Annotated in this window: 53 protein-coding genes and 1 pseudogene (1 of these 54 only partly in view); 28 read left to right on the top strand and 26 right to left on the bottom strand. The window is 69.9% G+C overall.

Annotation, left to right across the window (positions count from 1 at the left end; translation table 11 throughout):
* Positions 1-244: the 5' portion of a nitroreductase gene (locus tag ASF57_RS21300; RefSeq protein ID WP_056185493.1), read on the bottom strand. It extends 320 nt beyond the left edge of the window; only the first 244 of its 564 coding nucleotides appear in the window; the start codon lies at positions 242-244; the stop codon falls past the left edge of the window.
* A gap of 226 nt (positions 245-470) precedes the next feature.
* On the opposite strand from ASF57_RS21300, the gene ASF57_RS21295 reads away from it, so the two are divergent.
* Both ASF57_RS21295 and ASF57_RS21290 read left to right on the top strand, forming a co-directional pair.
* The gene (locus ASF57_RS21295; RefSeq protein WP_056487113.1) at positions 471-1,394 is read left to right on the top strand and encodes a hypothetical protein; all 924 of its coding nucleotides are present in this window, start codon (positions 471-473) and stop codon (positions 1,392-1,394) included.
* Positions 1,395-1,423: 29 nt separating this feature from the next.
* The gene (locus ASF57_RS21290; RefSeq protein WP_056185487.1) at positions 1,424-1,807 is read left to right on the top strand and encodes a hypothetical protein; all 384 of its coding nucleotides are present in this window, start codon (positions 1,424-1,426) and stop codon (positions 1,805-1,807) included.
* A gap of 104 nt (positions 1,808-1,911) precedes the next feature.
* On the opposite strand, the gene thrS is transcribed toward ASF57_RS21290, so the two are convergent.
* Positions 1,912-3,939, bottom strand: a complete 2,028-nt coding sequence (gene thrS / locus ASF57_RS21285; RefSeq protein WP_056185484.1) for a threonine--tRNA ligase — start codon at positions 3,937-3,939, stop codon at positions 1,912-1,914.
* A 464-nt stretch (positions 3,940-4,403) separates the two neighbouring features.
* Here thrS and ASF57_RS21280 point away from each other — a divergent pair, with 464 nt between their 5' ends.
* Positions 4,404-5,792, top strand: a complete 1,389-nt coding sequence (locus ASF57_RS21280) for a 2-hydroxycarboxylate transporter family protein (RefSeq protein ID WP_082504258.1) — start codon at positions 4,404-4,406, stop codon at positions 5,790-5,792.
* On the opposite strand, the gene yidD is transcribed toward ASF57_RS21280, so the two are convergent.
* Complete coding sequence (yidD, locus tag ASF57_RS21275; RefSeq protein ID WP_056487110.1) at positions 5,776-6,120, bottom strand: membrane protein insertion efficiency factor YidD; 345 nt, start codon at positions 6,118-6,120, stop codon at positions 5,776-5,778. The genes ASF57_RS21280 and yidD overlap by 17 nt on opposite strands.
* 1 nt (position 6,121) lies before the next feature.
* On the bottom strand, positions 6,122-6,565 hold the full coding sequence (locus ASF57_RS21270) for an iron-sulfur cluster assembly scaffold protein (protein WP_056185479.1): 444 nt from the start codon (positions 6,563-6,565) through the stop codon (positions 6,122-6,124).
* A gap of 245 nt (positions 6,566-6,810) precedes the next feature.
* Between ASF57_RS21270 and folE the strand changes: the two genes are divergently transcribed.
* The 3 genes from folE (at position 6,811) to ASF57_RS21255 (ending at position 9,282) form a co-directional block, all read left to right on the top strand.
* On the top strand, positions 6,811-7,641 hold the full coding sequence (gene folE, locus ASF57_RS21265) for a GTP cyclohydrolase I FolE (RefSeq protein ID WP_056487107.1): 831 nt from the start codon (positions 6,811-6,813) through the stop codon (positions 7,639-7,641).
* A 10-nt stretch (positions 7,642-7,651) separates the two neighbouring features.
* Complete coding sequence (gene hisI, locus ASF57_RS21260) at positions 7,652-8,086, top strand: phosphoribosyl-AMP cyclohydrolase (protein ID WP_056487104.1); 435 nt, start codon at positions 7,652-7,654, stop codon at positions 8,084-8,086.
* A gap of 113 nt (positions 8,087-8,199) precedes the next feature.
* Entirely contained in the window at positions 8,200-9,282 is a 1,083-nt protein-coding gene (locus ASF57_RS21255) for a patatin-like phospholipase family protein (protein ID WP_056487495.1), read from the top strand.
* 115 nt (positions 9,283-9,397) lie between these two features.
* On the opposite strand, the gene ASF57_RS21250 is transcribed toward ASF57_RS21255, so the two are convergent.
* Positions 9,398-9,829, bottom strand: coding sequence for a CBS domain-containing protein (locus tag ASF57_RS21250; protein ID WP_056487101.1), 432 nt, complete (start codon positions 9,827-9,829; stop codon positions 9,398-9,400).
* A gap of 200 nt (positions 9,830-10,029) precedes the next feature.
* Entirely contained in the window at positions 10,030-10,845 is an 816-nt protein-coding gene (locus ASF57_RS21245; RefSeq protein WP_056185465.1) for a rhomboid family intramembrane serine protease, read from the bottom strand.
* 352 nt (positions 10,846-11,197) lie between these two features.
* Here ASF57_RS21245 and ASF57_RS21240 point away from each other — a divergent pair, with 352 nt between their 5' ends.
* Positions 11,198-11,806, top strand: coding sequence for a PAS domain-containing protein (locus ASF57_RS21240; RefSeq protein WP_056487098.1), 609 nt, complete (start codon positions 11,198-11,200; stop codon positions 11,804-11,806).
* A gap of 106 nt (positions 11,807-11,912) precedes the next feature.
* On the top strand, positions 11,913-12,539 hold the full coding sequence (locus ASF57_RS21235) for a PilZ domain-containing protein (protein ID WP_056487095.1): 627 nt from the start codon (positions 11,913-11,915) through the stop codon (positions 12,537-12,539).
* A 37-nt stretch (positions 12,540-12,576) separates the two neighbouring features.
* Here ASF57_RS21235 and ASF57_RS21230 read toward each other — a convergent pair whose 3' ends face one another.
* Positions 12,577-13,902 (bottom strand): deoxyguanosinetriphosphate triphosphohydrolase, encoded by a 1,326-nt coding sequence (locus tag ASF57_RS21230; RefSeq protein ID WP_244477053.1) that lies wholly within the window; start codon positions 13,900-13,902, stop codon positions 12,577-12,579.
* A 160-nt stretch (positions 13,903-14,062) separates the two neighbouring features.
* Between ASF57_RS21230 and erpA the strand changes: the two genes are divergently transcribed.
* Together erpA and ASF57_RS21220 are read left to right on the top strand one after the other, a co-directional pair.
* Positions 14,063-14,389 (top strand): iron-sulfur cluster insertion protein ErpA, encoded by a 327-nt coding sequence (erpA, locus tag ASF57_RS21225; RefSeq protein WP_056185457.1) that lies wholly within the window; start codon positions 14,063-14,065, stop codon positions 14,387-14,389.
* A 150-nt stretch (positions 14,390-14,539) separates the two neighbouring features.
* Positions 14,540-16,381, top strand: a complete 1,842-nt coding sequence (locus tag ASF57_RS21220) for a hypothetical protein (protein WP_056487092.1) — start codon at positions 14,540-14,542, stop codon at positions 16,379-16,381.
* Positions 16,382-16,430: 49 nt separating this feature from the next.
* On the opposite strand, the gene rnd is transcribed toward ASF57_RS21220, so the two are convergent.
* Positions 16,431-17,582, bottom strand: coding sequence for a ribonuclease D (rnd, locus tag ASF57_RS21215; protein ID WP_056185451.1), 1,152 nt, complete (start codon positions 17,580-17,582; stop codon positions 16,431-16,433).
* A 141-nt stretch (positions 17,583-17,723) separates the two neighbouring features.
* The gene (locus tag ASF57_RS21210) at positions 17,724-18,170 is read right to left on the bottom strand and encodes a hypothetical protein (RefSeq protein ID WP_200935908.1); all 447 of its coding nucleotides are present in this window, start codon (positions 18,168-18,170) and stop codon (positions 17,724-17,726) included.
* Positions 18,171-18,387: 217 nt separating this feature from the next.
* Here ASF57_RS21210 and aspS point away from each other — a divergent pair, with 217 nt between their 5' ends.
* The 4 genes from aspS to ASF57_RS21190 all read left to right on the top strand — a co-directional run bounded on the left by aspS (position 18,388) and on the right by ASF57_RS21190 (position 22,381).
* Complete coding sequence (gene aspS / locus ASF57_RS21205; protein WP_056487088.1) at positions 18,388-20,202, top strand: aspartate--tRNA ligase; 1,815 nt, start codon at positions 18,388-18,390, stop codon at positions 20,200-20,202.
* Between the two features lie 40 nt (positions 20,203-20,242).
* Positions 20,243-20,578 (top strand): hypothetical protein, encoded by a 336-nt coding sequence (locus ASF57_RS21200; RefSeq protein WP_056487085.1) that lies wholly within the window; start codon positions 20,243-20,245, stop codon positions 20,576-20,578.
* 88 nt (positions 20,579-20,666) lie between these two features.
* Positions 20,667-21,692, top strand: coding sequence for a hypothetical protein (locus ASF57_RS21195; RefSeq protein ID WP_156376260.1), 1,026 nt, complete (start codon positions 20,667-20,669; stop codon positions 21,690-21,692).
* Positions 21,689-22,381, top strand: coding sequence for a hypothetical protein (locus ASF57_RS21190; RefSeq protein ID WP_056487079.1), 693 nt, complete (start codon positions 21,689-21,691; stop codon positions 22,379-22,381). Before ASF57_RS21195 ends, ASF57_RS21190 begins: the two co-directional genes overlap by 4 nt.
* 3 nt (positions 22,382-22,384) lie before the next feature.
* Here ASF57_RS21190 and ASF57_RS21185 read toward each other — a convergent pair whose 3' ends face one another.
* On the bottom strand, positions 22,385-22,639 hold the full coding sequence (locus tag ASF57_RS21185; protein ID WP_056185435.1) for a DUF3297 family protein: 255 nt from the start codon (positions 22,637-22,639) through the stop codon (positions 22,385-22,387).
* Positions 22,640-23,018: 379 nt separating this feature from the next.
* Between ASF57_RS21185 and ASF57_RS21180 the strand changes: the two genes are divergently transcribed.
* The 4 genes from ASF57_RS21180 to ASF57_RS21165 all read left to right on the top strand — a co-directional run bounded on the left by ASF57_RS21180 (position 23,019) and on the right by ASF57_RS21165 (position 28,241).
* The gene (locus ASF57_RS21180; RefSeq protein WP_056185432.1) at positions 23,019-25,352 is read left to right on the top strand and encodes an NADP-dependent malic enzyme; all 2,334 of its coding nucleotides are present in this window, start codon (positions 23,019-23,021) and stop codon (positions 25,350-25,352) included.
* 146 nt (positions 25,353-25,498) lie between these two features.
* Positions 25,499-26,473, top strand: a complete 975-nt coding sequence (gene gnd / locus ASF57_RS21175; RefSeq protein ID WP_056487076.1) for a phosphogluconate dehydrogenase (NAD(+)-dependent, decarboxylating) — start codon at positions 25,499-25,501, stop codon at positions 26,471-26,473.
* Between the two features lie 91 nt (positions 26,474-26,564).
* Positions 26,565-27,293, top strand: a complete 729-nt coding sequence (gene pgl / locus ASF57_RS21170) for a 6-phosphogluconolactonase (RefSeq protein WP_056487073.1) — start codon at positions 26,565-26,567, stop codon at positions 27,291-27,293.
* Between the two features lie 420 nt (positions 27,294-27,713).
* Positions 27,714-28,241: a hypothetical protein gene (locus tag ASF57_RS21165; RefSeq protein ID WP_156376259.1), complete on the top strand. Its 528-nt coding sequence runs from the start codon at positions 27,714-27,716 to the stop codon at positions 28,239-28,241.
* An 8-nt stretch (positions 28,242-28,249) separates the two neighbouring features.
* Here the strand turns inward: ASF57_RS21165 and ASF57_RS25990 are convergent, their stop codons facing one another.
* The 6 genes from ASF57_RS25990 to ASF57_RS21140 all read right to left on the bottom strand — a co-directional run bounded on the left by ASF57_RS25990 (position 28,250) and on the right by ASF57_RS21140 (position 33,135).
* Positions 28,250-28,417, bottom strand: coding sequence for a hypothetical protein (locus tag ASF57_RS25990; RefSeq protein ID WP_156376258.1), 168 nt, complete (start codon positions 28,415-28,417; stop codon positions 28,250-28,252).
* Between the two features lie 157 nt (positions 28,418-28,574).
* Positions 28,575-28,772: a hypothetical protein gene (locus ASF57_RS21160; protein WP_056185421.1), complete on the bottom strand. Its 198-nt coding sequence runs from the start codon at positions 28,770-28,772 to the stop codon at positions 28,575-28,577.
* Between the two features lie 135 nt (positions 28,773-28,907).
* Positions 28,908-30,206 (bottom strand): oxalate/formate MFS antiporter, encoded by a 1,299-nt coding sequence (oxlT, locus tag ASF57_RS21155; RefSeq protein WP_056487067.1) that lies wholly within the window; start codon positions 30,204-30,206, stop codon positions 28,908-28,910.
* 504 nt (positions 30,207-30,710) lie between these two features.
* On the bottom strand, positions 30,711-31,463 hold the full coding sequence (gene map, locus ASF57_RS21150; protein WP_056487064.1) for a type I methionyl aminopeptidase: 753 nt from the start codon (positions 31,461-31,463) through the stop codon (positions 30,711-30,713).
* 45 nt (positions 31,464-31,508) lie between these two features.
* Positions 31,509-32,615, bottom strand: coding sequence for a 2'-deoxycytidine 5'-triphosphate deaminase (locus tag ASF57_RS21145; RefSeq protein ID WP_056487060.1), 1,107 nt, complete (start codon positions 32,613-32,615; stop codon positions 31,509-31,511).
* 97 nt (positions 32,616-32,712) lie between these two features.
* Positions 32,713-33,135: a hypothetical protein gene (locus ASF57_RS21140; protein ID WP_056487057.1), complete on the bottom strand. Its 423-nt coding sequence runs from the start codon at positions 33,133-33,135 to the stop codon at positions 32,713-32,715.
* A gap of 192 nt (positions 33,136-33,327) precedes the next feature.
* On the opposite strand from ASF57_RS21140, the gene apaG reads away from it, so the two are divergent.
* From apaG to speG, 3 genes are read left to right on the top strand one after another with little or no spacing between them, the layout of a single operon-like run.
* Positions 33,328-33,720 (top strand): Co2+/Mg2+ efflux protein ApaG, encoded by a 393-nt coding sequence (gene apaG, locus ASF57_RS21135; protein WP_056185404.1) that lies wholly within the window; start codon positions 33,328-33,330, stop codon positions 33,718-33,720.
* A gap of 4 nt (positions 33,721-33,724) precedes the next feature.
* The gene (gene argE / locus ASF57_RS21130; protein ID WP_056487054.1) at positions 33,725-34,897 is read left to right on the top strand and encodes an acetylornithine deacetylase; all 1,173 of its coding nucleotides are present in this window, start codon (positions 33,725-33,727) and stop codon (positions 34,895-34,897) included.
* Between the two features lie 13 nt (positions 34,898-34,910).
* Positions 34,911-35,495 (top strand): spermidine N1-acetyltransferase, encoded by a 585-nt coding sequence (gene speG / locus ASF57_RS21125; protein WP_056185397.1) that lies wholly within the window; start codon positions 34,911-34,913, stop codon positions 35,493-35,495.
* Positions 35,496-35,718: 223 nt separating this feature from the next.
* Here speG and ASF57_RS21120 read toward each other — a convergent pair whose 3' ends face one another.
* The 4 genes from ASF57_RS21120 to ASF57_RS21105 form a co-directional block, all read right to left on the bottom strand.
* The gene (locus ASF57_RS21120) at positions 35,719-36,891 is read right to left on the bottom strand and encodes a hypothetical protein (RefSeq protein WP_056487051.1); all 1,173 of its coding nucleotides are present in this window, start codon (positions 36,889-36,891) and stop codon (positions 35,719-35,721) included.
* A gap of 173 nt (positions 36,892-37,064) precedes the next feature.
* Positions 37,065-38,105 carry an Hsp33 family molecular chaperone gene (locus ASF57_RS21115; protein WP_056487048.1) on the bottom strand — a complete coding sequence of 347 codons (1,041 nt, stop codon included), beginning with the start codon at positions 38,103-38,105 and terminating at the stop codon, positions 37,065-37,067.
* A gap of 222 nt (positions 38,106-38,327) precedes the next feature.
* Complete coding sequence (argF, locus tag ASF57_RS21110; protein WP_056487488.1) at positions 38,328-39,281, bottom strand: ornithine carbamoyltransferase; 954 nt, start codon at positions 39,279-39,281, stop codon at positions 38,328-38,330.
* Positions 39,282-39,448: 167 nt separating this feature from the next.
* Complete coding sequence (locus ASF57_RS21105; protein WP_056487045.1) at positions 39,449-40,642, bottom strand: aspartate aminotransferase family protein; 1,194 nt, start codon at positions 40,640-40,642, stop codon at positions 39,449-39,451.
* Positions 40,643-40,937: 295 nt separating this feature from the next.
* On the opposite strand from ASF57_RS21105, the gene ASF57_RS21100 reads away from it, so the two are divergent.
* Together ASF57_RS21100 and ASF57_RS21095 are read left to right on the top strand one after the other, a co-directional pair.
* Positions 40,938-41,411, top strand: a complete 474-nt coding sequence (locus ASF57_RS21100; RefSeq protein ID WP_056185389.1) for a RidA family protein — start codon at positions 40,938-40,940, stop codon at positions 41,409-41,411.
* Positions 41,408-42,172: a glycerophosphodiester phosphodiesterase family protein gene (locus tag ASF57_RS21095; protein ID WP_056487042.1), complete on the top strand. Its 765-nt coding sequence runs from the start codon at positions 41,408-41,410 to the stop codon at positions 42,170-42,172. The genes ASF57_RS21100 and ASF57_RS21095 overlap by 4 nt, the downstream gene beginning before the upstream one ends.
* 117 nt (positions 42,173-42,289) lie before the next feature.
* On the opposite strand, the gene ASF57_RS21090 is transcribed toward ASF57_RS21095, so the two are convergent.
* The gene (locus ASF57_RS21090) at positions 42,290-42,580 is read right to left on the bottom strand and encodes a hypothetical protein (protein WP_056487039.1); all 291 of its coding nucleotides are present in this window, start codon (positions 42,578-42,580) and stop codon (positions 42,290-42,292) included.
* 220 nt (positions 42,581-42,800) lie between these two features.
* On the opposite strand from ASF57_RS21090, the gene ASF57_RS21085 reads away from it, so the two are divergent.
* From ASF57_RS21085 to ASF57_RS21075, 3 genes are read left to right on the top strand one after another with little or no spacing between them, the layout of a single operon-like run.
* Complete coding sequence (locus tag ASF57_RS21085) at positions 42,801-44,123, top strand: GNAT family N-acetyltransferase (protein WP_056487037.1); 1,323 nt, start codon at positions 42,801-42,803, stop codon at positions 44,121-44,123.
* On the top strand, positions 44,120-45,280 hold the full coding sequence (locus ASF57_RS21080; protein WP_056185378.1) for a M20 aminoacylase family protein: 1,161 nt from the start codon (positions 44,120-44,122) through the stop codon (positions 45,278-45,280). The genes ASF57_RS21085 and ASF57_RS21080 overlap by 4 nt, the downstream gene beginning before the upstream one ends.
* Before the next feature lie 37 nt (positions 45,281-45,317).
* Positions 45,318-45,812, top strand: coding sequence for a glutathione peroxidase (locus ASF57_RS21075; protein WP_056185376.1), 495 nt, complete (start codon positions 45,318-45,320; stop codon positions 45,810-45,812).
* A gap of 3 nt (positions 45,813-45,815) precedes the next feature.
* Here the strand turns inward: ASF57_RS21075 and ASF57_RS21070 are convergent, their stop codons facing one another.
* The gene (locus tag ASF57_RS21070) at positions 45,816-46,793 is read right to left on the bottom strand and encodes a cation diffusion facilitator family transporter (protein WP_056487034.1); all 978 of its coding nucleotides are present in this window, start codon (positions 46,791-46,793) and stop codon (positions 45,816-45,818) included.
* A 253-nt stretch (positions 46,794-47,046) separates the two neighbouring features.
* Positions 47,047-47,793: a glutaredoxin family protein gene (locus ASF57_RS21065; RefSeq protein WP_056487030.1), complete on the bottom strand. Its 747-nt coding sequence runs from the start codon at positions 47,791-47,793 to the stop codon at positions 47,047-47,049.
* A gap of 391 nt (positions 47,794-48,184) precedes the next feature.
* Between ASF57_RS21065 and ASF57_RS21060 the strand changes: the two genes are divergently transcribed.
* A complete protein-coding gene (locus tag ASF57_RS21060) occupies positions 48,185-48,628 on the top strand; it encodes an HIT family protein (protein ID WP_056487028.1) in 444 nt (147 codons plus the stop codon).
* Positions 48,629-48,670: 42 nt separating this feature from the next.
* On the opposite strand, the gene ASF57_RS21055 is transcribed toward ASF57_RS21060, so the two are convergent.
* The 3 genes from ASF57_RS21055 to ASF57_RS21045 form a co-directional block, all read right to left on the bottom strand.
* The gene (locus ASF57_RS21055) at positions 48,671-49,105 is read right to left on the bottom strand and encodes a PilZ domain-containing protein (protein WP_056487025.1); all 435 of its coding nucleotides are present in this window, start codon (positions 49,103-49,105) and stop codon (positions 48,671-48,673) included.
* A gap of 341 nt (positions 49,106-49,446) precedes the next feature.
* Entirely contained in the window at positions 49,447-49,674 is a 228-nt protein-coding gene (locus ASF57_RS21050) for a hypothetical protein (protein WP_056185360.1), read from the bottom strand.
* A 66-nt stretch (positions 49,675-49,740) separates the two neighbouring features.
* Positions 49,741-51,822: an NAD(+) synthase gene (locus ASF57_RS21045; RefSeq protein ID WP_056487022.1), complete on the bottom strand. Its 2,082-nt coding sequence runs from the start codon at positions 51,820-51,822 to the stop codon at positions 49,741-49,743.
* Between the two features lie 338 nt (positions 51,823-52,160).
* Between ASF57_RS21045 and ASF57_RS21040 the strand changes: the two are divergent.
* Positions 52,161-54,761 (top strand): annotated as a pseudogene (locus tag ASF57_RS21040) (DNA translocase FtsK); the annotation flags it as partial.

Here is a 54,761-nt window from a genome sequence, read left to right as displayed (position 1 = left end):
CGAGGCGGACGGCGTCGGCCTCCGGATGGTCGGCGGCGTAGGCCTCGGCGATGGTGGCGCCGATGCGGGTGCGGGCCTCACCCGCGATCACCAGGAAGCGCCAGGGCGCCAGCTTGCCATGGTCCGGCACCCGCGACGCGAGGGTGAGGATCGTGTCCAGTTCGGCCGGATTCGGGCCGGGCTCCTCCAGGCGGAGCGGCGGAACCGAGCGACGGGTGCGCAGGAGATCGAGGGTGGCGTTCATGGGACCCTTGTGGTGAAATCCGCTGGACGGAACGGGGGCCACGGGGCGGGGCCGCCGCGCACACGCGATTCTGGCCTTGCCGCCGCCATCTTGGCCCCGCCATGGTCCGGCGCCGGGCGCGACGCCTCATGACGGATCGAGAGATGGCGCCGCTCGGCGCGAGATTCGAGACATGGCGCCTCGGCGCCGGATTGGCAACGCCGCGCCGGGCGCGGAGGAGTGACGGATGGTACGGGCTGGAAACCGGTGGGGTCTTCTGAGCGGCACCCTCCTGATCGTCGCCGCGCTGCCCGCCGGCGCCCAGGACGGCAACGCCTTTCACAACCGCATCGGGCCCAACCTCCCCTCCCCCTCGATGTCGGACCCGTCCGTGCCACCGCTGCCCGAGATGGCGAGCGCGGCCCTGAACCTGACGGCGGTGTTCGCCGGTGGCGACAAGCCGCTGCGCTCGGGGCTGGCCTGGCGCATCTACGAGGACCGGCCGGACGGGGCCAAGCCCGGCATCGTCGCCCGCTCCGAGGCGGCCGAGCCGAGTTTCACCCTGCCGCCCGGCAGTTACGTCGCCACCGTCACCTACGGCTATGCCAGCGCCTCGCGCCGCATCGCGATGGCGGGCCAGCCCGTCGCCGAACAGCTCAAGGTCAGCGCCGGGGCACTGAGGCTGTCCGGCGCCATCGGTGACGTGAAGCTCAGCGCCGACCAGCTCGCCTTCTCGGTCTTCGTGCCGATCGGGACGAATTCCGAGGGGCGCCTCGTGCGCAGCGGCGTCAAGGCCGGGGAACTCCTGCGCCTGCCCGAGGGCACCTACCACGTGGTCTCGACCTATGGCGGCTCGAACGCGATCCAGCGCGCCGACCTCAAGGTGGAGAACGGCAAGGTCACGGACGCCACCCTCAACCACCGGGCCGCCACCCTGACCCTGAAGCTGGTGGCGGCCGAGGGCGCCGAGGCCTTCGCCGGCACCGCCTTCAGCGTGCTGACGCCGGGCGGCGACACCATCCGCGAGGCCATCGGCGCCTTCCCGCAGGTGACCCTGGCGGAGGGCGACTACGTTCTGATCGCCCGCCACGACGGGCAGGTCTACACCCGCGAGTTCAAGGTCGAGAGCGGCCTGAACCGCGACGTCGAGGTCCTCGCCAAAGCCGGCTGAGGCGAAACGTCCGGAGGGACATCGCACGGATGACGCGACTGGCGATCGGCGCCCTCACCCTGCTCCTGGCAATGAGTCCGGCCCGCGCCGAGGTCACGGACGGCTCCGACCGGGAGATCGGTCCGGACATCACCGGCCGGGTGATCGCGCTGCTCGGCCAGGGGCTGAAGCATCCCGCCGCCGCCCGCTACAGCGGGCTTCGCGCCGGTCGCGCGGGGGCTGTCTGCGGCGCGGTCGACACCCCCAACCGCATGGGTAACCCGGTCGGACCCCGCCGCTTCGTCGCCGACCTCGCGGCGGGCATCGCCGGTATCGTTCCGGACGGGCCGGAACTGCGCAAGCCGGCGACGCCGCAGGATTACGCGGCCATGCAGCGCATCCTGGCCCTCTACGCGGCCAATTGCGCCACCTGATCCGGGCCTCTCCGGACAACATGGGCCGGAGGGAGCCGGACAGACTTCCGAGGCTTTCGTTTGTCGTGTCGGGATAACCGGTTGCCCCTGATCCCTGACAAACGCTACGGCGTCGGCGCCTCGCCGTGCTGGGCGTCGAGGGCGACGTTCGCGCTCGGCACGGTCTCGGCCACCGCATCCGCCCGGATGCGGTCCGGCGCGGTCGCCTCCGCCACCAGGGCCGCCAGGGTCTCGTCGAGGCCGCCGGTGCGGGTGTGCTGGCTGCCCAGGCGCCGCACCGAGACCGTGCGCTCCTCGCCCTCCTTGCGGCCGACGACGAGCATCACCGGCACCTTGGCCAGCGAATGCTCGCGGACCTTGTAGTTGATCTTCTCGTTGCGCAGGTCCGCCTCCACCCGCAGGCCCAGACGGGTCGCGGCGGCGACCACCTCGCGGGCGTAGGGGTCGGCGTCCCCCGTGATGGTGGCGACCACCACCTGCACGGGCGCCAGCCAGAGCGGGAAATGCCCGGCGAAATGCTCGATCAGAATTCCGGTGAAGCGCTCCAGCGAGCCGCAGATGGCGCGGTGGACCATGACCGGGGGCTTCTTGCCGCTCTCGGCATCGACGTAGAAGGCGCCGAAGCGCTCCGGCAGGTTGAAGTCGACCTGCGTCGTGCCGCATTGCCAGTCGCGCCCGATGGCGTCGCGCAGCACGTATTCGAATTTCGGCCCGTAGAAGGCGCCCTCCCCCGGGTTGATCGCGGTCCTGATCCGGCCGCCGGACTGCTCCTCGATCTGAGAGAGGACGCGCGTCATCACCTCCTCGGCATGGTCCCAGAGCGCGTCCGAGCCGACCCGCTTCTCCGGCCGGGTCGAGAGCTTCACCACGATCTCGCCGAAGCCGAAATCGGCATAGGTGGACAGGATCAGGTCGTTGATCTTCAGGCACTCGTCGGCGAGCTGGTCCTCGGTGCAGAAGATGTGGGCGTCGTCCTGGGTGAAGCCGCGCACCCGCATCAGGCCGTGCATGGCGCCCGAGGGCTCGTAGCGGTGGACCACGCCGAACTCGGCCATGCGTAAGGGAAGGTCGCGGTAGGATTTCAGGCCGTGCTTGAAGATCATCACGTGGCCGGGGCAGTTCATGGGCTTGAGCGCGAACCAGCGCTTGTCCTCGGCCTCGTCGCCGGCGCTCTGGGCCGCGAACATGTTTTCACGATACCAGCCCCAGTGGCCGGAGGTCTCCCACAGGGCCTTGTCGAGGATCTGGGGAGCGTTGACCTCCTGGTAGTCGCCGCGCAGGCGCCGGCGCATGTAGGCGATCAGCTCCTGGAACACGGTCCAGCCCTTGGCGTGCCAGAACACGACGCCCGGCCCCTCCTCCTGGAAGTGGAACAGGTCCATCTCCCGCCCCAGGCGCCGGTGGTCGCGGCGCTCGGCCTCCTCCAGGCGGTGCAGGTAGGCGTCGAGGTCTTCCTTCGAGGCCCAGGCGGTGCCGTAGATGCGGGTCAGCATCGGGTTGTTGGAATCGCCCCGCCAGTAGGCGCCCGCCACCTTCATCAGCTTGAAGGCGGTGCCGACCTTGCCGGTCGAGGTCATGTGCGGGCCGCGGCAGAGGTCGAACCAATCGCCCTGGCGGTAGACCTTGAGGTCCTCGCCGGGCGGGATCGCGTCCACGAGTTCGACCTTGTAGGCCTCGCCCTTCTCGGCGAAGAGCGCGCGGATGTCGTCGCGCTTCCAGACCTCCTTGGTGAAGGGGGCGTCGCGCGCGATGAGCTCGCGCATCTTCGCTTCGATCTTCGGAAAATCCTCGGGCGTGAACGGCTCGTCCCGGGCGAAGTCGTAGTAGAACCCGTTCTCGATCACCGGCCCGATGGTGACCTGCGTGCCCGGCCACAGGGCCTGCACCGCCTCCGCCAGCACGTGGGCGCAATCGTGCCGGATCAGCTCGAGGCTGCGCGCGTCGGTGCGGTCGAGGAACTCGATGCGGGCGTCCTGCGCGATGAGGTCGTCGAGGTCGCGCACGGTGCCGTCGAGCGCCATGGCGACGGTGCGCTTGGCCAGGGACTTGGCGATGCCCTCGACGACGGCGCGGCCGGTGATCGCGGCCTCGTAGCTGCGGGTGTTGCCGTCGGGGAAGGTCAGGGTCGGCATGGCCGAAGGCTCCTTGGAAGGCTCACTCCTGCGTACGCGGCAGGTAAGCGGGGCATGGCTGGTGGAGAGATGGCTGGTGGGGAGATGGCAGCGGGATCGGGCAAGCGGGATCGGGGAAGCAGGTTCTGGGCGGGCCCCGTAAGGTGCGCCGCGTCGGGCCGTTTAGACCTATTCCGGGCGTGAAGGAACGCGAATTCGCGCGTCCGGGAGCACGAGACCCCGACAGGACCGCCAAGCCGGGCCGGCCCGCACGGCCGCCCGTCCCGGTCGCTGACAATCGCCGGCGATCCTCAATCACCCGTGCGGTGTCGTGCCGGCCGATCAATTGACAAAGCCCGCTTGCGCCGACTTCTGCTGACGGATGGCCTTCCGTTAAGCGCGGTCGAGACCAGCAACGAAATCCAGAAAATCAGACAAGAGCCGGCCCCTCGGGGCAAAAAGGGCTTTCGCCGGGAGATACGTTCATGCCGAGCCCCGTACCGACGGCGCACCCCGAGGGCGTCGCGATCACCACGACGGCCCACCTGCCGGGGGTCCAGACCGGGACACGATTCTGGCCGCAGGGCTGGTGGCGTCTCGTCGACCTGCAGATCGGCATCATCCCGCTGCCGGTCTACCTCATCCTGGTGGCGCTGCTCTGGGTGCTTGCCTCGGAGGGCGAGATCAAGGCCGACGCGCCGACGATGATCGCCGTCCTGGTCCTCGGCGGCTTCACCTGCGCGGAGATCGGCAAGCGCCTGCCGGTCCTGCGCCAGATCGGGGCGGGGGCGATCTTCGCCACCTTCATCCCGTCGGCGCTGGTCTATTACCAACTGATCCCGGAATCGATCGTCAAGGCGATCACCGACTTCACCAAGTTCACCAACTTTCTCTACCTCTATATCGCGGCGATCATCGTCGGCAGCATCCTGGGCATGGACCGGACGGTGCTGATCAAGGGCTTCCTCAAGATCTTCGTCCCCCTCGGGCTCGGGTCCCTGGCGGCGGGCTGCGTCGGCACGCTCGTGGGCACCCTGCTGGGGCTCGGGGCGCACCACACCTTCTTCTTCATCGTGGTGCCGATCATGGCCGGCGGCGTCGGCGAGGGCGCGATCCCGCTCTCCATCGGCTACGGCAACATCCTCGGCCTGCCCGAGGGCGACGTCTTCGCGCAGGTGCTGCCGGTCGTGATGCTGGGCAGCCTCACGGCGATCATCCTGGCCGGCACCCTCAACTGGGTGGGCAAGCGCAAGCCGCATCTCACCGGCGAGGGCCGCCTGCAACCCGACACCGAGAACGACATGCAGGCGCGGGCGCCCGTCGAGACCGGTCCCATCGACGCCGCCACGGTGGCGGCGGCCGGCCTCACGGCGGTGACGCTCTACCTGCTCGGCGTGATGTGCCACCACCTCACCGGCCTGCCCGCCCCCGTGGCGATGCTGTTCCTGGCCGTGCTGGCCAAGCTCGCCAGCGCGGTCTCGCCCCGGCTCCAGGCCGGCGGCTTCATCGTCTACAAGTTCGTGCAGGTCGGCATGACCTACCCCCTGCTCTTCGCCATCGGCGTCTCGCTGACGCCCTGGGACAAGCTGGTGGCGGCCTTCACGATTCCGAACCTCATCACCATCGTGGCCACCGTCGTCACCCTGATGGGAACCGGCTACCTCGTCGGGCGCCGCCTCGGCATGTATCCGATCGAGACTGCGATCGTGAACGCCTGCCACAGCGGCCAGGGCGGCACCGGCGACGTGGCGATCCTCACCGCCGCCAACCGCATGGCGCTGATGCCCTTCGCCCAGATCGCCACTCGCATCGGCGGCGCCCTCACGGTGACGGGGACGCTGGTATTGCTGAAGTGGATCACGAAGGTCGGGTAGGCACGGCCTCCTCCCCGATCGCCTCGCAGGCGAAGGGCGAGGGCGGCGCGTTCACGCCGCGCCAGCGGCCGTAGCGCCACGGGGTCAATCCGGTGGCGCGCGCCGGCAGGGCCTCCGGCACCAGGTCGATGCCGTGGGTGCCGAGGGGACCGCAGCGGCAGATACGGGCGAACCCGATCCAGCCGCCTGCCCAGAGCCCGTGCCGCTGGATCGCCTCGTCGGTGTAGGTCGAGCACGAGGGCCAGTGCCGGCACTGGCGGCCGATCAGGCTCGACAGGGTGAGCTGATAGGCGCGGATCGCCCCGTGGGCGACGCGGCGGAGCCGCATGCTATTCCGCCGCCACCGCGCCGGCCTCGATCCGGTCGAGGGCCTCGACCACCGCGTCGAAGGTCAGCAGCGTCGAGGCGTGGCGAGCCTTGAAGTCGCGCACCGGCTCCAGCACGGCGAAGTCTGCCCAGGGGCCGCCGGGAGCGGGGCCGCCCTCCTTGAGCATCCGCCGCATCGCGGCGCGGACCTCGCGCAGTTCCTCCGCCCGCGCCCCGACCACGTGGCGGGCCATCAGCGAGGACGAGGCCTGGCCGAGAGCGCAGGCCTTCACCTCGTGAGCGAAGTCGGTGACCGTGCCGTCCCGCACCGCGAGGTCCACCGTGACGGTGGAGCCGCAGAGCTTCGAATGCGCGGTGGCGCTGGCATCGGGAGCGTCCAGGCGGCCGAGACGCGGGATGTCGGCGGCCAGTTCGAGAATGCGACGGTTGTAGATGTCGTCGAGCATGGAATTTCGATCCTATGGCCGTTCCGCCGGGACGACCGGGCGCGAAGCCGGCTTCCGATCCCGGAGATCTGATCCGCGCGGCCTGCATTGCGCGACGGCGCGATAACGACGATATAGGCCCCCACGCACCGTTTCGCGAGGAGGCGGCTCGTCGACCCGGGGCGCGCCCACGGCCAGGGTCGCGCCACGACAGGCGGCACCGTCCGGGCATCGGTCCATCTTACCCGACGGCCCATGGTTCGACGATGTACGCAAAGCCTGACAGCCACCCGATGACGACCCGGATCGCCCGGGCGGAAGATGCCATGGATGCCGCGCTCAAGTCCCTTTCCTACCGCCTGACCGAGACGGAGGAATCCGGGATGGAACCGACCCGCCAGAACGGCGCCCTGAACGCCATGCGCAACGACAACGCGCGCGGCCAGGCCCCTGCGCCCGAACCCGCTCCCGAGATCGCGCCCTTGCCCGCCTCCGCCCAGCGGGTGCCCGATGCCATCGCCACCGGCCGCCCCAGCCGCGAAGAGGCCGAGGCCGCCGTGCGCACGCTGCTGCGCTGGGCCGGCGACGACCCGAACCGCGAGGGCCTGCGCGACACTCCGGCCCGGGTGGTGAAGGCCTACGGCCAGATCTTCGGCGGCTACGGCCAGGATGCCGACGCGCTCCTCGAGCGGGTCTTCGAGGAGGTCGAGGGTTATTCGGACATCGTGCTGGTGCGCGACATCCCGTTCTATTCCCATTGCGAGCACCACATGGTGCCCTTCATGGGGCTGGCGCACATCGCCTATTACCCGACCAAGGGCGTGGTCGGCCTGTCGAAGCTCGCCCGCGTGGTCGACACCTTCGCCCGTCGCCTGCAGACCCAGGAGACCATGACGGCGCAGATCGCCGACGTGATCGAGAGCATCCTCAAACCCCGCGGCATCGCCGTGATGGTCGAGGCCGAGCATCTCTGCATGGCGATGCGCGGCGTCCAGAAGGCCGGCGTCTCCACCATCACCACCCAATTCCGGGGCGCCTTCCGCAACGATGCCAACGAGCAGGTGCGCTTCCTCACCCTCGTGCGCAACAAGTCCTGAGCCGATCCTTATGACCTCTTCCGTCCCCGAAACGAGCGCCTTCCCGAACCCGGGCGCCCGGGCCGAGGTCGAGGAAGGGGCCGTCTTCACCCCCCGGTTCGACGCCCACGGCCTCGTCTCCTGCATCGCCGTCGATGCCACCGACGGGCAGGTGCTGATGCTCGCCCACATGAACGCCGAATCGCTGGCCAGGACCCTGGAGACCGGCGAGGCCTGGTACTGGTCGCGTTCGCGCGGCGAACTCTGGCACAAGGGCGCCACCAGCGGGCAGGTCCAGCGCATCGTCGAGATGCGGGTCGATTGCGACCAGGATGCCGTGCTGATTCGCGTCGATGTCGGGGGGGATGGCGGCTGCTGCCACACGGGCCGGCGCGCCTGTTTCTATCGCCGCGTCGATCACGATCCGGTGACCGGACAGGGTGTCCTGAGCCCCGCCGACACCTGAGCCCGACGCGGTTTCTTGGACGCGGTTTCTTCGACGAGGTTCCTGCCCGGCATGATCCCGCCTCGAAACGTCCTGGCTCGCCTTCGCACATCCTGCCGAATCCTGTGTCGATGATGTGGGATGGCCTCTCCCCGGGGCGCTCGGCCCAGGTCGAGGTCCAGCGGATCGCGCCGGCGCGCCCGCGCTTTCCCCCCGGTGCCGTCGAGCCCGTGACCCCGCCGCAGGCTCCGGGGCCGCGCATCGGCCTCGCGCTCGGCGGCGGATCGGCCCGGGGCTGGTCGCAGATCGGGGTGATCGAGGTGCTGGAGGAGGCCGGCATCCACCCGGTCGTGGTGGCGGGCTGCTCCATCGGCGCCGTGGTGGGCGGCTGCTACGCGGCGGGCCAGCTCGGCCTTCTCAAGAGCTTCGCCCTGTCGCTGACCCGGCGCAGCGTCATGGGGCTGCTCGATCTCCGGCTCCGCTCCGGCCTCATCGCGGGCGACCGCCTGAGACGGCGCCTCCAGCACGACCTCGCCGACCGTCGCATCGAGGGGCTTCCGATCCGTTTCGCCAGCGTGGCCACCGACCTCGACAGCGGCGAGGAGGTCTGGCTCACCCGGGGCTGTCTGGTGGAGGCCCTGCGGGCCTCCTATGCCCTGCCGGGCATCTTCCCGCCGGTGCGCTGCGGCGGCCGGCTCCTCCTCGACGGGACGCTGGTCAATCCGGTTCCGGTGAGCATCGCGCGGGCGCTCGGGGCCGATCTGGTGATCTGTGTCAACCTCAACGGCGACCCGCGCTCCGGCGACCCGCGGGATGCGGTCCCAGCCCGGATCGCGGCCGAGCCTGTCGTCGCGCCCGCCCCGCGCCGGTCGCGGCGCTGGGGCCTGCGCCGTCCGGGACCGCGCGCCCAGACCGCCGGAGCCCAGATCGCCGGAGTCCAGACTGCCGGAGCCGAGGCCCCCGGGTCGGCGCACGGCCTCGCCACGCCCGGCATGGCGCGGGTGATGCTCGATGCCTTCAACATCACGCAGGACCGGATCTCGCGGGCGCGCCTCGCCGGCGATCCGCCCGACATCGCCATCGTGCCGCGTCTGGCGGAGATGGGCCTGTTCGAGTTTCATCGCGCGGCCGAGGGAATCGCCCTCGGCCGCGAGGCGGCGCGCGCCGCCCTGCCGCAGATCCGCAGCCTCGTGGCGGCGGCGGCCGCCCGGATCTGACCGGCCTCGGGGCTCCGGGGCAGGCCCGGCCCGGAAATCAGGCCCGGAAATCAGGCCCGGAAATCAGGCCCGGAAATCAGGCCCGGAAATCAGGCCCGGAAATCAGGCCCGGAAATCAGGCCATGGTGATGTAGTCGCGCATCGCCTGGTGTTCGGCCTCGACGGCCTCGATCCGGCGCTTGACCACGTCGCCGATGGAGATGAGCCCGGCCAGGCGCCCCTCCTCGACCACGGGCACGTGGCGGAAGCGGCCCTCGGTCATGAGATGCATGACCTCCTCGATGCTGCAGGCGCGGGTGCAGGTGGTGACGTCGGCGGTCATGTGCTCGGAGACCAGGGCGTCCAGGGCGTTGGCGCCCTTGGCGGCGAGCGCCCGCATGATGTCGCGCTCGGAGAGGATGCCGCGTACGGCCCCATCCGCATCGCTGACGACGACGGCGCCGATGCGCTTCTCGGCCAGGAGATGGATGGCCTCATCGAGACTGCGCTGCGGCTCCACCGTCACGACGGAGAGGCCTTTCTCGGCGAGGATGCGTGCAACGGTCATAGACATGTCCTTTCCCGGAATATCCCCATGATCGGGGGGCCGGATGGGCAGGGATGCCGGGCTTGGCCTGTGCGGCAGGCTGCCCGGCTCGGTCTATGGCGATAGTGTGGCCCGCGTGCGCACTTGGCAAGATCCCGCAGGATCAAGGAGGGAAAGAGCACGATAGTTCAAGGCGCCGGGACGGTCGGGAGGGGCTGCCCTCAGCGCCGGGCGCGGTCGATCAGCGGCAGCAGGAAGAAGCCCGCGAGGAAGCCGCCGAGATGCGCGTCCCAGGCGACCGACGTCGCCTCGGCCCCAAGCGGCAGGGCGATGATTCCGAACAGGAAGTTGGTGACGAGCCAGATCACCAGGAACACCACCGCGGTGCGGTTGCGCATCAGTTCCGGAATGGTCTGGAGCGGGGCGAAGGCCGGCCGCTGCCAGGGTGGGCCACCGGCATAGACGGGAGGCGGCTGGAACACGAAGCGCGCGGCTGCCGCCATCAGGGCGGAGACGCCTGCCGAAGCCCCGATCAGGGGGGCGGTGCTCAGGGGATCGAGGAGGACGTGGAGGATGCCGCCCGCCACCGCGCCGACCAGGCCGACCAGGCCGTAGCGCCAGGCCCCGTAGCGGCGGGCCACCGGCGCCCCGAAAGCGGCAAGCCAGACGGTGTTGAAGATGACGTGCATCCACGAGCCGTGCAGCAGCGCGTAGGTGGCGAAGGTCCACGGCATGGCGGCGGGATCCGCCACCACGTAACGGGCGAAGGCCTGCCGCGCCTCGACCACGTCGGGGTCTCCCGCCAGGGTCGAGGCCGCCCGGAGGAGATCCTCGGCCCGGGCCGGATCGAGGGCCACGCTCCAGCGGCCCGGGATCAGCGCGAGGTCGATCAGCGCCGCGATGTCCCAGGTGTCCGGCAATACGAACTCCCGCAGGGCATGGATGCCCACGAGCACGCCGATCGACGCGCTGACCACGCCCGGCATGTTGAAGATCGGAACGCGGTTCTGCGGCGGCAGGTCGGGGGTGGCATCCATGCGGCCACCATGTCGGGGTCGGGTGCGGCGCGGCAAGTCCTGCAATGCCCGAAACCACCCTGCAATGCCCGAAACCGCCCTGCCCTGCCCGAAACCAGCCCCCCTGTGCTCGAAGGCCATTGTGAGGAACACGAAGGTCCGCCGGGCCGCGACCCGGACACCGGGCCTGAATTTGCCGGTGGACAACCGGGCCTGCGCATTAACCTTGATCAGAGGTTAAGGCGGCGCGTCGATCTTGATCGGCATACACTCTGCGCCGACCCGGCACAGACTCCGCGGGCAATCCCAGATTGCTCCCGAAGCCGCCCAATTCGAGAAGGTCCTTTGCCGGACCGTGCCATTGTGGGATCTCATGAAGCATCCGACCAGCCGCATGCTCCACGCCTACTGGGATCGTCTGCGTCACGCGCGCGCCGCGCCGGAGCGCAGCGAGATCGAGCCCGGCGAGATCCGGAACCTGCTGGCGGACAGCCTGATCCTCGAGGTCGACATGGCCCGCGGCGCGGCCTCGGTCCGGCTGGCCGGGACCCATGTCTGCGCCCTGTTCGGACGGGAACTCAAGGGCCGGGATTTCGCCGGACTCTGGGGCGTGCCCGACGCTGATCCCTGGCTGCTGGTGGAGGCCGTGGCCCTCGACACGGTCGGGGTGGTGGCCGGCCTGCAGGGTCTGACGGAGCGTGACGAGACCATCGATCTCGAACTGCTGCTGCTGCCCCTGCGGCACCATGGCGAGACCCAGACCCGCATCCTCGGGGCGCTCAGCCCGACCTGCGTGCCGCATTGGCTCGGGATACGGCCCCTGACCCGGATGCGCACGACCTCCCTGCGCATCCTCGGCCACGAGACCGTGCCGGCCTATCAGGATGCCAGGGCCACCCTCGACGACCTGCCCGAGCCGGCCAACGATTCCGCCCCGTTGCGGCGCGGCCATCTCCTGGTCCATCCGGGCGGACGCGCCTGATCGAGGCGGCCGGCCAGCGGCGGAAGGATAATCCGACAAAACTTTGGTAACCATCGGCAGGTAGCGTGAAGCCGCTTGAATCCTCGAAGCGAGTCGCCCCGCCATCATGATCGAGGACGTCGAACGTTCCGCCGGGCTGTTGGCCCGGGATCGACGCAGTCCGGACCTGCGTCGGCACCATCGCGTCAAGGTCTCGATACTCGGGCGCTACATGCTGGCCGACCGTCGGGAATATCCCTGCCAGACCGTCGACATGTCGCCGGGCGGGGTCAGCCTGACCTGTGCGGTCATGGGCGCGCTCGGTGAGCGCGTGGTGCTCTACCTCGAGCATGTCGGCCGGATCGAGGGGACGATCGCACGCCTGATTCCCGGGGGCTTCGCCGTCCGGCTCAACGCCACCCCGCGCAAGCGCGACAAGATCGCCTCGCAACTCACCTGGCTCGCCAACCGCGAGAACCTCGGTCTGCCCGAGGGCCGCACCCACGAGCGCCTCACGCCCCTGGTCACGGGCGTCGTCCTGCGCCTGGAGAGCGGGCGCGAGGTCGCGGCCCGGATCATCGACATCTCGATGTCGGGCGTCGCGCTCACCACCGCCAGCACCCCGGCGATCGGCGTGAGCCTGATGGTCGGGCGTACGCCCGGGCGGGTGGTGCGCCATTTCGAGGGCGGTATCGGCGTGCAGTTCATGCTGCCGATCTCGCCCGACCTGTTCCACGAGGGCCTGACGCTCTAAGATCCGCGCGCCGCCCCGTGCTGTCCCGTCCTGCTGCCTACGCCTCGGTGAGGGGCAGGCTGCGGCTGTTCGGGCTCCAGGACAGGTCCGGCGTCGTCGCGAAGAGGCGCTTGTGGGCGAGGGCCGCATAGGTATCGGTCATGCCGGCGATGTAGTCGGCGACCCGGCGGGCGATGCGACCCGGCTCCGCTTCCGCCAACCCGGCCGACCATTCCTCCGGCATCGCGCCGGGCTCGGCCGTGAAGCGCGCGAACAGGTCGGCCACGATGATGTTGGCCTTGGCCCGCACCGCGAGCACGCCGGGGTGGCGGTACATCCGCGCGAACAGGAAGGTCTTGATCGCCGCGTCCGCCTCCGCGATCGCCTCCGAGAAGGCGATGACCGGCGCCTGCGCCGCCCGGATGTCGCCCACCGAGGACGGATTGAGGGCGTCGATGCGCCGGGTGCTCTCGGCGATCACGTCCTCGACGAAGCGGGTGATGACCCGCCGCGCCAGCTCGTGAATCTTTCGCGAGGACTCGAGGTTTGGATGGAGGCGGTCGATCTCGGTCAGCAGGTCGCGCAGGAACGGCACCTCGGCGAGGTCCGCGAGATCGAACAGGCCGGCGCGCAGGCCGTCGTCGAGGTCGTGGCTGTCGTAGGCGATGTCGTCGGCGAGCGCCGCCGCCTGCGCCTCGGGGCCGGCGAAGCGCGCCAGTTCGAGGTCGTTGAGGGCGTTGTACTCGAGGATCGCCGCCGGGATGCCGCGGCCGATCCAGCGTCGGGTCGGCCGGCCATCCGGCTCCAGCAGGGGGCCGTTGTGCTTGACCAGGCCCTCCAGGGTCTCCCAGGCGAGGTTGAGCCCGTCGAAGCCGGCGTAGCGCCGCTCCAGCCGCGTGACGATGCGCAGGGCCTGGGCGTTGTGGTCGAAGCCGCCATGGTCCGCCATGCAGGCGTCCAGGCTGTCCTCCCCGGTATGGCCGAAGCAGGTGTGGCCGAGGTCGTGACTCAGGGCCAGCGCCTCGGCGAGATCCTCGTCGAGGCCGAGCGCCCGGGCCAGGGCCCGAGCGATCTGGCTCACCTCCAGGGTGTGGGTCAGGCGCGTCCGGTAATGGTCGCCCTCGTGATGGACGAAGACCTGGGTCTTGTGCTTGAGGCGCCGGAAGGCCGAGGAATGGATGATCCGGTCGCGGTCGCGCTGGAAATCGCTGCGCGTCGGGGAGATCGCCTCCGGGATCAGGCGCCCGCGCGTGGCCGCCGGGTCGGTGGCATAGGGCGCGCGCCAGCGCTCGCCACGCCGCTGGGGCGCCTCATCACGCCGTTGGGGTGCCTCGTCACGCCGCTGCGGCGCCTCGCCCTGCCCTGTCGAATCCGCCTGCATCACGCTCCGTCGCTCCGCATCCGGTGTCCTGACGTCCCGCCGCGTTGCAGCATCAGGGTCCCCGGCATATCTTGTATCGCATAGCAGTTGTTCCAACGTCGTCCGGGCCACGATCGGCCGGGGCGGCCGGCGGATCTCGAGACCACCCCGCGAGAACACCCCGATGGCCGACATCACCCTGACGCCCCGCGCCGCCAAGCGCATCAACGAGATCATGGGCGCCGAGCCGCCCGGCGCCTCCCTGCGGATCAGCGTGAACGGCGGCGGCTGCTCGGGCTTCTCCTACGCCTTCGACATCGAGAAGGCGCGGGCTGCCGACGATATCGCCATCGAGCGCGACGGTGCCACCGTCCTCGTCGACCCGATGTCGCTGGAATACATGAGCGGCGCGACCATCGATTTCGTGAACGACCTGATCGGGCAATCCTTCAAGATCGAGAATCCCCAGGCCACCGCCTCCTGTGGCTGCGGAACCTCGTTCTCCCTGTGAATGAGGTGCGGTCCCCGCGTGGGGCCGCCCCGCGATTGCCTCCCGCGTGAAACTGCGGCACGGAAGAGGCCCTCTCTCCGACGCCTCCGGGCTCCTCTCCCGGAACGCGATCCTTCGAAGCGCCTCTTCGCCAGCGATCCGGATACGCCCATGACCTGCTCGAAAGGCCGCCCCCTCCGTGCGTGGGCGACCGGTGTCTCGGCCTGCGTCCTCGTCCTCCTCGGCGCGGGAATCGGCGCCGGGTCCGGTGCGGCTCAGGCCCAGGAGGCGGCCTCGGCGGTGCAGGACGTGACCCTGCAGGACGTGACCCTCGCCTTCGGCGAGACGGTGCTGAAGGCGCCCCGCATCACCGCCAGCGGGACCCGACTCTCCAAGGACGAACTCTCCGCGCTGCTGAAGGGGGGAGCCGGCGAATCCTGGCCCGCCCGCCTCGTCCGGCTCGATGCCGCCAGCCTGGCCATTCCCGAATTGCGGGTCGAGCGCACGGCCGCGGCCGACGCGACGCCGGTGGTGACCTATCGCGATGTGGTCGCCCGCGACGTCCGGGCCGGGCGCATTGCCGAACTCACCGCGGCGGGCGCCTCGATCCTGGTGGCGGGCGGTCCTCAGAAGGGGACCGGCACCTACGGGCGCATGCGGGCGACCGACCTCGACCTGACCGTGCTCGCCCGCCTGTACGGCGAGCCGGGCGACGGCAAGAGTGCCCTGCAGCGGATCTACGCCACCTTCGCGGTCGACGACGTGGCCTACGTGGACGCCCGGGGCACGGCCGTGAAGATCGCCCGGATCGAGGGCCGAGACCTCAGCGGGCGACAGATTCCGGCGACCTGGACCGGGGCGCTCCAGGCCTTCACGGGGCTCGATTACGAGCGGATCGCCCCTGCCGAACGCGCGCGGCTGATGGTCCTCGGCGCCGATCTCGCCGAGGCGGTCTCGGTCGGCGCCCTGGAGGCCACCGGCCTCAGCGTTCAGGAAGCCAAGCCCCGCGATGCCTTCAGCCTCGGCGTCGCCCGCCTGGAGATGACAAGCGCGGGCCTCCACCTGGAGGACATCACCTTCGCGGGGATCGACGGCGCCAAGGCCCGCCTCGCCCGGCTCTCCCTCGACGGCTTCTCGCTCGCTCCGACCGTCGCGGCCCTGCGCAAGCTCGCCGCCCTGACCACGCCGCCCGCGGAGGCGGACCTGCGCCTGCTGACGCCCGCCCTCGGCACCCTGGCGCTGAAGGATCTCAGCCTCGATCTGCCGGCCGAGCCGCAGAACGGACGCGACCCGGTCCGTGACCCAGCGCGCGACCCTGGCGACAAGGCCGCCGCCGCGCCGATGCATGTGGGCCTGCGCGACGGCTCGCTGAACTTCGCCGCCCCGCGCGACGGGGTGCCGACCGCCGGGCGCCTCAGCCTGTCGGGCCTGACCCTGCCGGCCTCGGCGGTCGCGGGGGTGCCGGGCCTCGGCTCGCTGGGCCTCTACGGCTACCGCGACCTCGATCTCGCCCTCGTGGCCGACACTGCCTGGGACGAATCCGCCCGTGAGCTGAAGCTCGGCGAGGTCTCGGTCTCCGGCAAGGACATGGGCAGCGTCCGCATCAACGGCATGATCGGCGGCATCGGCCCGGAGGTCTTCAATCCGGACGTGGCGGTGTCGAGCTTCGCCATGCTGTCGGCCACGGCCAAGGCCCTCGACCTCACCATCGAGAATACCGGGCTGTTCGACCGCTTCATCGCCGCCCAGTCGAAGGTGCTGAGCCTGAAGCCCGAGGAGCTGAAGCAGGAATACGTCACCGCCAGCACGTTCGGCGTCCCCGCGATTCTCGGCAATTCGGCGGGCGCCAAGGCCATCGGCACCGCGATGGGTCAGTTCGTGACGAAGCCCGGCACCCTCTCGCTCAGCCTGCGGCCCAAGAACGGCACCGGCATCGGCATGCTGGAATTCAGCGCCGCCCCGACCCCGGCGGCCCTGTTCGACCGGCTCGAGGTCAACGCCAAGGCGAACTGACAGAGGGCGACGGTTGCGCGGATCGGAGCGGTGCTCGGCCGCTCCGGCCTCATGCCAGGTCGCGCACCACCACCCGGCCGCGCTCGGCCGAAAGGGCGAGGCGGCCGCTCTTGAGGGCCAGGGCCTTCTCGCCGAACAGCGTGCGGCGCCAGCCGTGGAGCACGGCCACGTCGGCGTCGTCGTCGTCGGCGATAGCCTCCAGGTCGTCCACGGTGGCGATGATCTTCGGGGCGACGCCTTCGGTCTCGCACACCGCCTTCAGCAGCACCTTGAGCAGTTCGACCAGAGCCCCGTTGCCGCCCCGGCTGCGGGCGCGCTCGGGCAGTGCGATCTCCGTGAGGTCGCGGGCGAAGCCCCGCTCCACCGCCGCCAGGATGTCGGTCCCGGTGCGCGAGCGCTCGAAGCCGGCGGGAATCGAGCGCAGGCGCCCGAGCGCCTCGACGCTGCGGGGGGCCGAGGTTGCGACGTCGATCACCGCCTCGTCCTTGAGGATGCGTCCGCGCGGCACGTTGCGGCTCTGCGCCTCGCGTTCGCGCCAGGCGGCGACCTCCATCAGCACGGCGATCTCGCGGGGCTTGCGCATCCGCCCCGCCAGCCGGCGCCAGGCGGAGGCCGGATCGGCCTTGTAGGTCTCCGGCGAGGTGAGCACGCTCATCTCCTCGTCGAGCCACTCGCCGCGATCGGTGGACAGGAGCTGGCCCGCCAGCACCTCGTAGACCTTCACGAGGTGGGTCACGTCGGAAAGGGCATAGCTGAGCTGGGCGTCCGAGAGCGGCCGGCGCGACCAGTCGGTGAAGCGCGAGGACTTGTCGACCTTGGCCTTGGCCACGTCGTTGACGAGCTGCTCGTAGGAGACCGAGTCGCCGTAGCCGCAGACCATCGCGGCGACCTGCGTGTCGAAGAACGGCTGCGGCAGCAGGCCCCCTAGGAGCCAGATGATCTCCAGGTCCTGGCGGGCGGAATGGAACACCTTCACCACGCCCTCGTCGGCCATCAGGGCGAAGAAGGGCGCGAGGTCGAGGTCGGGCGAGAGCGGGTCGACGAGCACCCCCGAGCCGTCCGGCGCCGCCATCTGGATGAGGCAGAGCTTCGGGTAGTAGGTGGTCTCGCGCATGAACTCCGTGTCGACGGTCACGAAGGGATGCGCGGACAGGCGGGTGCAGGCCTCGGTCAGGGCCGCGGTGGTGGCGATCAGATCCATGAATCCGGCTATACCGAAGGTTCTCGCCTCAGGCGAGGGATGCCGGCTCACGTCCTTGGCCACGTCCCCCTAATTCGCACGCGCACCGGTCCGCCTGTCCCCGCCCGTCCCGGCGCTGTGGCACGGATCGGCGGCCAGGGCTCAGGCCGCGACCGATCCCGCTCGCCCGCCCCGGCGGGCCGCTTGCGCCCAGGCCCGGCGCTGCGCCGTCCGTTCGCGGCGCTGCGCCTCGGCGCGGGCCAGCAGCCAATCGAGGATGCCGGTCTCGATGCGCGTGGCGCTGGATGGATCGGTGAGCCGGCGGATGCGGTCGGCGCGGAAACCCCGGTACCCGCCGCGGCCGCGGTCGATGCCGCCGAGGAGCGTCCGGCCCGGCCCGAGCCTCAGCTCGCGCGCCTCGACGCGCCGAGTGCTCCAGGCTCCGCGCGAATCCTCGTAGACGATCTCGAAGGTGCCCTCGAGGGGCAGGACACGCCATTGGCCCTCCTGCCGCTCGCGCGGTTCGGAGGCGCCGGCCGGCTCCTGCACAGGTCCGGGCGCCCCCGACGCCGCCTGTCTCAGAATGTCGAAAAAAGCGTTGGAATTCATAGGCCTGATATGGGGATGGGCCTGCGATTCCGGAAGGGATCCGGCGCTTTTCGGTAAGGGGCAACCCGCCTTCGGCCCCTGCTCTCGACGCCTCCGGCTTCGGCTCCCGAGTCCTCGGTGCCTGCCCGTCGCCTTGACTTCGCACCCCCCACGTGAATGGTGCGCCGCTCCATCCCAAGCGCCCGTGATCTGTCAGCCCCTGATGCAACAGCCTGCCATGCACCGTTATCGGACCCATACCTGCGGGGCGCTGCGCCCGTCCGACGTCGGCGAGAGCGTCCGCCTCTCCGGCTGGTGCCACCGCATCCGCGACCATGGCGGCGTGCTGTTCATCGATCTGCGCGACCATTACGGCCTGACGCAATGCGTGGTGGATTCGGACTCGAAGGCCTTCCAGGCCGCCAACGCGGCGCGCTCGGAGTGGGTCATCCGCATCGACGGCCGGGTCCGCACCCGCCCCGCCGGCACTGAGAACCCGGACCTGCCCACCGGCGCGCTGGAGGTCTATATCGACGACCTCGAAGTGCTCGGCCCGGCCGGCGAATTGCCGATGCCGGTCTTCGGCGACCTCGACTACCCGGAAGAGACCCGGCTGAAGTACCGCTTCCTGGATCTGCGCCGCGAGAAGCTGCACGCCAACATCATGAAGCGCGGGGCGATCATCGACAGCCTGCGCCGCCGGATGCGCGACGGCGGCTTCTTCGAGTTCCAGACCCCGATCCTCACCGCCTCCTCGCCGGAGGGCGCGCGCGACTATCTCGTGCCGTCCCGCGTGCACCCGGGCAAGTTCTATGCGCTGCCGCAGGCCCCGCAGCAGTTCAAGCAGCTGACGATGATCGCGGGCTTCGACCGCTACTTCCAGATCGCGCCGTGTTTTCGCGATGAGGATGCCCGCGCCGACCGGAGCCCGGGCGAGTTCTACCAGCTCGACATCGAGATGAGCTTCGTCACGCAAGAGGACGTGTTCCAGGCGGTGGAGCCCGTGCTGCGCTCGGTCTTCGAGGAATTCGCCGAGGGCAAGCGCGTCACCGGCACCTTCCCGCGTATCCCCTATGCCGAGGCGATGCTGAAATACGGCGTCGACAAGCCCGATCTGCGCAACCCGCTGATCATCGCCGACGTGACGGACGAATTCGCCCGCGAGGACGTCGCCTTCAAGGCCTTCAAGGGCGTGATCGCGTCCGGCGGCGTGGTCCGGGCCATCCCCGCCACGGGGGCGGCGACCCAGCCGCGCTCGTTCTTCGACAAGCTCAATGACTTCGCCCGCGCCGAGGGCGCGCCTGGCCTCGGCTACATCATCTTCGAGGACGACAACGGCACGCTCACCGGCAAGGGCCCGATCGCCAAGTTCATCCCGGCCGAGGTCCAGGCCCTGATCGCGCAGAAGACCGGGACCAAGGCCGGCGACGCGGTGTTCTTCTCCGCCGGCACCGAGGGCAAGGCGGCGGCGCTCGCCGGCAAGGCCCGCATCCGCATCGGCGACGAGCTGAACCTGTCCGACAAGGACCAGTACGCCTTCTGCTGGATCACCGACTTCCCGATGTACGAGTGGAACGAGGACGAGAAGCGGATCGACTTCTCGCACAACCCGTTCTCGATGCCGAACTTCGACCGCGAGGCATTCCTGGCCCTCGATCCGTCGGATGCCGAGACGATCCTGAACATCAAGGCGTTCCAGTACGACATCGTCTGCAACGGCACCGAATTGTCCTCCGGCGCGATCCGCAACCATCGCCCCGACGTGATGGAGAAGGCCTTCGGTATCGCCGGCTACGGCGTCGAGGTGCTGGAGGAGAAGTTCGGCGGCATGCTCAACGCGCTGAAGCTCGGCGCCCCCCCGCACGGTGGCATCGCGCCGGGCATCGACCGCATCGTCATGCTGCTCTGCGGCGAGCAGAACCTGCGCGAGGTCGTGCTGTTCCCGATGAACCAGCGCGCCGAGGACCTGATGATGGGCGCCCCCGCCGAGGCCACCCCGAAGCAGCTGCGCGAGCTCCACATCCGCCTCAACCTGCCCGAAAAAGGCGCCTGAGGGGCCAAGCCCCCTCCTCCGCCCGGCGGGATCGTTACCCGTGACATCCGTCCTCAGGCCCGCGGAGGCCCTGGTCCGCGCTGTCGAGATCCTCGCGGCGCAGGGCTTCGCGGTGGTCGCCCGCAACACCCGGGGCGACAGCGTCTACCTCAAGCCCGAAGCCTGCGCCTTCGCCCTGCGGGTCTCGAACCACGCCCGCACCCCGAAGCAGCGCAAGAATCACCCCGACGCCATCACCAGCCTCGTCCTGCGCGACCCGACCTCCGAGGCGGCGCTGGCGGAGGCGGTCGCCGTGGCGGTGCGGAATTTCGCCGGCGAGCGGGCGAAGCGGGAGCGGGTGCTCGGGGTGAGGGCGATTGACCGAACCTATCCATGAATATAGAGCTATGATAGGTTTTTATTGATATTTTGGCGTGTCTATGAGACAGATGGGCCGGTCGCTCGATCTCTCGGGAGCACCGCCCATGTCGTCGTCAGGTCGCCAAAGCGGAGAACGCGCGAAACTCCCCTATGACCTCGCAGCCCTGAGAGTCGAAGTCGGACTGCTCCGCGTCGAGCATCTCCTCTCCCGGGCGTACGATCCTGATCAGCCTCGCACCCCGGCTGGCCAGACCGGGGCCGGGCGATGGACCTCTGGAGACGACGGGCAGGACGTCATCGCCGATGACGGCTCGCGGGTGCTCTCGCTGCGGGTTCGCAGCCAGCCGTCCGAGACCTGGGACGAGCGGCACGTCGTCATCGCGCCGGATGGAACCAAGACGCTCTTCGAGATGGAGGGGCGGACCCAGACCATCAGCGATGGCGAGACGGGAGAGATCCTGTCGCGCGGCACTCGGATCGACGGCCGGGTGGAGCCGGAAGCATTCGTTCAAAGCGCGAGAGCCCCACAACTATCCCGGTCACGGACTGCAGCAGCTGTCGAGGCCGGGATGGCCTTGCTCTCAATCCTTTCTCTCCGGAAGAGCCGGGATGGCACTGCGATCTTTGAGGCGCCGGCCAGCGCGTATGAGCCCGGGTCGGATGCGAACAATCCGGCCATGTGGGTCGGTCGGGTCGACCAAGCGGAACTGGACGCCGCCTGTCCGCGTCGTGGCGAGGTTCAGGGGATCCTCGATGACTCCGTCTCTCAGGTGCGCACGACCGGTAATTTCATGGACGCGCAGGATTTCGGCAATAAAGTTCACGCCGTCGCTGCTGCAAAAATTCGTGCACTTAACGATCCGAATCTTGTTCAAGAAGTTTCATATGTTCCTGGTACAACGGAACCGGTTATTCCCGATAAAACAGACCCGGTGCCCTACGGAACTCAGTTCTCAATTCGTCTCGACGCCCTTGAAAAAAGTGACCCATTGACGGTCTGCGTCCACGATTTCAAGACCGGCAAGAGCGGCCTCGCAGCTCTACGTGCCACCCATATCGCACGGATGGTTGCCATCAATTTCCCTGGCACGCGGCGCATTATCGTGAATGAAATAAGGCCTTCCCGATGACGAACGCCAAGCAGATCAAACAGATTTTCGGGCCCCTGGCAGCGCAGTATGACGATCTGAGACAGATCGGGTCCCACTATCTCTGGCTTCTGCCGGTTCGGCACGTGGCGCTGCGTGTCCTGATCGACCGAAGTTCGCACAAGGATCTGTGCACGCCGCAATGGACGATGTTGCAGACCTTCATGCCGGGTCCCGATCTGCTGACGAGCATCGGCTATTCCGGCTACCTGCATCGTCCTGCATCGTCCCGCATGGTGGAATGGGACTGGTCGGATCCGACGATGATCGACGATCTACTCTCGGTCATCGCGACGGAAGCACTACCCCGGCTTCGCGCGATCGATTCGCTGCCGGCATTCTGGGCGGTCTACACCGACGGCACCGATCGCAAGGTGCCGCAATGGCCGGAAACTCGCCTGATCTTCCACATCGCTCTCGGCGACCTGGATTCGGCGCGGGCGCTCTACGAAACCCTGGAGCCGGAGCTTCGCGAAGATCGGTATCCCAATATCGCCTGGGTCCAGAAACGCCGCCGGATGGTCCTGAGCGTCGCCGAACCGCTCCTGGCCGGCGACCGGGCCGCCCTCGCGAAAATCCTGCACGGCTGGGAGGCGGACAACATCCGCGGCACCAAGCTCGAGCCCTACTGGCAGCCGACGCCGTTCCCGCTGGAGGACGCGTCGGCCTGAGGCTCAGCCCTCGGCCGGAGTCTCATCGCGAAAATACGGCTCCACGGGGCCCTTGAGCTTCACCGTCATCGGATTGCCGGCGCGGTCCAGGGTCTTGCCGGCCGAGAGGCGGACCCAGCCCTCGCTGACGCAGTATTCCTCGACATTGGTCTTCTCGACGCCCTTGAAGCGGATGCCGATGCCGCGCTCCAGGATCTTCTCGTCGTAGAACGGGCTGTTGGGATTCACAGCGAGGCGGTCGGGAGGCGTATCGGACATCGTCGCGGACCTTGGGTCGTTTCACGTCGCAGGGTGAGGATTTCGAACGCAAGCGGGTACGGGATTCGGGGCGCTCTCGCAACGCCGAGCCGCTTTCGGGGCGCAGGCAGGCCCGCAAACCGGTCCGCGATGGAACAAAACGCCCCGATCGTCAGCGTCGGACCTCGGGCCCGACGCGACAATGCCGGCCGGCCACGGGCATTTGCTCCGATGGGGAAACCGGCCCGAACGGCAGGTGGGCGCGGTCGATTCGGGGTTTCCGGCTCGGGTTGCGCCCACTGGGCAGCCGGTGCAACAGGAGCCCCAGTCAAAAACCCCGCCGATGATGGGAGACGCGCTCCGACGCCGGGGGCAGCGCGACATCCGAAGGAGGACGACCATGGGCGACAACATGTCCGACGATCTCAAGTCGGGAGCACTGGTCTACCACCGCCTGCCGCGTCCCGGAAAACTCGAGATCCAGGCGACCAAGCCGCTCGGCAACCAGCGTGATCTGGCGCTGGCCTACTCGCCCGGCGTCGCCGCCGCCTGCATGGCGATCCACGAGGACCCGCAGGAGGCCGCCACCCTCACCATCCGGCAGAACCTCGTCGCGGTGCTCACCAACGGCACCGCCGTGCTCGGCCTCGGCAATATCGGGCCGCTGGCCTCGAAGCCGGTGATGGAGGGCAAGGCCGTCCTGTTCAAGAAATTCGCCGGCATCGACGTGTTCGACATCGAGGTCGCCCAGAACGACGTCGCCAAGCTCGTCGACGTGGTCTGTGCCCTGGAGCCGACCTTCGGCGGCATCAACCTCGAGGACATCAAGGCGCCCGAGTGCTTCGAGGTCGAGGAGCAGTGCCGGGCCCGGATGAACATCCCGGTCTTCCACGACGACCAGCACGGCACCGCCATCATCGTGGCGGCCGCCGTCCTCAACGCCCTCGAACTCGCCGGCAAGAACCTCCCCGACGTCCGCATCGTCACCTCGGGTGCGGGCGCGGCGGCGCTGGCCTGCCTCAACCTGCTGGTGTCGCTCGGCGCCCGGGTCGAGAACATCACCGTCACCGATATCAAGGGCGTGGTCTACAAGGGTCGGCCCGAGTTGATGGACCGCTGGAAGGACATCTACGCCCAGGAGACCGAGGCCCGCACGCTGGCCGAGGTGATTCCGGGCGCGGACGTGTTCATCGGCCTCTCGGCCGGCGGCGTGCTGAAGCCCGAATATCTGGAGAAGATGGCCGAGAAGCCGCTGATCATGGCGCTGGCCAACCCCTACCCCGAGATCATGCCCGACCTGGCACAGGAGAAGCGCCCCGACGCGATGATCTGCACCGGGCGCTCGGACTTCCCCAACCAGGTCAACAACGTCCTGTGCTTCCCCTATATCTTCCGGGGTGCGCTCGACGTCGGCGCCACCTCGATCAACGAGGAGATGAAGCAGGCCGCCGTGAAGGCAATCGCGGCGCTGGCCCGTGAGACGCCCTCCGACGTGGTCGCCCGCGCCTATGGCGGCGAGGCCCGGCCCTTCGGCCCGCGCTCGCTGATCCCGAGCCCGTTCGACCCGCGCCTGATCCTGCGCATCGCGCCCGCCGTCGCCCAGGCGGCGATGGATTCCGGCGTCGCCGGCCGGCCCCTGGAGAACGTCCAGGCCTATACCGACAGCCTCGACCGCTTCGTCCACCGCTCGGGCTTCATCATGAAGCCGATCTTCTCCAAGGCGAAGGAGAACCCCAAGCGCGTCATCTACACCGAGGGCGAGGACGAGCGCGTGCTGCGCGCCGCCCAGGCCATCTGTGAGGACAAGGTCGCGCGGCCGATCCTGGTCGGGCGCCCCCGGGTGATCGAGACCCGGATCAAACGCTTCGGCCTCTCGCTCAAGCAGGGCGTCGATTTCGACTTGATCGATCCCGAGGACGATCCGCGCTACCGCGACTACGTCGCCACCTACCTGGAGGCGGCCGGACGGCGCGGCATCACGCCGGACGCCGCCCGCACCCTGGTGCGCACCAACAACACCGTGATCGGCGCCATCGCGGTGCGTCGCGGCGAGGCGGATGCGCTGATCTGCGGCCTCGAGGGCCGCTTCGAGACCCGCCTGCGGGTGATCCGCGACGTGATCGGCCTCGCCCCCGGCGTGCTCGACTTCGCCGCCATGAGCCTGATCGTCACCAAGGAGGGCGCCTACTTCCTGGCCGACACCCACGTGCGGCCGGACCCCAGCGCCGAGGAGATCGCCGACGTCGCCGTGGCCTGTGCCGAGCACGTCAGCCGCTTCGGCCTGACCCCTAAGATCGCGCTCTTGAGCCACTCGGATTTCGGCCAGTCGGATTCGCGCTCGGCGGTGAAGATGCGGACCGCCCTCGGGCTGATTCGGGAGCGCCGGTCCGACCTGGAGGTCGACGGCGAGATGCAGGGCGATTCCGCCCTGTCGGAGGTCATCCGCGACCGGGTGATGCCGGCCTCGCGCCTGAAGGGCGCGGCCAACGTGCTGATCCTGCCGAACCTCGATGCGGCCAACATCGCGTTCCAGTTCGCCAAGGTGCTGGCCGACGCCCTCCCGGTGGGTCCGCTGCTGATCGGGCCGGCCAAGCCAGCCCACATCCTGTCGCCCTCGGTCACCGCGCGCGGCATCGTCAACGTCACGGCCGCCGCCGTGGTCGAGGCCCAGGCGGCCGAGATCGGCGTCGGGGCGGCGCTGGCCGAGCCGGGCGTCGGGCCGACCTCGGCCTGAAGCGGAACCCCTGCGTGCGACGCAGGGCGCGGCGGCCGAACCGCCGCCTCGCCCTGGCGGGCCAAGTGCGATAGCCCTGCTCGCGAGGGAGCGTGCGACGGCCGGGCTCGAGTCCGGCGCGTCATCGCGGACACGGGAGACACGGGATGCAACTCGGCATGATCGGCCTCGGCCGGATGGGCGGCAACATCGTCCGCCGGCTGCTGCGCGACGGGCACGACGCGGTCGTCTTCGACCAGAACCCCGAGGCGGTCGCCGCCCTGGTGGCGGAGGGCGCGGTCGGCGCGGACAGTCTGGAGGACTTCGTCGCCAAGCTCTCCGCGCCCCGCGCCGCCTGGGTGATGCTGCCGGCGGGGACCATCACCGAGGCCACGGTGAAGACCATCGGGGGGCTGATGGCGGCGGACGACGTCGTCATCGACGGCGGCAATTCCTTCTACAAGGACGACATCCGCCGCGCCGCCAAGCTGAAGAGCGCCGGCATCCACTACGTCGATGTCGGCACCTCCGGCGGCGTCTGGGGTCTCGAGCGCGGCTACTGCATGATGATCGGCGGCGACAACGCCGCCCTTGAGCGCCTCGATCCGATCTTCAAGACGCTGGCGCCGGGCGTCGGCACCATCCCGAAGACCCCCGGCCGCGAGGGGCGCGATCCGCGCGCGGAGGCGGGCTACATCCATGCCGGGCCGAGCGGTGCGGGCCACTTCGTCAAGATGGTCCATAACGGCATCGAGTACGGCCTGATGCAGGCCTATGCCGAGGGCTTCGACATCCTCCGGCACGCCAATTCCCAGGATCTGCCCGAGGCCCAGCGCTTCGACCTCGACATCGGCGACATCGCCGAAGTCTGGCGCCGCGGCAGCGTGGTCTCGTCCTGGCTCCTCGATCTGACCGCCGGTGCCTTGGCGCAGGACGAGACGCTCGAACATTTCTCCGGCTTCGTCGCCGATTCCGGCGAGGGCCGCTGGACCCTGAATGCCGCCATCGAGGAATCCGTGCCGGCCAACGTGCTCTCGGCCGCCCTCTACGCGCGCTTCCGCTCCCGCGAGGAGGCAAGCTACGCCGACAAGCTGCTCTCGGCGATGCGCAAGGGCTTTGGCGGGCACCAGGAACCGAAGTAGTTCTGGAGCCGAAATAGGCCCGCGTCGGTTGTCCGCTGGTCCGAGGGGCACCCCGGACCTCATTCCCTGCCAGCCTCGAGGGCCTGCGCCGATGATCCCCCTGCCCGAGCGCGCCGAGATCCTGCCCGACGCCGATGCGGTGGCGGCGGCCGCCGCCGATCGTCTCGTGGCCCTGTGCCAGTCGGCGCCGCGCCCGGCCATCGCGGTCTGCCTCTCCGGCGGCTCGACGCCGAAGCGACTCTACGGGTTGCTGAGCGGGCCGGCCTACCGGGCGCACCTGCCTTGGGAGCGCCTGCACTGGTTCTTCGGCGACGACCGGATGGTGCCGTGGACCGATGCGGCAAGCAATGTCCGCATGGCGCGCGACGCCTTCGGGGAGGCTCCGATCCCGGAGGGCCATCTCCACGCCATGGACACGCACGGCACGCCGGAGGCCGGCGCCCGCGCCTATGCCGAGACCCTGCGGGCGTTCTACGGCGCGGACGTGCTCGACCCGGCCAGACCGCTGTTCGACCTCGTCCTCCTCGGCCTCGGCGAGGACGGCCACACCGCCTCGCTGTTTCCGGGCAAGCCTGCCCTGAGCGAGCGCCACGCGTGGACGGCACCGGTGCCGGAGGCGGGGCTCGCCCCCTTCGTGCCCCGCATCACCCTCACCGTCCCGGCCCTCGCCTCCGCCCGCGAGACCCTGTTTCTCGTGACCGGTGCCGGAAAGCAGGAGCCCCTGCGCCGCCTCGCGCGCGGCGAAGACCTGCCCGTCCGGCACGTCCGCAGCGTCGGGCGGCTCGCCTGGCTCGTCGACCGGGAGGCGGCAGGCGCCTGACCGGCAACGGGACCGGAACGGCTCCGGTTCACCGAAGCCCTGAGGGCCGGTCGAATCCGTCGGCCCGGAGGATTTCGGCATCCCCGGCGCGTTGCACGGCTTGGCTCATCGGGTGTCGGTCCGATCGGCGCGGGCCGACACCCGTGATGAAAAGTGTTGCGTTCTGGAAATCCGCGAGCGAACACTTGGCGATAGCCGGAATCGTCCGGTTTCACGACGCCGCGCCACGGGCCAAGAACTGTTATGGGCCAAGATCCTTTTGTCGGTGGTCCTGTAGTCGGCGGTCCCTGGATCGGTCTGCCCCGACGCCCCGTTCCGGCGAAGCGGTGGCGCCGGTCCTCGCATCAACGCATCGGACCGTTGCGCCCGCTCGACGAATCGGGACCCCATCCGGTCCTCCGCGGAATCCGCTCCGGCGCCGTGGCGGGCCTGACCCTGGTGGCCGTCCTCAGCCTGCCGGTCCTGCTGGTTCTGACCGTGAAGGCACCGCACCCGGCCGACGATGCGGCGCTGGCGCCGGCCCGTGTCTGGGCCGCGTCGCACGAGGCAGAGATCGCGGGCGCGCGCCCGGCCTCGGCGATGCCCCTGCGGGCGCCGCCTGTGCCAGGAGACCGGGTTCAAACGGAGCGGGCGGAAGCGACGCCGGCCGCTCCCACGCTCCCGCCGGTCAAGGCCGCGATGCCGACGGCATCCGTCGCGGTGGCCCCGACGCCATCGCGCAGGGGTTCTGCGTCCGTGATGGCTGCCGTGTCCGAAGCGGCCCCGGGCCGTGCCGAGCCACTGCGCGGCGGGGCCCGCTCCACCCGACCTCTCCTCACCCTGGACCAGATTCCGGTCCTCGACGATGCGAACGGCGCGCTGACGACCGAGGACGCGCCGGTCTCCGCTGCAAGGCCGGCCCGGTCCGGTCGCCCTGCCCCGTCGGCCCGGACCGCGAAGGCTCCCTGACCGGGCGATCAGGCGGCCCGTCGGGCCGCCGTGAGCGTGTTGTCGTTGAGCGCGACGAACATGCCGGCCGAGGCTTTGTCCGGGAGGACCGAGCCCGAAGCGGCATCGTCGGTGAGGAGGGCCAGCATCGGCCCGATGGCGACGGCACACAGGCCGAGAACGAACAGAGCGATCATGGTGCGGATCCCGATGGCGATCCGGGTTTATCGCACTGCACAACGGCGTCTGGTATATCGTATACCGCTACGCGGTCATGCAGCCGGAGCGTGGCTGGCGCGTTCGGCTGCGACGTTGTTGGCGCGGCGCGGCCGCCAAGCCATCCGGCCGGGTGATCTACCGGTGAACGGGATCGGCGACGATCGGGGGTAGCGGCAGCAGGTAGTACCCGCCGACGAGCAGGATGGCCGACAGGACCAGACCGAGCGACGAGACATACAGGATGGCGAAGACGTCACGGTTGAAGTCCGCCGTTCGCAGGACGATGGCCGCGAAGGGAATGCTCACCAGGGCGAGGAGGATGGAGACGACCATCGCGGAAACCTTTGCCGGTGCGAGGTCGACCGGGGCGCCCCGGTCGACCTCGGCCTCGAACGACTGCGAGCCGGAGGGGATCCGGCTCGCAGGGGATAGGCAAGTCCCGCGCCCGGTACCGGGGCGCGGGATGGGTCAGGCATGCGCCAGGGCGCCGGCCGGCTGGACCTGCCCTTGCGCCGCATGGTGGCGCTTGAGCATCGGCCGCAGCACCGCGATGGCCAGGAAGGCTGCCACGAGGTCCATGATCGCCACGGTGTAGAGCACCGTCGCCCAGGTGCCGGTGGCCTGCATCAGCAGGTTGCCCACCGGTACGAACAGGGCGGCGAAGCCCTTGGCGCAGTAGAGCACGCCGTAGATCTTGCCGATGTGCTTGGAGCCGAAGGTGTCGGCGGCCGTGGCGCTGAACAGCGAGTAGACTTCGCCCCAGGCCAGGAACACGATGCCGGAGAGGATCACGAAAGCCCACGGGTTGGTGCCGAAATAGCCCAGCGCCACGATGCCGATGCCCTCCATGGTGAAGGCGATGAACATCGTCTTCTCACGGCCGATCCGGTCGGAGACGTAGCCGAAGAGCGGCCGCGAGATGCCGTTCATGATCCGGTCGAGCATCAGCGCGAAGGGCAGCGCGGCCATGGCGAAGAAGTACAGGTTGACCTGGAATTCCTTCACGCCGAGATCCTGCGCGATGACGCCGAGCTGGGCCACGGCCATCAGGCCGCCCGTCACCGTGCAGGTGAACATCAGCAGCATCACCCAGAAGACCGGCGTGCGCAGGGCCTCGCGCAGGGTGTAGTCGCGCCGGGTCTGCAGCACCTTGGTCGAGAAGGTGACCTCGCCCTTGGACGGCGCCCGCAGACCGATGGCCGCCAGCATGATGATGCCGCCCTGGATCAGCCCGAACACGAAGAAGGCCTGGGCGTAGCTGCCCTGCGAGATCATGTTGGCGATCGGGATGATCGTCAGGGCCGAGCCGGCGCCGTAGCCGCCCGCCGTGAGGCCGACCGCGAGGCCGCGCTTGTCCGGGAACCACTTGAGGGCGTTGTTGATGCAGGTGGCGTAGACGCAGCCGACGCCGATGCCGCCCGCCACGGAGCCCATGTAGAAGCCGGTGAGCGTGGTGGCGTAGGAGTTGATCACCCAGGCGAGGCCGGTCATCAGACCGCCGAACATCACCACGCGGCTCGGGCCGTACTTGTCGATGAAGTAGCCCTCGATGGGAGTCAGCCAGGTCTGCACCACGACGAAGATGGTGAAGGCGACCTGGATCGCGGCGCGATCCCAACCGAAGGTCTTCTGGATCTCGGGGACGAACAGAGTCCACGCGTACTGGATATTGGCGGCGGCCACCATGCAGGCGACGCCGAAGATGAGTTGCAACCATCGATTGGCGGACGGTTTCGCTATAGGGGGCGCGGCAGCGGACATCGCCATGAGCTGAGTTCCTCGTTCTGCTTGGGACGTTGAGCGTTTTGCTGAGGATCCGAATTGGAATGCTCGTTTGCGCCCCGCCCGCCTGAGATCAGCCACGCGTTTCACTTGGCGGTTCGCATATTGGCATTATTTGGTATACCAGAAGTCCGCGCAAGCAGAATAATTCTACATTCGGTGCTGAATTTTCGGGATTAAAGGATAGGCCAAGCGCGTTTATGCCCCTGGTCGCCGCCTGAGGCGGTTTCCTCCATTCCGGCTCAGCCCCGAGGCGTCATGCCGGTGCAGGGCCCGCGCGTTTGCGTGCGTCCGCGCACGGCGTTGACGGCGCCGCCGGGATCGATCCGGGTCGCGGAAGAGCGGTCGAAGCACCGGCCGGAAGACTTCGCCTGAACAGAAGACTTCGCCTGAACAGAAGAATTCGCCTGAACAAGGGACTGGAAGACGTGGCCGGGACGGCCCGGTATGGTGTCCTGAGGTCCGGTCTTCCTGCGTTCGCGACGGCGCCTATTGGCCCGGCATCGTCAGGATCAGCGGTCCGCTGCGGGAAGCGACGACGGTGTGCTCGTACTGAACCGTCAGGGCCTGCGGTCGGCTGTAGAGGGTCCAGGGGTCGTCGCCATCCTCCGCGTAGTCGGCGCCGAGGGACAGGAAGGGCTCGACGGTGAACACCAGGCCCTCCTGGATGATCCGGCGCTCGGACGGGTCGGGCCAAGTCGCGATTTCGGTCGGCGCCTCGTGCAGCGACAGGCCGACCCCGTGGCTGGCGAGGTTGCGCACCAGCGTATAGCCGTTCTTGCGCGCGAAGGCCCCCACGGCGTTCCCGATCTCGGCCAGCGGCTTGCCCGGACCGACCTGGCGCAGGCCGGCCCACATCGCCCGGCGCCCGTCGCGGCACAGCCGTTCCACCGCCCGCGTCACCGGCGGTACGGCGAACGAGGCGCCCGTATCCGCGAAGTAGCCGTCCCGCTCGGCGGAGACGTCGATGTTGACGAGGTCCCCCGGACCGATCCGGCGCTCTCCCGGGATGCCGTGCGCGATCTCCTCGTTGACGCTGATGCAGGTCGCGCCGGGAAAGCCGTAGACCATCTCGGGCGCCGGCCGGGCGCCGGCCGTCTCCAGGAACGCCCGGCCGATCCCATCGAGGTCGCGCGTGGTCATGCCGGGCTCGATGGCCCGGCCCATCGCGTCGAGCGCATCGGCGACGATGCGCCCGATCCGCTTCAGCGCCGTCAATTCGTCGTCGTTGGACACGGTCATGGCATCTCCGCAGGTCCGGAGTCGGCCGGAGGCGAAGGTCTCGCTTCAGGCGAAATGTTTGGAGAGCTTCAGCCCCTGGGCCTGATAGTTCGAGCCGGCGCCTGCGCCATAGAGGGTGGCGGGGCGTTCGGCCATGCGCTCGTAGACGAGGCGACCGACGATCTGCCCGTCCTCCAGCAGGAACGGCACGTCGCGCGAGCGCACTTCGAGCACGGCCCGGGCGCCGGCGCCCCCGGCGGCGGCGAAGCCGAAGCCCGGATCGAAGAAACCCGCATAATGCACGCGGAACTCGCCCACCAGGGGATCGAACGGCACCATCTCGGCGGCGAAGTCGGGGGGCACCTGCACCGCCTCCTTCGAGGCCAGGATGTAGAACTGGCCCGGATCGAGGATCAGGGCCCGCGAGGCGTCGGCCTGCAGCGGCTCCCAGAAATCCGCGGCCCGGTGGGCTCCCGGCGCATCGACGTCGACAAGGCCCGTATGGCGCCGGGCGCGATAGCCGACGAGGCCAGAGAAGCCCGCGAGATCGATGGAGACGCCGATGCCGCCCTGGAAGGTCGGGTTCGGGGCGTCGACCAGCGGTGATGTCGCGTGCAGGCCCGCGAGTTCGGAATCGGAGAGGCGGGGCTCGCCGCGCCGGAAGCGGATCTGCGACAGGCGCGAGCCGGTGCGGACCTTCACCGGAAAGGTCCGGGGCGAGATCTCGGCGTAGAGCGGCCCGCGATAGCCGGCCTCGACCTGGTCGAAGGCGGCGCCCCGGTCGGTGATGACGCGGGTGAACACGTCGATGCGGCCGGTGGAACTCTTCGGGTTGGCGCTGGCCGCGAGATCGGCCGGCAGGGCGAGGTGCTCCTGCAATTCGGCGATGTAGACGCAGCCCGTCTCCAGCACGGCGCCGTGCGTCAGATCCATCTCGTGCAGCACGAAGGCCTCGATGCAGGCCGCCACCGTGCGGGCGCCGGGCAGGAAGCTGGTGCGTACGCGGAACACCCGGGCGCCGAGGCGCAGGTCGAGGCTTGCGGGCTGGATCTGGTCGGGCGCGTAGGGCGTGTCGGGCCGGATCGCGCCGGACCGCGTCAGGGCCAGGATGCCCTGCGCCGCCAAGATCCCGTGAGGGCCGGGGCCTGTCTTGTCCTGATCTGCGTCCGGCATCCGCTCGCACCACCCGCTCTCGTTCGGGCACCACCCCGTCGGCCGGGGCGGGAACGCCGCATTCTGCACGCATGCCGCGGGATCGCCTAAGACCCGGTTAAGCCTCCGGCTCGGACGGGATGCGCAGCACGATCCAGGCCAGGACGAGGCGCGCGATGGCCCCCATGGCGATGAGCCCGGCGAGCGCGCTGGCCAGCACCGGGAAGCCCGCCGGCCAGACCAGGAGGGCTGCTGCGAACAGCACGGCGCCGAGGCCGGACCCAGGGCCGAAGGCGAGCACCAGGGAGGGCAGGCCGACGATCCGGGGCAACCCGTCCCCGCGACGGGCGAGCCAGGCCCCCGTGGCCTGCGCCGATCCGTCGAGAACCAGGGCGAGCGCCAGGGCGAGGGCGGCCCAGCCGTTGCGATCGGGCGCGGCCCAGGCGAAGGCACCGGCCAGCCCCGCGAGGGCGAGGCTGGCGAGGAGCGCCCGGCCGGGTGGCGCGGCGGCGGCGCGACGCGGAACGGTCTGCTCGATCACGGGGGACGGACCTCGACGTTGCGTCGGCACGCCTGGAACAGGCGCGCATGGACGGTGCGTGGGCACGCATGCGCCACGCACGCATTCACCACGATTGACGGGCATTTGCGAGGGCCGTACCACGACCCCCAGTGCTTGTCGCGACCGCAGGGCGATCGGGGTTCAGGTCCGGGCAGGGAGGCAATGACGGGGATGTACAAGGCTCAGACGCGCGGAATTAGCGTGACCGTGATGCCTCGCTTCGTCGAGGAGGAATCGTCGCCGGCCGAGAGCCGCTACTTCTTCGCCTACACGGTCGAGATCGTGAACAACGGCTCGGAGCAGGTGCAGCTGCGCTCGCGCCACTGGCGTATCATCGACGGGCGCGGCGAGACCCAGGAGGTGCGCGGCGCCGGCGTCGTCGGCAAGCAGCCGGTGCTCGAGCCGGGCGAGTCGTTCAGCTACACCAGCGGCTGCCCGCTCACCACGCCGGACGGCCTCATGGCCGGCAGCTACACCATGGCGACCGATGCGGGCGAGAGCTTCGAGGCGGAGATTCCGGCCTTCTCCCTGGATTCCCCCCACGTCCGCCGCAGCGTCCATTAAGGTCATGTCGCGCGACGGCCCGCGCCCGGAGACCCTCGACTGGCTGGCGCGGCTCGTGGCCTTCGACACCGAGAGTTCGAAATCGAACCTCGCGCTGATCGACAGCGTGGTGGCCGCCCTCGACGCTCTCGGCGTGCCCTTCGTCCGCGTCCCGAACGCCGACGGCGACAAGGCGGCCCTGTTCGCCACCATCGGGCCGATGGTCGATGGCGGCATCGTGCTGTCCGGCCATACCGACGTGGTGCCGGTGACGGGCCAGGCCTGGAGCGCCGACCCCTTCACCCTGCGGGTGGCGGACGGGCGCGCCTACGGACGCGGCGCCGTCGACATGAAGGGCTTCTGCGCCCTGGCGCTCGCGGCGATCCCGCGCTTCCAGGCCGCCGACCTCAAGCGCCCGATCCACATCCTCCTGTCCTACGACGAGGAGACCACCTGCCTGGGTGTGACCGACACCATCGCGCGCTTCGGTGCCGACCTGCCGCGTCCCGGCGCGGTCATCGTCGGCGAACCGACCGACCTCGAGGTGGCGGATGCGCACAAGAGCATCGTCACCTATCTCACCACCGTGCACGGGCACGAGGCTCACTCGGCCAAGCCGATGCTCGGTGCCAATGCGGTGATGGCGGCGGCCGATCTCGTCTCCGAACTGAACCGGATCGCCGACGCGATGATCGCCCGGGGCGACGCTTCGGGCCGCTTCGACCCGCCCGCCACCACCGTGCATGTGGGCACCATCGCGGGCGGCACCGCCCGCAACATCCTGCCCAAGGTCTGCACCTTCCACTGGGAGTTCCGCGGCCTGCCCGACCTCGAAATGGGCGAGATTCCGGCCCTGTTCGAAGCCAAGGTCCGCACCGTGCTGCGCGACCGGCTCAATCGCTACGGCGATTACGGGCGCATCGAGACCTTGGAGGAGGTCGCGGTGCCGGGCCTCGCGCCGGAACCCGGCTCGGTGGCCGAGCGGCTGGCGCTCCGGGTGGCGGGGCGCAACCACACGATCTCGGTGCCCTATGCCACGGAAGCCGGGCGCTTCCAGGCCGCCGGCATCCCCACCGTGGTCTGCGGCCCCGGCTCCATCGACCAGGCGCATCAGCCGGACGAATACATCACCCTGGCGGCCCTCCGGGCCGGCGAGGCCTTCATGGACCGGCTCGCCGCGGAATGCGCGACGCCCTGAACGGATCGACCCCATGACTGCCATCAGCGCCCGGACCATCGCGGCGGACGGCCCCGTGAAGCTCCGCCCCCTGGAGCGCGAGGACCTGATGTTCGTGCATCAGCTCAACAACAACGACAGCATCATGCGCTACTGGTTCGAGGAGGCCTACGAGTCCTTCGCCGAACTGGCGCAGCTCTACGAGCGCAACATCCACAACCAGACCGAACGGCGCTTCATCATCGCCAATTCGGAGGGCGCACCGGCCGGCCTCGTCGAGCTCGTCGAGATCAACCACCTGCACCGCCGCTGCGAGTTCCAGATCGCCATCCACCCGGCCTTCCAGGGCCAGGGCTATGCCCCGCGGGCCACGCGCATCGCCATGGACTACGCCTTCAGCGTCCTCAACATCCACAAGCTCTACCTGCACGTGGACAAGGACAACGCCCGCGCGGTGCGGATCTACGAGCGCTGCGGGTTCCAGCCGGAGGGCATCCTGAAGGACGAGTTCTTCGTCAATGGCAAGTACCGCGATGCCGTGCGGATGTGTCTGTTCCAGCCGGCCTACCTCGCCCGTCGGGGCGGCGGCGACATCGCCGAATCCGTGCTGAAGGCCTGAACCGATCCGGGCTGATCGCTTCAGGTCCGGCCCGCGAAGCGCCTCCTCTCCTTCCAGGTGGACGCGTGGGTTTCTGAAACGCAGACCGGACTCTGCCCTCGCCCTGGCCTCGAGAAGAGGCGACGCGCGCTCCATCCGATTCACGGGTCCGAACCGGTCAGCCGGATGTCAGAGCGCGGAATTGCCGGGCCTCGCGGAAGGCCCGGCACCCCATTGCGTCGGATCAGTTGCGGCCCGCGCCGCTCCGGCCGCCGGAGCCGGCACCGAGGCCGCCGCCGTTCGAGCCACCGCTGATCCCTCGCTCGGACCCGCCCTGCTCGGCGCCCCCGCTCCGGCTGCCGGTGTTCATAGTGCCACGCTCGGCGCCGCGCTCGGCGCCGCCCGACCGTTCGGCCGCGTTGCGGATACCGGCGTCCTCACCGCCCCGGTTCCGGTTCATGTCACGGTCGGCGGCGGCGCGGTTGCGGTCGTTGCCTTGGCGCGGGTCGGCGTTCCGGATGCCCTCGCGGGACTCGCCCTGCGTGGACCGCACGTTCCGGCTGTCGCGCCGTTCCTCGGTGCGGGACGAGACGGCCTTGCCGCGAAACCCGCGCTCCTCGAAGCGGGCCCCGACAGTGCCGCCGCGGCGCTCGGTCACCGTCAGGCGACGATACTCGGGCGAGCCGTAGACCACGCGCTGGCCGCGCACCACGACGTAGCGGGTGCCCGGACGGCGGGTCGTCGTCTCCTCGACCCGAACGAGGCGGCGATACTGGGGCGAGCCGTACAGGACGCGCTGGCCCCGGATGGTGACGTAGCGCCGGCGCGCGCGCTCGACCACGCGGTCGCCGCCGCGGCGCTCCACCGTGACGAGGCGGCGGTATTCGGGCGAGCCATAGACCACGCGCTGGCCGCCGATAAAGACGAAGCGGCCAGACCGGCGCCCGCCCTCGACGCGCTCGCTGCGGGATTCGCTGCGAGTATCAACCGAGACGCGGTCGCGCTGCGCGCGGCCACCGGCCCGGTCCTCCCGGGAGGAGGTGCGGGTCGCCCGGTCGCCGTCGCGATCGCTCCGGTCGGCGCCGCGAGACTGCGAATCCCGGTTCTGCGAAGCTTTCGTCTGAGCGTCTCCGCCCTGAAGATCCCGTATCGCCGTGTCGCCGCGTCCGCCGGTTTCCGGGCGACCACCCTCTCGGCGTCCGCCGGCCTCGGCGCGTCCGCCCGTCTCGCTGCGGGCGCCGTCGGTGCCGGAACCACGACCGCCCGAGCTTCCCTCGGGGGCGCCCTGGCTGCGCGCGGCCGAACCGCCGCGACCACCGGCCTCGCCAGCGCCGGCGGCGCCGGCCTGGCCTGCGCTCTGGGCGTAGGCCGACGTCGTCATCAGCAGTGCCGTCAGACCAACCACGAATGTCTTCATCGACGTTCCTCCTGAGCTCTTGTTGAGCAATCTTGAGAAACCCCAAACGTCGACACCTTAGAAACGGTTCAAATACAAACCCCGCGTGCAGTGGCGAGCACTTGCGACGTCTTGTATTCCGGTTTGGTCAAGCTTGTTGGCGCTGCCGCGACACCTGTCGTGGCAGCGCGTCATCAACTTCCCGATTGGGCCGCGACTTCGGCTTCCACCGCCGCCGGATCGAGGTCGTAGCGACGCGAGCAGAACTCGCAGGTGATGCCGATGCGGCCGTCGTCGGCGATCATGTCCCGCCGCTCCTGGGGCGAGAACGAGGTGATCATGCCCATCACGCGCTCGGGCGAGCAGCGGCACTGCTCGCGCACGCCCTGCGCCTCGAACACCCGCACGCCGCGCTCGTGGAACAGGCGGTAGAGCAGGCGCTCGGCCGAGACCTCGGGATCGACGAGTTCGTGGTCCTCGATGGTCGACACCAGGCTGCGGGCCTCGACCCAGGCGTCGTCCTCGGGCACGCCGTGCGCGTCGAGGTGAACATGCCCCTCCGGGATGTCGCCCGGCGGCAGGTCGGCGAGCCGCGCCCGATCAATCGACTGGGGCAGGAACTGCACCAGCAGGCCGCCGGCCCGGTAGCTCCGGGAGCCGCCGGCATATTGCTCGGCCACCGCCAGGCGGACCTGGGTCGGGATCTGCTCGGACTGGCGGAAATACTGGTGCGCCGCCTCCTCCAGGCTCTGTCCTTCGAGGGCGACGACGCCCTGGTAGCGGCTGCTGGTCGGGCCCTGGTCGATGGTCATGGCCAGGTGCCCCTGCCCGATCAGGTCCTGGTCCTGCAACGGACCGGTGCCGAGGGCCTCCACCCGCGCGGTGTCGAAGCGGGCGGTGGCGCGCAGGCGGTCGGGCGCTTCGAAATCGACCACCACCATCTCGACCGGACCGTCAGTCTTGGTCTGGAGCTGGAACCGGCCCTCGAACTTCAGGGACGAGCCGAGGAGCACGGTGAGCGCGGCCGCCTCGCCGAGGAGGCGGGCCACCGCATCGGGATAGCCGTGGCGGCGCAGGATGGTGTCGACGGACGGCCCGAGCCGGACCACGCGGCCGCGCACGTCCAGGGCCTCGACGGCAAACGGCAGCACCACGTCGTCGTCGCCCTCGATGGCGACCGGGACGAGGGGTCGATCGTCCCCGGGGGTGGTTCCAGAAATCGTTCCAAGAGTCATGGCGTCTCCGATCGGGCTCGACGAACGCGAGGGCTGGGCCACGGGCCTCCCGCCGCCGCAGGGCGGGGTATGGGGAGTGCACGGATGGCGGCGGCGCACCGGTCGGAACGCCCGCGCTCGTCGCAACGGCCGCCCCCGACCCTCGGTTCAGGATCGGATCCTATATAGGCATCCCGACGCGGCGGCGCGACCGACACGGCGACCGGGTCGCGCTGTGCCTCCTCAGAGGCCGTGCGCCCGCAGGCACCAGGCCAGGATGCCCTTCTGGGCGTGCAGACGGTTCTCGGCCTCGTCGAAGATCACCGATTGCGGGCCGTCGATGACCTCGGCCGTGACCTCCTCGCCGCGATGGGCGGGCAGGCAATGCATGAAGATCGCGTCCTTGGCGGCGGCCGCCATCAGGCGGGCATCGACCCGGTAGGGCACGAGCAGGTTGTGCCGGTGCTGGTCGTCCTCGTCGCCCATGGAGACCCAGCAATCGGTGACCACCGCGTCCGCCCCGTTCACCGCCTCGTAGGCGTCGGTGGTGACGTTGACGGTGGCGCCCTCGGCTCGCGCCCAGTCGAGCAGCGGCTGGGGCGTCGACAGTTCCGGGGGGGCCGCGATGTTGAGGGTGAAGTCGAAACGCGCGGCGGCGTGGACCCAGGAGGCGAGCACGTTGTTGGCGTCCCCCGACCAGGCGATCGTGCGGCCCTGGATCGACCCACGATGCTCCTCGAAGGTCAGCAGGTCGGCCATGATCTGGCAGGGGTGCGAGACCTTGGTCAGGGCGTTGATCACCGGCACGGTGGCGTACTCGGCCAGTTCCAGCATCAGGTCGTGGTCGAGGATGCGGATCATGATCGCGTCGACGTAGCGCGAGAGCACCCGGGCGGTGTCGCCCACGGTCTCGCCCCGGCCGAGCTGCATCTCGCTCCCCGTCAGCATCAGGGTCTCGCCGCCGAGTTCGCGCATGCCGACGTCGAACGACACGCGGGTGCGCGTCGAGGGCCGGTCGAACACCATCGCGAGGGTCTTGCCGATCAGCGGGCGGTCCTCGGCCAATTCACCCTTGCGGCGGCGCGCCTTGATGGCGGCGGAAGTGTCCAGCACCGCCCGCAGCTGCGCGGCCGAGAAGTCCTTCAGGTCGAGGAAGTGGCGGGTCCCGTCTCCGGTCCCGTTCAGTGTCGTGGTCATCGGTCCGTTCTTCGTGTGCGGGGTCCGGCTCCGGACGTTCGCGGCGGTCCTGGAATCAACGGTGTTGGTGTCGGGGGTCTTGGTGTCGGGGGTCTTGGTGTCGGGGGTCTTGGTGTCGGCAGTGTTGGCGCCTGCGGTCTCGGGTTTCGCGGAGGCGGAGCGGCCGGTCACTCGGCCGCTCCGCGCAGGTGCGTCCCGAGCCGCCCGGCGGCGGCATCGAGGCGGGTGACCGCCTCCGCCACGTCGGAATCCGTGATGATCAGCGGCGGCAGCAGGCGCACCACGTTGTCGCCGGCCGGAACCACCAGCAGGTGCGCGTCCCGCGCGGCGGCCGCGAACTCGGTGTTGAGGACGTTGAGCTTGAGGCCGAGCATCAGCCCCTCGCCGCGGATGTCCGCGATCACGCCCGGATGCCGGTCCTGCAGGGCGGCGAGCCGCTGCTTCAGGATGAGGCCCATGCGCTGGACATGGTCGAGGAAGCCATCGGCCAGCACCACGTCGAGGACAGCGTTGCCCACCGCCATGGCGAGCGGGTTGCCGCCGAAGGTGGTGCCGTGGCTGCCCGCAACCATGCCGCGCGCGGCCTCCGCCGTGGCGAGGCAGACGCCCAGGGGGAATCCGCCGCCGATGCCCTTGGCGGCGCTCATGATGTCGGGCGTGATGCCCGACCATTCGTGGGCGAACAGCCGACCCGTGCGCCCGACCCCGGTCTGGACCTCGTCCATGATCAGCAGGAGACCGTGCGCGTCGCAGAGCGCGCGCAGGCGCCGCAGATCCTCGTGCGGGATCACCCGCACGCCGCCCTCCCCCTGGATCGGCTCGATCATCAGGGCCGCCGTCTCCGGGGTGATGGCCGCCTCGAGGGCCGCGAAATCACCGGTGGGCACCTGATCGAAGCCGTCGACCTTCGGGCCGAAGCCCTCGATGTATTTGGCTTGCCCACCGGCCGCGATGGTCGCCAGCGTCCGGCCGTGGAAGGCGCCCTCGAAGGTGATGATGCGGAAGCGCTCGGGATGCCCGGCCGCCGCATGGTACTTGCGCGCCATCTTGATGGCGGCCTCGTTGGCCTCCGCACCCGAATTGGCGAAGAACGCCACGTCCGCGAAGGTCGCGTCCACGAGGCGCCGGCCCAGCCGCTCGCCTTCCGGGATCTCGAACAGGTTCGAGGTGTGCCAGAGCTTCTGCGCCTGCTCGGTCAGGGCCGCGACGAGGTGCGGATGGGCGTGGCCGAGGGCGTTCACCGCGATGCCGGCGCCGAAATCGAGGTATCGCGCGCCCCCGCGTGCCTCCAGCCATGCGCCCTCGCCGCGCTCGAAGGCGATGGGGGCCCGGGCATAGGTCGGCAGAAGGGCGGATGTCACGATCCCGTCTTCCCGTGTGTCTCGCGGGCACGCGAGAGACGCGACCGCACCAAATGAAAGTGCCGCCTCGGATGGGGCGGCACGCGCGCGATTACTAGAGAAATGTCCAATTCTGTCAACGACGGACGGGGTTCATCGGCCTGACATGCCTGCCAATTAGGCTGTTGCGCGCGGATCGTGCGGCCCGCCCTGCGCGCATCGCGCGGGCCGCCTTGCGTGCATCGCATGGAAGTGCTCAGAGCCGCGTCATCCCGGCCGGACCACCCGGGGCCGCCCAGCACAGGAACGACACAGCATGAGCACCGTCACGGAACGCCTGGAGGCCCTCGGCCTCACCCTGCCCAAGGCGGCGGCCCCGGTCGCGAACTACGTGCCCTTCGTGCGCAGCGGCAACCTCGTGGTGATCTCCGGCCAGATCTGCTTCGGCCTCGACGGCAAGATCGCCGAGGCCCACACGGGCAAGCTCGGGGCCGAGGTTTCGGCGGAGGACGGCATCGCCGCCGCGAAGCTCTGCGCCCTCAACGTGCTGGCCCAGGTGCAGGCGGCGGTGGGCGATCTCGACCGCGGCGTCGTGCAGTGCATCCGTCTGGGCGGCTTCATCAACGCGGTTCCGACCTTCGCGGGGCTGGCCGGCATCATGAACGGCGCCTCCGACCTCATGGTCGAGATTCTGGGTGATCGCGGCCGCCACGCCCGTTCCACCGTCGGCGTCGCCGAACTGCCCCTCGACGCGGCCGTCGAGGTCGAGGCGATGTTCGAGGTCAAATGAGCCCGCAGGCAAGTCCCAACGCGCCCGCCTGGCTCACCGCGCAGCCGATCGCCCATCGCGGCCTGCACGACCGGGCGGGCGGCGTGCCGGAGAACACCCTCGCGGCCGCCGAGGCGGCGATTCGGGGTGGCTACGCCATTGAGTGCGACGTTCAGCTCAGCGCCGATGGCGAGGCGATGGTGTTCCACGACGAGACCCTGGGCCGCCTGACCACGGCCGAGGAGGCGGTCGGGGCGCGCTCCGCCGCGGCTCTCGGCGCCCTGGCGGTGGCGGGCAGCGCCGAGCGCATCCCGACCCTGCCGGCCTTCCTCGAGCGGATCGGCGGGCGCACGCCCCTCGTGATCGAGGTCAAGTCGCGCTACACCGGCGATCTGCGGCTGACGGAGCGCGTCGCCGCCCTCGCGGCCGCGTATGACGGCCCCGTGGCGCTGAAGTCGTTCGACCCGCGCCTCGTTGCCGCCCTGCGGACGCTGGCGCCGGGCCTGCCGCGCGGCATCGTCGCCCAGACGCGCCAGGACGATCCGGCCTACGCGGCGCTGGCCCCAAGCCTGCGGCGCGCGCTCTCCGACCTGCTGCACTTCGACGAGACCCGGCCGGACTTCCTGTCCTGGCGAGTCGACGACCTGCCCTGCGCCCCCACCGTGCTGTGCCGGCTCCTCGGCCAGCGCCCGGTGATGACCTGGACCGTGCGCAACCCGGACCAGCGCCGCCAGGCCGAGATCCACGCCGACCAGATGGTGTTCGAGGGGTTTTGCCCCTGAACGTGGCGCTGATCGGGTAACCGGCTCGAAAGTGTCCGGGAAGGCAGCGACCTCGCGGCGGTTCCGGGTCGCGCCGTCGGTCCAGAAACCGAGTCGCGCCCCGTGATTGAGGCGAACCTATTCGGTGATCCGCGGAAGCGCCGCCCGCGAGACGATGGGCGGCAGGCAATCGTCGCGCGGCTGCGGATCGGGGCCGATCGGGACGATCAGGCAGGGCAGCGACCGTCCGGGTCGGTCGGCGTACCGTTTCACCCGGGGGCCATGGGCACCCAGCATGGTCGAGACGAAGATCGTGCCGGGAACGTTGGTGCCTGGCTCGTCGAGATTGGCCCTCGCGATCAGGACATCGTCAGCGAAATCGTCGGGCGGCGTCCGCACCGGATGCGTCTGCCCGACATGCGGGGTCATCAGTCCCCTCTTGGCTCATCTGGGAAGCACGCGTCGGATCACGGTGGGCGTGCCGTCTCGCCCAGACAAGCCTGATTCTGGAAAACACCCGGCCGGCGGCAAGATCTCGGCCGGCAAGATCTCGGCCAGGAAGATCTCAGATGCCAAGCCTCCCGTGCGACGGCGCGCGGCCCCGCGCCGCCCTTGGCCCGCCGGTCGCCGAGGACTAGATTGCCTCGCGATGGACATTCCCGGCGAAACACAGCGTTCCGGCGAAGGCCCCGACGCCCCGGCCGAGACCGTGACGGAGCTGCAGGTGCGCGCGGTGCCGGGCCTGGCCGGGATCGCGGCGGCCGAATGGGATGCCTGCGCCACCTCGGCCGAGACCCTGTCGGGGGGCGACGAGACCCACAATCCCTTCCTGTCGCACGCCTTCCTGTCGTCCCTGGAGGATTCCGGCTGCGTCTCGCGCAAGACCGGCTGGTTTCCCCTCCACGTGGCGGTGGAGCGCGAGGGTCGCCTCGTCGGGGTGGCGCCCTGCTACCTGAAATCCCACAGCCAGGGCGAGTACGTCTTCGACCATGGCTGGGCCGACGCCTACGAGCGGGCCGGCGGCAGCTACTATCCCAAGCTGCAGGTCAGCGTGCCCTTCACCCCCGTCACCGGCCCGCGCTTCTTGATCGCACCGGGTCAGGACGTGAACGAGGCGGCGTCCGCCATCGTGGCGGGCCTGCGCGCCCTGCGGGCCGAGACCAAAGCCTCCTCGATCCACGTCACCTTCATGCAGGAGCGCGAGTGGGACCAGGCCGGGGCGCTGGGCTTCCTGCAGCGCGTCGACCAGCAGTTCCACTGGGACAATGCCGGTTACCGGACCTTCGAGGATTTCCTCGCCGCACTCGCCTCCCGCAAGCGCAAGGCGATCCGGCGCGAGCGCCGCGACGCCCTGGCCAACGGCATCACCATCGAGCACGTCACCGGCGCCGATCTGACCCCGGCCCACTGGGACGCCTTCTACGCGTTCTACGCCGATACCGGCGCCCGCAAGTGGGGCCGGCCCTACCTGAACCGCACGTTCTTCGGGCTGCTCGGCGAGCGCATGCCGGAGCGGGTGCTGCTGGTGATGGCCAAGCGTGAGGGACGCTACGTCGCCGGGGCCATCAATCTCATCGGCGACGTCGCCCTCTACGGCCGCAACTGGGGCTGCGTCGAGGATCATCCGTTCCTGCATTTCGAGGTGTGTTACTATCAGGCCATCGACTTCGCCATCGCGCAGGGGCTGAAGCGCGTCGAGGCAGGGGCGCAAGGTGAGCACAAGCTCGCGCGCGGCTACCGCCCCGTCCTCATGCACTCGGCCCACGACATCGCCGACCCGGCCCTGCGCCGGGCCGTGGCCGATTACTTGGTGCGCGAGCGCGAACACGTGCTGGAGGCGGCCGAAGTCCTGGACACGCTGACGCCGTTCCGGCGCGAAACCGATGCGGCTTCGGCATCCGACTTGCCTGGGGCCGCGCCGGAGGCGACACCCTCCGCCGACGAGACGCGAGAGCCCAAGGAAGACCCGTGAGTCCCATCGATCGCATCAAGACCTTCGCCGACGACCTCGTGGCCATCCGCCGCGACTTCCACGCCCATCCCGAGCTCGGCTTCGAGGAGGTTCGCACCTCCGGCATCGTCGCCGCGGAGCTGGCCCGCTACGGCGTCACCGTCCATCGCGGCATCGGCGGCACCGGGGTGGTGGGCGTGCTCGAGGGCCGCACCGGGTCCGGCCGGCGGGTCGGCCTGCGCGCCGACATGGACGCCCTGCCGATCGAGGAGGAGACCAACCTGCCCTACCGCTCGACCGTGCCGGGCAAGATGCACGCCTGCGGCCATGACGGGCACACCACGATGCTGCTGGGTGCGGCGCGCTACCTTGCCGAGACCCGCGACTTCGACGGCACCGCGGTGTTCGTGTTCCAGCCGGCGGAAGAGGGCCAGGGTGGCGCCCGCGCGATGATCGCCGACGGATTGTTCGAGAAATTCCCCTGCGACGAGATCTACGCGATCCACAACCAGCCCAACGGCCCGCACGGCAAGATCAAGCTGCGCCCCGGCCCCGCCATGGCGGCGGCGGATTTCTTCGACATCCGCATCACCGGGCGCGGCGCCCATGCGGCCCAGCCGCAGCAGGGCATCGATCCGATCGTGGTGGGCTCCACCCTGGTCCAGGCTCTGCAGTCGATCGTCTCGCGCAACGCCGACCCGCTGAAGAGCGCCGTCCTCTCGGTGACGCAGTTCCACGCCGGGGCCGCCTACAACGTCATCCCGGAGGGCGCCCACATCACCGGCACGGTGCGCACCTTCGACGCAGACCTGCGCAGCCTCGTCACCACCCGCATCCGCGAAATCGCCCAGGGCATCGCGGCGGCCTACGGCGCGACCATCGAGGTCGACATCCGCGACGTGTTCTCGGTCCTGATGAACAGCCCCGAGCATGCGGCGGCGGCCGCCGATGTCGCCCGCGAGCTGTTCGGGCCCGAGGGCATCGACGACCAGTCGAAGCCCCGGATGGGCAGCGAGGATTTCGCCGACATGGTCGCGCGCGTGCCCGGCGCTTATGCGTGGATCGGCTCGACGCCCGGTCCCGGCCTGCACAATGCGAGCTTCGATTTCGACGACAGCATCATCCCGCTCGGCTCGGCCTTCCTGGCCCGCCTCGTCGAGCGCCGCACCGCCGCCTGAACGCCCGCCCGCGCGTCGAACCCACGGTCGCCCGCCCATGGACAGCCTTCACGATCTGACCCCGCGCGCGGCCGATGGAGCGCCCTACCCCCTGGCCCGGCATCGGGGCCAGGTGCTGCTCATCGTCAACACCGCCTCGAAATGCGGGTTCACGCCGCAATATGCCGGCCTCGAGTCCCTGGCGCGGAAGCACCGCGCCCAGGGCCTCGTGGTGCTGGGCTTCCCCTGCAACCAGTTCGGCGCCCAGGAGCCGGGGGACGCCGCCGAGATCGCCCGCTTCTGCAGCCTGACCTACGACGTGAGCTTCCCGCTCCTGGCCAAGGTCGTGGTCAACGGGCCCGGCGCCGATCCGGTCTACGCCCACCTCACCCGGGCCAAGCCCGGTCTCCTCGGCAGTCGGGCGATCAAATGGAACTTCACCAAGTTCCTGGTCGGGCGCGACGGGCGGGTGATCGCCCGTTACGCCCCCGCCACCAAGCCCGAGGCCCTGGACGCCGCCATCGTGGCGGCCCTGGCCGAGCCTGCCCCCTGAGCTTCAGGCGGGCATAGGGGCCGGGGTCTCAGGCATGGCTTCGAGGCTCGCCCGGGCCTGAACCTCGATGAAGACGCGGGTCACGTCAGGACTGCGGGCCTTCAGCTTGGCCTCGACACGGGCCACCATGGCCTCGATCTGCCCGGCGCTGAGGGTGTCGTCCATGTCGAGGCTGATGTTGACCAGGACGTCGGAGGGACCGAGGTGCTGGGTCAGCACGGTGTTGACGTGGTGCACGCCGGGCTCGTCGCGCACCACGGCGCGGATCGCCGCGACGAGTTCCGGGTCTGCGGCCTCGCCGATGAGGAGGCCGTGCGTCTCCACCATCAGGAAGGCCGCCATCCCGATCAGGATCAGGCCGATGCCGATCGAGGACCAGCCGTCCAGGGACGGCATGTCCAGGACATGCGCCAAGATCACGCCGGCGAGCGCCACCACGAGGCCCATCAGGGCGGCGACGTCCTCCGCCAGCACCGTGAACAGGGCCGGGTCCTTGCTGCGCCGGATGGCGGCGAGGGGTGGGCGCTGGCCCTTCTCGGCCCAGAACGCCTTCATGGCCACGAAGCAGGAATAGCCCTCGGCCATCACCGAGAAGCCCAGGATCGCCACGTTCACCCAGAATCCGGAGATGTGGTAGCCGTAGATCACCGCGTCCGCCGAGGGTTCCGGATGCTGGAGCTTGTGGATGCCCTCGTAGACCGCGAAGGCGCCGCCGCCGAGAAAGATGAACAGCGCCACGATGAAGGCGTAGAAGTACAGCTCGCGTCCGTAGCCGAACGGATGCTTCTCCGTCGCCGGGCGCTGCGACCGCTTCATGCCGATCAGCAGCAGGATCTGGTTGGTGGTGTCGACCACCGAGTGGACGCCCTCGGCCAGCATGGCCGAACTGCCGGTGAGGAAGGCGCCCACGAATTTCGCCACGGCGATGGCCAGGTTGGCGCCCGCCGCGGTGTAGATGGCGCTGGTGCTCTCATGGGCCATGCGGGGGCGGTGCTCTTTGCGGGACGCGATCGGGGCTGCGGCGACGCCCGACCGGCCCGCCCGCGGGGCGCGGCGTCCGGACAAGCGTTGCCGCTGGGGGCGAAGCGCAGGCAACGCACGGCAGCCCCCAAAGGTTCTCCGTCCATGACAGTTCTGCGCGTCCGAAGGTCGCCGCCCCGGATGAAGGTCGGCCCGGCTTCGTGCGCCGGGCTCCCGCGGGGTTCGGCCGCCGATCGATCGGGCGGCCGGCGGATCAGGCCACCATGACCAGCATCCAGAGGGCCATGCCGACCATCATCAGGTTTTCGGTCAGCGAGACGAAGCCGAGCGGCACGTTGCTCGATCCGCCGACGCAAGCGCATTTCAGCTCGCGCTTGTCGATATAGACCGCCTTGAACACCGAGACCGCCCCCACCGTGCCGATGAACAGCGCCACCGGGATCGAGATCCAGGACAGGGCGCCGGACAGCATCAGGAGCCCGGCCAGCGCCTCGCAGAACGGATAGGCGTAGGCGTAGCGTACCCAGCGCTGGGCCAGCAGGTCGTAGCCGAGGAACATCGACGAGAAACGCTCGATGTCCTGCAGCTTCAGGATCGCGAGCACGCACATGCTGAGGGCGATGAACCACTCGGCCGCCCGCAGGGTGAAGGGGGAGCCGAAGGCGGCGTGGCTGGCGGCGAGCGCCATCAGGGCCGTCATGGCGAAGACCGCGATCACCGGCGTGTAGGTCGTGGCCTGGGGGTCCGGGACGGACCGGCCGAGATGTCGGCGCAGGTCGTCGTAGCCGCCGACGCGCTGGCCGGCGATGAAGGTCTGCGGCGTGGTCTTCACGTCATGTTCGGCCTTGAAGCGGTCGGTCTCGTCCCGCGTCGTCAGCCAATGGTCCTCGACCGCGAAGCCCTCGCGCTCGAGCAGGTCCTTGGCCTTCAGGCCATAGGGACAGGTGTGCTTCGGCATCACCATGCGGTACAGGGTGGCCGTCCGGGCAGGACTCGACATGGGGGCTCCTCGACGGGTGACGCGGGCCGGCCCCGGGGGGGCGGTTCGAAACCCCGCCGGTTCGCCCTGCGTCGTGATGCACCGGCTGCCGGTGCGCGACGTCCCGCAGATGGTGCTTCCCACGGTGGGAAGGTCAAGGGGTCGGAGACGATTCGTTGTGGGATCGTCGGGTGACAGACCCTGGGTTGCAGGGGCCGGCTCTCCGGCATGCGTCGGACGCGGCTTTCGCTTCCCAAGACTGAGCGGCGAAGCACCGGGATCGTCCAAACGGCAGGGTCCCGACGCGACAGCCCAAGCCGAGGATGAGGAGGGTGGGGACGAGGTGGACGGGGTGCGTCGGGCTGTGCATCGTGCGCGCCGATCACCTCGGACCACAACCGGAGCCGGCCGCATGACCGTCACGCCCGCAGCGTCAGCCTACGATCCCGACAACGTCTTCGCCAAGATCCTCAGGGGGGAGATCCCGGCCGAGCGGGTCTACGAGGATGCCGATACCCTCGCCTTCATGGATGTCATGCCGCAGGGCGACGGCCACACCCTGGTGATCCCGAAGGCCCCGTCGCGCGGTCTCCTCGACGCCGACCCGGACGTCCTCGCGGCCCTGGCCCGGACGGTGCAGCGGGTCGCCCGCGCGGTGAAGGCGGCCTTCGCGGCCGATGGCCTCACGGTGTTCCAGTACAACGAGCCGGCGGGCGGACAGACGGTGTTCCACCTCCACGTCCACGTCGTGCCCCGTTTCGAGGGGGTGCCGCTCCATCGCCACAGCGGCGGCATGGCGGACAAGGCCGTCCTGGCAGAGCATGCCGCGCGTATCCGGGCGGCGCTGTCCGCCTGATCGGGCCCCGGGAAAACGATTCCGCCGGGCGGGATCGCAGCCTCAGGCCGGCAGGGTCGCGAGGAGGCGGCGCAGGGCGGCGTTCTCGGCCTCGAGTTCGCCGATCCGGCGCACCAGGGCCAGCACCGAGGCGGCGTCGTCCGCCCCGGGGGCCGCCCCGTCCGGCGATGACGGGGGCGTCTGGGAACTCGGCGGCGCGGACGCCTGCGCGGCCTCGTCCGCGAAGGTGACGCCGATGCCGTCGGCGCGGCGCCAGCACAGGCTGGCCCGATAGGTCTTTGCCTTCTGCGGGATGTAGAGGTCGAAGCTCTCGGGCAGGGTCGGGGTTTCGGTCAGGGCCAGGCGCGCGCCCGAAGCGGACAGATCCCGCACCAGGCAATCCATCGTCGAGGCCCCCTTGTTGAAGATGATCCGGCCCTTGAGGAAGGTCCTCTGTCGGGCCTCCTTGCGGTTGTCCGTACCCTGCTGCTCCGACATGGGGTCGGCCTCCGGCTCCGTTTCAGACGAAGCGGAACCCTGACACGCGGCCTGTTAAGGAATAATCGCCGCGTTGTTGGGATCGGGCGAGACATCGAACTGGGGACTTCGGTGGCGAGGACTTCTATGGCGAGGACTTCGCGACCGGGATTTTGGTGTCAGAATTCGCAACCGTCCGCGGACCAGCCTGCCCGGTCAGACTTTTCCGATCAGGATTTCGTCGCCGGGATCTCGGCAGCCCGTCTCCCCGGCCCGCTTCCCGCGAAGGCCGGTTCGTCCCATGCGGGGCGGCGTTCGGATCGTGCCGACAGCGGCCTGATGCAGGGGCTCGGGGCCCGGCCTCAGTGGAAACGGCTGTCCATGGTCTGGAACAGGTAGAAGCCGTTGAAGCGCACGGCGGTCTCGGCCGCGCGGTCGTCGAAATCCCGCGGCGCATCGCCGGTGGCGCCGAGCTTCCCGCCGAAGGCCCATCGGCCGCTGCCGAGGAAGGGCGGCACCGCGCGGCTCTCCGGAACGGCGCAGCACAGGCCCTCGATGCTCCGGAAGCAGAAAACGTTGTAATTCTGCATCGGTCAATCTCCGATTCGCCCACCCAAGCTACGCCCTAAGGAGCCAATCGGACAGCTTTGTGTCGTTCATGTCTCCGGAACGTTGCGAGCGAGGTCTTCGAGCCAGGGTGCGGCGCTTCCATCGGAGGGCGCGCGCCAGTCGCCGCGCGGAGACAGGGAGCCGCCGGCCGAAACCTTCGGTCCGTTGGGCAGGGCCGAGCGCTTGAACTGGCTGAAGCCGAAGAAGCGCTTGAGGAAGACACCGAGCCAGCGCCGGATCTCGGGCAGGTCGTAGGCGCGGCGCTCGGCCTCCGGAAAGTCCGGTGGCCAGGCCCCTGCCTGCGCGTCGCTCCAGGCATGCAGGGCCAGGAAGGCGATCTTCGCGGGCGGGAAGCCGTAGCGCAGGGTATAGAACAGGGTGAAATCCTGCAGCGCATAGGGGCCGATCACCCCTTGCGTGCTCTGGGGCGTTTCCCCCGCCGCCACCGGCACCAGTTCGGGCGAGATTTCGGTGTCGAGGATCGCCCGCAGGGTGACGCCGACCTCCGGCGCGAACTGTCCTGAGGCGATGACCCAGCGGATCAGGTGCTGGATCAGGGTCTTGGGCACCCCGGCATTGACGCCGTAATGGCTCATCTGGTCGCCGACGCCGTAGGTGCACCAGCCGAGCGCCAGCTCCGACAGATCGCCGGTGCCGATCACGATGGCGCCGTTCTGATTGGCGAGGCGGAACAGGTAATCGGTGCGCAGGCCCGCCTGCACGTTCTCGAAGGTGACGTCGTAGACCGGCTCGCCGCGCCCGAACGGGTGGTCCATCCCGTTGAGCATCACCGTGGCGGCCTCGCGGATGTCGATTTCGCGGGCGCTGGTGCCGAGCGCCGCCATGAGCGCGTGGGCGTTGGCCTTGGTGCCCTCCGAGGTGGCGAAGCCCGGCAGGGTGTAGGCCAGGATGTTCGTGCGCGGCAGGCCGAGACGGTCGAGCGCCCGGGCCGCCACGATCAGCGCATGGGTGGAATCGAGCCCGCCCGAGACGCCGATGACGACCTTCCTGGTTCCCGTCGCCTCCAGGCGCTGGGCCAGGCCCGCCACCTGGATGTTGTAGGCCTCGTAGCAATCCTGGGCGAGGCGGGCCGGATCGGCGGGCACGAAGGGAAAGCGCTCGATCGTGCGTCGCAGCCCGAGATCGCCCGCCGGCGGATCGAGGCGGAAGGGCACCCGGCGATAGCCTGACCCGCGCGGCCCGGCCCGGCCCGAATCGTCGAAGCTGCCCATCTGGAGCCGTTCCTGGGCCAGCAGCCCGAGATCGATATCGGCCAGGGTCATCACGGGCTCGGGCGAGAAGCGCGGCCCCTCGGCGAGACGCACGCCGTTCTCGTCGATGCTGGTCTGCCCGTCCCAGGAGAGGTCGGTGGTGGATTCGCCGGTGCCGGCGGCGGCGTAGACATAGGCGCACAGGCAGCGCATCGAGGCCGCCCGCGTCAGCATCGCGCGGGAATCCGCCCGCCCCACGGTGATCGGGCTGCCCGACAGGTTGGCGAGGACGGTGGCGCCGGCGAGCGCCGCATCGATGCCGGGGGAGGCGGGGACCCACAGGTCCTCGCAGACCTCGATGCCGAGCACCAGATTCGGCACGTCCTCGGCGGGGAAGATCAGGTCGGTGCCGAACGGCGCCTCGAGGCCGGCGACCCGGATGGTCTCGCCCACGATCCCGGCGCCGGCGGCGAAGTGGCGCTTCTCGTAGAATTCCCGGTAGGTCGGCAGGAAGCTCTTCGGGATCACGCCGAGGAGGCGGCCGCGGTGGAGGGCCAGGGCGCAATTGTAGAGCCGGTGGCCCCAGCGCAGGGGTGCGCCGACTACCAGGACCGGCCGGAGCGCGCCCGACTCCGCCACGAGGCGCGCCACCGCCGCCTCCACCGCATCGAGCACCGTCACCTGGAGGAACAGGTCCTCGATGGCGTAGGCCGAGACGCAGAGTTCCGGGAACACCGCCACGGCGGCGCCGGCCGCATCGCAGGACCGGGCGAGGGCGAGGATCGCCTCGACGTTGCGGGCGGGGTCGGCCGGATGGCTGCGGGTGGTGCAGGCGGCGACCCGGGCGAAGCCGTGCCGGTAGAGGGAGCGGAAGCCGGGATCGGCCGGGGCGGGCGGGGTCGCCGAGGGGGTGGGCAAGGGCGGGCTCCGGGCTGAATGCCGGCACCTTACCCCGTGGCGCCATCCGTCTCCAGCGCAAGGGTTAAGGCTCAAGGATCAAGGCGCAAGGGCGGGGAAGGGGGGGCACCCGACGGAAATGGCGTGCTCCGCGCGGGATCGGGTCAAGCGTCTGTTAACGACGATGCCGCTAACTCATCCGTGAACCGCGCCGCTCCCGGCGGCGGACCCGTTTTGAGTACATCCGGCCAATCATGCGCGCATCGGGACGGCTTCCCTACTCCCATCGTGATCCTTCGCGCCCCGTTCGCGGTGGCGATCGCCTCGGCCTGTCGATCGGCGCCCTGGCACACCGGTTGATGAACCTGCGCGCGACCCTCTCGCGTCGCCTTGCCGGTCCGCCGCAGCGGCCGGACTACACGGTGGCGGCCACCCGGCCGACGCCGAGCTGGATGACGAGCCCGCAGGCCCTGGTCGGCCGCAACGAGGTCGGCCTCGCCTTCCGCCCCGCCCCCGCGATCCAGGCATGGCCGGCCCAGGTCTTCGACGACCGCGCCACCCTCGACATGATCCCGGCCCGGGTGGCGCCCACGAGCCGTCTCGACGACGGCCTGATGGACCCCGACGCCCTCGCCCCCCGCGTGCTGATCCGGACGCCGCGCCGCCCGGCCGCGATCATGCCCGAGGCCTCCGAGGCTCCGGCTTCCGCGCCGATGCCCGAGCCGGGTCCGGCCGTGCGCTACACCCGCACCCCCGATCCGGTGCTGCACGAGCGGCGCCAGCGCGCCCTCGATGCCGAGCGCAACGCCCGCGCCCAGGCCCATGCCGAGGCGGAAACCGAAGCGCTGCGCCTGCAGGCCGAGCAGGATTCCCTGCGCCTCGCCGCCGAGGCCCGGGAGCGCGCCGTCCTGGACGCCCAGGCCCAGGCCGAAGCGCTGGCCGCGCAGGTGCCCGAGCCCCTGTGGCGCCAGCCCTTCGTCGCGCCGCCCGGCGTGCGCTTCTTCCGCAGCCCCGATCGCCGCCAGACCCCTCCTGCGGCGGAGGTTGTTCCCACGGCGGACATGCCTGTCCCCGAAGCGCCCGCGAACGAACTCGCCGCCGTGCCGGTCTCGGCGGAGGTCGAGATCAAGGTCGAGACCGGCACGGCCGAAAGCCCGGTGGTCCTCGACGATCGCGACTGGTCGGACGTGCCGGACTGGTCCGAGGTCCACGCCTGGTTCGACGGACGCGACGGCGCCGCCCTCGATGCCTGGTCGGCGATCCAGGCGGAGTCCGCATCGCTGCCGGTCGTCGAGATCGCAAGCTCGGAAGAGATCGTCTCGCAAGAGATCGTCGCTGAAGAGATCGTCTCGGAAGAGATTGTCTTGGAAGAGATCGCCTCGGAAGCGGTCATGGCGGAGCAGGACGCTTCGGTGACCGAGCCGGCCCGGACCGGTGCGCCGGCCTATCGCCTCGAGCATCTGGTGCGGTTCGAGACCTTCGGCCCGCCCTGCCCCGTCGACGGCCAGGACAACGCGCTCCCGGTCGGGACCGCGATGCCGGCCCGCCCGGCGCCGCTTCACGCCATGGCGGCGCGGGCGGCGATCCGCGCCGGCCGTCCGGCCGCTCCGGCGGCGGCAATCCTGCCCGTGGCCGCTGTCGCGGCGCCTGCTCAGGCCCCCTCCCCTGCCGTCTCGGACGCGCTCGGCTTCGTGCCGGTGGCGCCTTTCGTCCCGGTTCCGCGTGCCGCCGAGCCGGCCTTCGTGCCGACCCCGATCCCGGCCCGGCCGGTGCTGCTGCGCAACCCCAAGGGCACCCCTGCGCCCGAGATCTCCGCGCCCGAGATCTCCGCACCCGAAATCTCTCCTCCCGAGATTTCCGCTTCCGAGACTCTCGTCTCAGAGATTCCCGTCGCCGAAATGTCCGTCGTCGAGTCCGCGGTCCCGGCCGTGGAGCCCGAGGCGCCCGTCGCGGCGTCCGTGCCCGTCGTCACCCTGTCGCGCGCCATCCTGCCCGAGCGCCCGCTGCTCATCCCGGCCGGGCGGCACGTGCCGATGTCCTTCGTGGAGAACGCGGATTACGAGCACCCCGCCCTCGAACTCCTGGCCGAGCCGCCCCTGAACGAAACCGAGGAGGTCGATGCCGACGTGCTGGAGCAGAACGCGCTCAACCTCCAGCAGATTCGGCGTGCGCGGCGACATTCTCGCGGTGCGTCCCGGTCCTGTCGTCACCCTCTACGAGCTGGAGCCGGCCCCCGGCACCAAGTCGAGCCGCGTGATCTCGCTCTCGGACGACATCGCCCGCTCGATGTCGGCGGTCTCGGCCCGCGTCGCCGTGGTCCCCGGTCGCAACGTCATCGGCATCGAATTGCCCAACGAGACCCGCGAGACGGTGTACCTGCGCGAACTTCTCGCCTCGGCCGATTTCGGGATGAGCAAGCACAAGCTCGCCCTGTGCCTGGGCAAGAACATCGGCGGCGAGCCGATCATCGCCGATCTCGCCAAGATGCCCCACCTGCTGGTGGCGGGCACCACGGGCTCGGGCAAGTCGGTCGCCATCAACACCATGATCCTGTCGCTGCTCTACCGGATGAAGCCGGAGGAGTGCCGCCTGATCATGGTCGATCCGAAGATGCTCGAATTGTCGGTCTATGACGGCATCCCGCACCTGCTCTCGCCCGTGGTCATCGATCCCAAGAAGGCGGTCATCGCCCTCAAATGGGCCGTGCGCGAGATGGAGGAGCGCTACAAGAAGATGTCCAAGATCGCCGTGCGCAACATCGACGGCTACAACGCCCGCATGGCCGAGGCCCGCGCCAAGGGCGAGGTGATCACACGCGAGGTCCATACCGGCTTCAACCGCGAGACCGGGCAGGCTGTCTACGAGACGGAGGAGATGGACCTGTCGGCGCTGCCCTACATCGTCATCGTGGTCGACGAGATGGCCGACCTGATGATGGTGGCGGGCAAGGACATCGAGGG

Origin of the sequence: Methylobacterium sp. Leaf117, assembly GCF_001422985.1 — a bacterium.
Lineage (GTDB): Bacteria > Pseudomonadota > Alphaproteobacteria > Rhizobiales > Beijerinckiaceae > Methylobacterium.
Note: the sequence above shows the minus strand (reverse complement) of the source record. Positions and strands in the feature narration are given on the sequence as shown.

Excerpts from the sequence above, each read along its gene's own strand:
- ASF57_RS21065 (WP_056487030.1), bottom strand. The coding sequence starts at position 47,793 with ATGTCGAGTCCTGCCCGGACGGCCACCCTGTACCGCATGGTGATGCCG.
- ASF57_RS21235 (WP_056487095.1), top strand. The coding sequence starts at position 11,913 with ATGATCGAGGACGTCGAACGTTCCGCCGGGCTGTTGGCCCGGGATCGA.
- ASF57_RS21100 (WP_056185389.1), top strand. The coding sequence starts at position 40,938 with ATGAGCACCGTCACGGAACGCCTGGAGGCCCTCGGCCTCACCCTGCCC.
- ASF57_RS21185 (WP_056185435.1), bottom strand. The coding sequence starts at position 22,639 with ATGTCCGATACGCCTCCCGACCGCCTCGCTGTGAATCCCAACAGCCCG.
- ASF57_RS21280 (WP_082504258.1), top strand. The coding sequence starts at position 4,404 with ATGCCGAGCCCCGTACCGACGGCGCACCCCGAGGGCGTCGCGATCACC.
- oxlT (WP_056487067.1), bottom strand. The coding sequence starts at position 30,206 with ATGGCGATGTCCGCTGCCGCGCCCCCTATAGCGAAACCGTCCGCCAAT.
- ASF57_RS21070 (WP_056487034.1), bottom strand. The coding sequence starts at position 46,793 with ATGGCCCATGAGAGCACCAGCGCCATCTACACCGCGGCGGGCGCCAAC.
- ASF57_RS21210 (WP_200935908.1), bottom strand. The coding sequence starts at position 18,170 with ATGAATTCCAACGCTTTTTTCGACATTCTGAGACAGGCGGCGTCGGGG.
- yidD (WP_056487110.1), bottom strand. The coding sequence starts at position 6,120 with ATGCGGCTCCGCCGCGTCGCCCACGGGGCGATCCGCGCCTATCAGCTC.
- apaG (WP_056185404.1), top strand. The coding sequence starts at position 33,328 with ATGTACAAGGCTCAGACGCGCGGAATTAGCGTGACCGTGATGCCTCGC.
- ASF57_RS21160 (WP_056185421.1), bottom strand. The coding sequence starts at position 28,772 with ATGGTCGTCTCCATCCTCCTCGCCCTGGTGAGCATTCCCTTCGCGGCC.
- ASF57_RS21255 (WP_056487495.1), top strand. The coding sequence starts at position 8,200 with ATGTGGGATGGCCTCTCCCCGGGGCGCTCGGCCCAGGTCGAGGTCCAG.
- ASF57_RS21120 (WP_056487051.1), bottom strand. The coding sequence starts at position 36,891 with ATGAAGACATTCGTGGTTGGTCTGACGGCACTGCTGATGACGACGTCG.
- ASF57_RS21195 (WP_156376260.1), top strand. The coding sequence starts at position 20,667 with ATGTCGTCGTCAGGTCGCCAAAGCGGAGAACGCGCGAAACTCCCCTAT.
- ASF57_RS21090 (WP_056487039.1), bottom strand. The coding sequence starts at position 42,580 with ATGACCCCGCATGTCGGGCAGACGCATCCGGTGCGGACGCCGCCCGAC.
- ASF57_RS21240 (WP_056487098.1), top strand. The coding sequence starts at position 11,198 with ATGAAGCATCCGACCAGCCGCATGCTCCACGCCTACTGGGATCGTCTG.
- pgl (WP_056487073.1), top strand. The coding sequence starts at position 26,565 with ATGATCCCCCTGCCCGAGCGCGCCGAGATCCTGCCCGACGCCGATGCG.
- ASF57_RS21055 (WP_056487025.1), bottom strand. The coding sequence starts at position 49,105 with ATGTCGGAGCAGCAGGGTACGGACAACCGCAAGGAGGCCCGACAGAGG.
- speG (WP_056185397.1), top strand. The coding sequence starts at position 34,911 with ATGACTGCCATCAGCGCCCGGACCATCGCGGCGGACGGCCCCGTGAAG.
- rnd (WP_056185451.1), bottom strand. The coding sequence starts at position 17,582 with ATGGATCTGATCGCCACCACCGCGGCCCTGACCGAGGCCTGCACCCGC.
- ASF57_RS21245 (WP_056185465.1), bottom strand. The coding sequence starts at position 10,845 with ATGGATGCCACCCCCGACCTGCCGCCGCAGAACCGCGTTCCGATCTTC.
- ASF57_RS21290 (WP_056185487.1), top strand. The coding sequence starts at position 1,424 with ATGACGCGACTGGCGATCGGCGCCCTCACCCTGCTCCTGGCAATGAGT.
- ASF57_RS25990 (WP_156376258.1), bottom strand. The coding sequence starts at position 28,417 with ATGATCGCTCTGTTCGTTCTCGGCCTGTGTGCCGTCGCCATCGGGCCG.
- ASF57_RS21190 (WP_056487079.1), top strand. The coding sequence starts at position 21,689 with ATGACGAACGCCAAGCAGATCAAACAGATTTTCGGGCCCCTGGCAGCG.
- thrS (WP_056185484.1), bottom strand. The coding sequence starts at position 3,939 with ATGCCGACCCTGACCTTCCCCGACGGCAACACCCGCAGCTACGAGGCC.
- ASF57_RS21085 (WP_056487037.1), top strand. The coding sequence starts at position 42,801 with ATGGACATTCCCGGCGAAACACAGCGTTCCGGCGAAGGCCCCGACGCC.
- ASF57_RS21145 (WP_056487060.1), bottom strand. The coding sequence starts at position 32,615 with ATGCCGGACGCAGATCAGGACAAGACAGGCCCCGGCCCTCACGGGATC.
- folE (WP_056487107.1), top strand. The coding sequence starts at position 6,811 with ATGTACGCAAAGCCTGACAGCCACCCGATGACGACCCGGATCGCCCGG.
- gnd (WP_056487076.1), top strand. The coding sequence starts at position 25,499 with ATGCAACTCGGCATGATCGGCCTCGGCCGGATGGGCGGCAACATCGTC.
- ASF57_RS21050 (WP_056185360.1), bottom strand. The coding sequence starts at position 49,674 with ATGCAGAATTACAACGTTTTCTGCTTCCGGAGCATCGAGGGCCTGTGC.
- ASF57_RS21180 (WP_056185432.1), top strand. The coding sequence starts at position 23,019 with ATGGGCGACAACATGTCCGACGATCTCAAGTCGGGAGCACTGGTCTAC.
- argE (WP_056487054.1), top strand. The coding sequence starts at position 33,725 with ATGTCGCGCGACGGCCCGCGCCCGGAGACCCTCGACTGGCTGGCGCGG.
- hisI (WP_056487104.1), top strand. The coding sequence starts at position 7,652 with ATGACCTCTTCCGTCCCCGAAACGAGCGCCTTCCCGAACCCGGGCGCC.
- ASF57_RS21295 (WP_056487113.1), top strand. The coding sequence starts at position 471 with ATGGTACGGGCTGGAAACCGGTGGGGTCTTCTGAGCGGCACCCTCCTG.
- ASF57_RS21095 (WP_056487042.1), top strand. The coding sequence starts at position 41,408 with ATGAGCCCGCAGGCAAGTCCCAACGCGCCCGCCTGGCTCACCGCGCAG.
- ASF57_RS21115 (WP_056487048.1), bottom strand. The coding sequence starts at position 38,105 with ATGACTCTTGGAACGATTTCTGGAACCACCCCCGGGGACGATCGACCC.
- ASF57_RS21270 (WP_056185479.1), bottom strand. The coding sequence starts at position 6,565 with ATGCTCGACGACATCTACAACCGTCGCATTCTCGAACTGGCCGCCGAC.
- ASF57_RS21250 (WP_056487101.1), bottom strand. The coding sequence starts at position 9,829 with ATGACCGTTGCACGCATCCTCGCCGAGAAAGGCCTCTCCGTCGTGACG.
- ASF57_RS21060 (WP_056487028.1), top strand. The coding sequence starts at position 48,185 with ATGACCGTCACGCCCGCAGCGTCAGCCTACGATCCCGACAACGTCTTC.
- argF (WP_056487488.1), bottom strand. The coding sequence starts at position 39,281 with ATGACCACGACACTGAACGGGACCGGAGACGGGACCCGCCACTTCCTC.
- ASF57_RS21220 (WP_056487092.1), top strand. The coding sequence starts at position 14,540 with ATGACCTGCTCGAAAGGCCGCCCCCTCCGTGCGTGGGCGACCGGTGTC.
- ASF57_RS21075 (WP_056185376.1), top strand. The coding sequence starts at position 45,318 with ATGGACAGCCTTCACGATCTGACCCCGCGCGCGGCCGATGGAGCGCCC.
- erpA (WP_056185457.1), top strand. The coding sequence starts at position 14,063 with ATGGCCGACATCACCCTGACGCCCCGCGCCGCCAAGCGCATCAACGAG.
- map (WP_056487064.1), bottom strand. The coding sequence starts at position 31,463 with ATGACCGTGTCCAACGACGACGAATTGACGGCGCTGAAGCGGATCGGG.
- aspS (WP_056487088.1), top strand. The coding sequence starts at position 18,388 with ATGCACCGTTATCGGACCCATACCTGCGGGGCGCTGCGCCCGTCCGAC.